This window comes from Erwinia sp. 198 (assembly GCF_003937915.1).
In the GTDB taxonomy this organism is placed as follows: domain Bacteria; phylum Pseudomonadota; class Gammaproteobacteria; order Enterobacterales; family Enterobacteriaceae; genus Erwinia; species Erwinia aeris.
In genome coordinates this window covers 57672-113429 of sequence record NZ_RHUM01000001.1, presented here as the reverse complement: position 1 = coordinate 113429, position 55758 = coordinate 57672, and the positions used below count along the sequence as shown (strand labels likewise).

The window sequence follows — 55758 nt, the reverse complement described above, 5'->3', positions numbered from 1 at the left end:
TCGCGCTGGGGCGACGAGGGGCAATATCGCGTGCAGTCGGCGAAGATGCTGGCGCTGGTACTGCATGGGATGCAGGGTACGCCTTATATTTTCCAGGGCGAAGAACTGGGCATGACTAACCCGCATTTCACCCGCATCCTGGACTATCGTGATATCGAGAGTCATAACATGTACGCCGAACTGCGCTCGCAGGGGCGCGACAGCGACAACCTGCTGGAGATCCTCGCCAGCAAATCGCGCGACAACGGCAGAACGCCGATCCCGTGGCACGCGGGAGAAAACGGCGGCTTCACCAGCGGCACGCCGTGGATCGGCATGTGCGACAATATGGAGACGATAAACGCGGAAGCGGCGCTGGCTGATGAAAACTCGGTGTTTTACGCCTATCAGAAGCTGATCCAGTTAAGGAAAGCCTACCCGATCCTGACCTGGGGCGATTACCTCGATCTGCTGCCGGATCACGCTTATCTGTGGTGCTACTGCCGCCGCCTCGGCAAAGAGGTGCTGGTGGTGGCCGCTAACTTCAGCGGCGAAACGCAGGTCTGGCACCCGCCGGCCTACAGCGGCCACTGGGACGTGCTGATCAGTAACTATCCTGATACGCACGTTACTCCCGGCGAGGTGATGCTGCGCCCGTGGGAAGCGGTGTGGTGGTATCAGAAGCGCTGGGACGGCGGCGCCAACAAAGCGTAAACCGCTTCGGGGGCAAGCAGGCTGCGGCGGCACAGCCGTCATGCCGCGTTCAACAAAGGCACGGCTGGCTTTATCGGACACGGCGCTGGCGAACGCCGGCCGCGTCAGGCACTCGTGGCATAACGCCACCAGACGTGGCGCCTAGAGCGGCGCAAACAGCGCGGTCAGGTCTTCGCTGGTGAAACTTGTCGTTTCGCTCAGCTCGTTTTCCAGGATCCCTTCGGCCAGCTCCGCTTTGCGCTGCTGCAGCGCAACGATCTTTTCTTCAATACTGCCTGCGGCGATCAGCTTATAGACAAACACCGGCTTGTCCTGGCCCAGACGATAGGCGCGATCCGTAGCCTGATTCTCCGCCGCCGGATTCCACCAGGGATCGTAATGGATCACCGTATCGGCCGCCGTCAGGTTCAGGCCCACGCCGCCCGCCTTCAGGCTGATTAAAAACACCGGGACTTCGCCGTTCTGGAAACGGCGTACCGGCTCGCTGCGATCGCGCGTGCTGCCGGTCAGGATCACGTAGGGAATACGTGCCTTCTGTAACTCTTCCGCAATCAGCGACAGCATGGTGGTGAACTGAGAGAAGATCAGAATACGGCGATCTTCCGCCAGCAGATCGCTGAGCATTTCCCGCAGCAGCGCCAGCTTGGCCGACTGCTTGACTCTGGTCGTTTTGTCGCTGTCGATCAGCCGTGGATCGCAGCAGATCTGCCGCAGCTTCAGCAGCGCATCCAGCACCAGCAGATGGCTGCGTCCCGCGCCCTGCTGCTCTACCGCCAGCCGCACGCGATCCTGCATGGCGCCGCGTACTTTTTCGTAAAGCTCGCGCTGCGCGCCTTCCAGCTCTACCGAACGCACAATGGTGTTCTTCGGCGGCAGCTCTTTCGCCACTTCCTGCTTGCGACGACGCAGCATAAAAGGCCGCACGCGCCTGGCCAGCAGTTCGCGCCTGACCCGATCGCCGTCGCGCTCAATGGGAATACGCCACTCCTGGGTAAAGGCTTTTTCGCTGCCCAGAAAGCCGGGCAGCAGGAAATCAAACTGCGACCAAAGCTCACCCAGGTGGTTTTCAAGCGGCGTGCCGGTCAGGCAAAGCCGATAGCGCGACTTTAACGTGCGGATCACCGAGGCGGCCCGCGACGCGCTGTTTTTCACGTACTGCGCCTCGTCCAGGATCAGCAGATGATAGCTATGGCCCAACAGCTGCGGCTGATCGCGCCACAGCAGCGAATAGGTGGTGAGCACCACATCGTAATGCTCAATGCGATCGTAGAAAGACTTTCGCTGCGGCCCGGTCAGCGCCAGCATTTTTAACGTCGGCGCAAAGCGGCTGGCTTCCTGCATCCAGTTGTACACCAGCGTGGTCGGCACCACGATAAGCGCCGGGCGATCCAGCCTGCCCGCCTCCTTCTCCAGCAGCAGATGCGCCAGCGTCTGAATGGTTTTGCCCAGTCCCATATCGTCGGCCAGCACGCCGGACAGATTATTGGCGCGCAGGAACTGCATCCAGCTGACGCCCTGGAGCTGATAGTCGCGCAGCCGGGCCTGAAGACCGGCGGGCGGCGCAACGGGCTGGATCCCTTTACCCGCCTTCAGGCTCTCCGCCAGCTGCAGGACGCCGTTGTCGCCGTTAAACTGCCAGCGGCCCGTTTCGCTTAGCGCCGTCAGCCTGCCGGCCTCGTAAGGCGCGATACGCAGCGGCGCGGCTTCATGCTGCGCCAGCAGATCGGCCAGGCTGCCCACCAGCGTTTTCAGGCGACCGGCTGCAATATGCAGTCGTTCGTTACGTTCACTGCGCAGCTCTACCGTTTCGTCATCGGCTATTACAGAGAGGTCGCTCGACAGCCAGCGGCGATCCTGACGGAACAGCCCCGCCAGCAGCGGCCGCATATTGACCTTATGCGCACCGGTGTTGGCCTCTATTTCCAGCGCATACCAGCCATCCTGCTGCTGCACGGCCTGGCCGTCGATGGCAGTAATTTCCGTAACGTTCCAGGTAAAATCATCGTCCACGCTGGTCTGCCAGCCGCGCTTGCGCAGGTCGGGAAGCACATGATGGATAACATTGCGCCATTGTTCTGGCATATCCGGGGCGAAAATAGCAGGCGGCAGCGGCGCTGAATGCGGCGTATAGATATGGCCGGATGGAATGGTCTTCAGCCCGGCGGCGTTAAGCTCGCTTAGCCAGCGCTGCTCCTGCTCCATCCGGCGGCTGACGCGGAAAAGCCTGCCGTGACGATCGGGAAAGTCTTCGCCGCTGCTGCCAGCTGGCACAGGAATACCGGCGTAGTCAAAATGCACCGCGGCAAAATCGAGCCGTTTTTGTCGATGTCCGTAACGGCCGAAACCGCTGATAAATTTTGCGCGCGATTCCAGCCGTAGCATGGGCTGCGGCTCGGCAGTGACCAGCGCGGGCGCGGCCCTGTTGACGGGCTGACGTTGCAGCCAGGCCAGCATAACCGCGGCGGCATGGCGGCAGTTGTTTTTAACCGGACAGGTGCATTCGCCGCTGGCGTGCAGTTTGCCCTGTGGCCGGCTGAAATGCACCATGACCTGAAAGGGTTCGATTTTTCTGCCGGGCACCTCGCCGGTCAACAGATTGTTCTGCCATTGCAGATGCTGCGCTTTATCCACCAGCTCTTTTGCTCTGGCCACGGTGCGCGCGCCCAACCAGCGGCTCACCTGTTTTTCGTTGTACGTTACAGAAGACATCAGTCTGTATCCCGGAATGGCCTGAGCAGATAACCGCTTTGCATAACAGGCAATAATATGAAGTCCGGGTGGGTGATTGCAACTCCGGAAAGACGCTGAACGTGCGAAAATCGCCTGATCGCGCTGCCTTCATCCTGCACAGAACGATTTTTGCGCGTTCGGCAAAATGGCCAGCCGCTTAAGTATCTGACATTGCGTCACCCTTTTGCGATCTTTGTTCCAAATCAAAAACCAGGCGGTTAAATCGCGGGAAAGCACAACATATAGGTACTATTATGCCACGCTATACCTATATGTAGATATTAAAACAGGGACACGCTATGGCTTCATTAGTGATTAAACGGGACGGCTGCCGTGCGCCTTTTGAGAAAGCACGCATTCTGGAGGCGATAAAAGGCGCGGCCAGCGCGGCGGCTATTCATGATGATGATTACTGCGCCCGGGTTACCGAACAGATCTGTCGGCAGCTGACGCAGGAAGAAGTGGATATCCATGTTATTCAGAACGCCGTCGAAAACGCGCTGATGGCCGGACATTACCCTGCGCTGGCCCGAACCTATATAGAATATCGTCACGACCGCGATGTTGCCCGCGAGCTGCGCGGCAAGCTGAATAAGGCGATCCGCGGGCTGGTCGAGCAAAGCAACCCGGCGCTGCTGAACGAAAACGCCAATAAAGACAGTAAGGTGATCCCGACGCAGCGCGATCTGCTGGCCGGGATCGTAGCCAAACACTATGCCACCCGGCATATCCTGCCGCGCGATGTGGTATTGGCTCACGAACGCGGAGAAATTCACTATCACGACCTGGACTACTCGCCTTTCTTCCCGATGTTCAACTGCATGCTGATCGATCTTAAAGGCATGTTGACCCAGGGCTTTAAGATGGGCAACGCCGAGATAGAGCCCCCTAAATCGATCTCGACTGCTACCGCCGTTACCGCGCAGATTATCGCTCAGGTCGCCAGCCATATTTATGGCGGTACCACCATTAACCGGATTGACGAGGTGCTGGCGCCTTTTGTCGAGGCAAGCCGGGAAAAACATCGGCAGGCGGCGCGTAAATGGCAAATTGCCGATGTGGAAGCCTACGCGCTGGGCTGCACGGAGAAGGAGTGCTTCGACGCCTTCCAGTCGCTGGAGTATGAGGTGAATACGCTGCATACCGCCAACGGCCAGACGCCTTTCGTGACCTTTGGCTTCGGTCTTGGCACCAGCTGGGCGGCACGGCTGGTGCAGCAGTCCATTCTGCGCAACCGCATTGCCGGGCTGGGGAAAAACCATAAAACGGCGGTGTTCCCCAAGCTGGTCTTCGCCATCAAAGAGGGGCTGAACCGCTCGCCGGGCGACGCCAATTACGATATCAAACAACTGGCGCTGGAGTGCGCCAGCAAGCGCATGTATCCCGATATCCTTAATTATGAACAGGTAGTAAAAGTGACCGGCTCGTTTAAAACGCCGATGGGCTGTCGCAGCTTCCTGGGCGTGTGGGAAGAGAACGGCAGGCAGGTACATGAAGGGCGTAATAATATCGGCGTGATTAGCCTGAACCTGCCGCGCATCGCGCTGGAGGCGGCCGGCAGCGACGCTCGCTTTTGGGATCTGCTGGACAGCCGTCTGCGGCTGGCGAAAAAAGCGCTGATGACCCGTATCGCCAGGCTGGAAAACGTCAAGGCGCGCGTGGCGCCAATCCTCTATATGGAAGGTGCCTGCGGCGTGCGGCTGAAGGCAGACGATAACGTAGCGGATATATTCAGGCACGGGCGGGCTTCGATCTCGCTGGGCTATATCGGCATTCATGAAACCATTAACGCCCTGAGCGGCGGCAAAACCCATCTTTACGATGATGCGGAGCTGCGGCGTAAGGCGCTGGCTATCGTCAGCCGCCTGCGCGAAGCGGTGGAAACCTGGAAAGAAGAAACCGGCTACGGCTTCAGCCTGTACAGTACGCCAAGCGAGAACCTGTGCGACCGTTTCTGCCGTCTGGATCGCGCGCAGTTCGGCATTATCAAAGGCGTGACCGACAAAGGCTACTACACCAACAGTTTTCATCTCGACGTCGAGAAGAAGGTGAACCCTTACGACAAAATCGATTTTGAAGCGGCCTATCCGCCGCTCGCCAACGGCGGTTTTATCTGTTACGGCGAATATCCCAATATCCAGCATAACCTGAAGGCGCTGGAGGATGTCTGGGACTACAGCTACAGCCGCGTACCCTATTACGGCACCAATACGCCGATCGACGAATGCTACGAGTGCGGCTTTACCGGCGAGTTTGACTGCACCAGCAAAGGCTTCACCTGCCCCAAATGCGGCAACCACGATCCCGAACGCGTTTCCGTCACGCGGCGCGTCTGCGGCTATCTGGGCAGCCCGGACGCGCGTCCGTTCAACGCCGGCAAGCAGGAGGAAGTGAAGCGCCGCGTTAAGCATCTGGCCACGGGCCAGCTGGGATGAATATTCATCAATATTATCCGGTCGATATCGTTAACGGGCCGGGTACGCGCTGCACGCTGTTCGTGGCTGGCTGCGAGCACCAGTGCGTCGGCTGCTATAACAAAAGCACCTGGCGGCTCAATTCCGGCTATCCCTTTACCGTGCAAATGGAAGAGCAGCTGATTGCCGATCTGAACGATACGCGCATTCCACGCCAGGGCCTGTCGCTGTCGGGCGGCGATCCGCTGCATCCGGCTAACGTGGCTGATATTTACCGGCTGGTACAACGGGTACGTCGCGACTGCCCGGGAAAAGATATCTGGCTGTGGACGGGCTATTGCCTGGCGGAGCTGACCGCCGCACAGCGCCGTGTGGCAGAGCGGCTCGACGTGCTGGTGGACGGAAAATTCATTGAGGCGCTGCGCGATCCGGCGCTGCGCTGGCGAGGCAGCAGCAATCAGGTTATCCACTATCTGCGCTGAGGTCGGCGCGGCCTGCTTATCGCCATCGTCAACAGCCTTTTCCGTCATGGATAAACCTTTCAGCGGCGCAGGCCGCTGTAAATAGCGAATTGCCCGCGCCATGTGAAGCCCTTACTTACCGTGTGTGCGGCTCGCTGACGCAGCGATCAAATCAATATGTCGTTTCGGGCGTGCTTACCGCGCGCGGGATCGCTGACGACTCGATGATAGTGACCTCCTGCCGTGCTGGCGCAAAAGCTTCGCGCAGCATCACGGCGGCGACGTCTCTGGCAGCAACGGCGCGCCAGTTGCCCGGCAGCAGACGAAAAAGCGGCGCCATCAGCGACTCGCCCGCGCGGCTGTTTTCTCTTTCGCCCAGCAGCAGCGACGGCCGGATTAAGGTCAGGCGCGGCCAGCCCTGCTTTTGCAGCGCGTTCTCCATCTCGCCCTTCACCCGATTGTAGAAGAAAGGCGAATGCATAGTTGCGCCATGCGCGCTGACCACCAACAGATGTTTGGCGCCGAGCCGCTGACCGGCAATGGCCGTATCCACCACCAGCGCATAATCGACATGGATAAAGGCCGCTTTGCTGCCCGCCTCGCGCCGCGTGGTGCCCAGACAGCAAAAAACCATATCCAGCGGCGTTTGCAGCGGGCCCAGCACGTCGGTGAGATCGGCCTCCACCAGGTTAGTTACCTTGTTCATCTCCGGCAGCTTACGTCTTGTTGGTGCTACGATCTCGCTGACGCGCGGATCGTCAATCAGCAGGCGCAGAAGATGCTGCCCCACCAGGCCGGTCGCGCCGGTAATCAATACTCTCATCCGTTTCTCCTTTTTACTGAGTGTAGCCCTCGCCTCTCAAAGCGGTTAGCGGCAGCCAACTCCCCCTGTAATCAGTAACATGCAGCGCATTACTTTGACGCGGCTTGATTTTTCAGTGTTTTCAACCAGGCTTAACTGACTTCACAATAATAACCGGAGGAAAAGATGAGCAAAAAGATTGCTGTCCTGATCACTGATGAATTCGAAGACTCCGAATTTACTTCGCCAGCCGAAGCCTATACCAAAGCTGGCCACCAGGTTGTGACTATTGATAAAAAAGCGGGCGTAACCGTCACCGGCAAGCAGGGTAAAGCCCAGGTGAAGATCGATAAAGATATCGACCATGTAAACGTGGACGATTTCGACGCCCTGCTGCTGCCGGGCGGCCATTCGCCGGATAGCCTGCGCGGCGACGATCGCTTTGTAAACTTTACCAAAGCCTTTGTGGATGCCGGTAAGCCGATCTTCGCTATCTGCCATGGCCCACAGCTGCTGATTAGCGCCAACGCCACGCGAGGCCGCAAAATGACCTCGGTGAAGGCTATTGCTATCGATCTGAAAAATGCCGGCGCCGACTTCTACGACAAAGAAGTGGTGGTGGACAACGACAAGCTGGTCACCAGCCGTACGCCGGACGACCTGCCTGCGTTCAATCGTGAATCGCTGCGCATTCTCGAAACCGTCTGAGGGGAGCGGCCGGGTTCGCCTGGCCGTTCTTTTATTCCCGCAGCCAGCTCAGCTTTTTGCCAAATCCCAACGCGTTATCCACCATTTTCAGCTCGCTGACGGCGATTTCCCAAAGGGGCGCTGAAGCCGCTGCCGCGACCGGAAACCGTTTGATATAGGCCTTACGCGCCTTCTCTTCTGCCGCCCCCGATAACAGGCTGACCTGCCCCGTATACTGCACGCCTTTGATTAACATCACCGACTTCGGCTGACCGTTAATCGTGCCTGCAACCTGCGGATCGTGGACAAACTGGCTGCCGTGACGCGTTTTCTCCTCCGTCATCAGCCAGAACGCAACGTTCTCTGCGTCAAAGACATAAAAACAGTTGGCGCACCAGATGGGGCTACCGCCGCATACCGACAGCACATGCTGCTTTTGTAGATAGCGGGTGATGGCCTGTAACGGCTCTGGTTCGGACATGGTGACTCCCTGAAAACTACGCAAAAAACCTTTCGTGCCGTGCGCGAGCTGATAAACTTTCGGCCACGACTGGCTACGGGCAATAACGGATGGCAACACAGGCAACAGCGCCCTGGCACCTTTATATCGTGCAGACGGCAGGCGGCGCGCTCTATACCGGCATTACCAATGATGTGCCGCGACGCTTTAAGCAGCATCAGGCGGGCACGGGCGCGAAGGCGCTGCGTGGCAAAGGGCCGTTGACGCTGCTGTTTCACCGCGAAGCGGGCGACCGCGCCAGCGCATCCCGGCTGGAATACCGGATAAAGCAGCTGAAGCGGCAGGAAAAAATCAGGCTGGTGACGCACCAGCCTGTTTCACTTGAAGCCTGGCTGGCCGATCTTACTCGCGGTTAAACGGCGCCGCGAAATCGATCTGGCCTTCCACGCCGCTAAAAGCGTCATCTGCCAGCTTGTAGACCAGGAAAGCGGCTTCCCCGCCCTGCCAGCGGCAGCGCAGCTGATGGCGGGCGGCCGGTTCAAAACCGTAGCGCCCGTAATAGTCTGGATCGCCCACCACCACTACAGCGGCGTAGCCGAACTCGTTAAGCGTATCCAGCCCCTCGTAAATCAGCTGCTTGTCTAACTGCTGGTCGCGTACGCTTTCATCCACCACCAGCGGCGCCAGGCCTACCCACTGCTTGTCTTCGGCATTCAGGGTGACCGGGCTGAAGGCCGCATAACCCAGCACCTGTCCTTCATCATCGGTCGCCACAATGCCCAGCGTCAGTAAGCCATCTTCACGCAGCTGCTGTACCAGCTCCGCCTCTGCGGAGGTGGGAAAGCTGCGGCGCAACAAACTGTCTATGCTGGCCGCATCGACACCGATTTCCGTACGAATTAACATGTTACACCTGCGCGATCTGCTGTTGCAGCCGCGTCCTCAGTCAGTCCTGCCTCAATAAAATCAGCCAGCTGCATTAATCCGATTCGCAGCGGCTTCGGCATAGTCTCAAGCTCGATAGCATCCATCAGATTTTTGACTTCCAGCCCCAGCTCGGTATCGCCTTCGATCGCCAGCCGACGCTGAAAAAACAGCGTATCCGGATCGCGCCGACGCGCCGCCACCAGCAGCAGGTCGTTTACATCGCCGCGAAACCACACATCCGCCTCGGCCCGATCGGCTACCCGCAACGCGCCCTGCTCAACGGTGGTTGCCCAACGCAGCCCCAAATCGCGGATTTCAACACCTAACCAGTGCCCCTGCAAAAAGTTTAACTCACCTTCCGCCAGTGCATAGTGAAATTGCCAGCTCAGCAGCTGCTGCAAAAAATGTTTTTTAGCGGCAAAGGGGGCAAATTGTAGCGGCAGACGCAGCCACTGCGGGCCTTTGCGAACCAGCTGCGCGCGTAACGGGTTAAACACCATTATCACTCCTTCAGATAAAATTTCAGCTATTTTGCCATATTGCAGGATCTCGTAAGGCAGTTGGATCAACAAAGTGCGCGAACCTTGCGGGCTTCGTCATAAAAGTTATGGCGATCGTTACGCTTTTCACTGCCCTGCATCAAAAAATGGCACGGCGGAGAAGGGTAAACTTCTTTGCTCTCTTGCTTACGGGATCTTATATGGAACTGCTTTGTCCTGCCGGCAATCTACCGGCCCTGAAGGCGGCCATCGCCAGCGGCGCAGATGCTGTCTACGTTGGGCTGAAAGATGATACCAATGCCCGTCATTTCGCCGGCCTTAACTTCACGGCAAAACGGCTGGAAGAGGCCGCTCGCTACGTTCATCAGCATAGACGCAAACTGCATGTTGCGATTAATACTTTCGCCCATCCATCCGGCTATGCACGCTGGGAAAACGCAATAGACAGCGCGGCCGACGCGGGCGTGGACGCGCTGATCCTGGCCGATATCGCCATGCTGGAATACGCGGCAAGCCGCTATCCTCATATTGAGCGACACGTTTCCGTGCAGGCTTCGGCCACCAACAGCGAAGCGATAAAATTCTATCAGCGCCATTTTGACGTTGCGCGCGTGGTGCTGCCGCGCGTGCTTTCCGTGCATCAGGTTCGCCAGCTTGCCCGCTCGTCGCCCGTCCCGCTGGAGGTCTTTGCCTTCGGCAGCCTGTGCATTATGGCCGAAGGTCGCTGCTACCTCTCTTCCTGGCTGACCGGCGAGTCGCCTAATACCGTAGGCGCCTGCTCGCCCGCCCGTTTTGTTCGCTGGCAGCAAACGCCAGACGGACTGGAATCCCGCCTGAACAACGTGCTGATTGACCGCTATGGCGCTCAGGAAAACGCCGGTTACCCTACCTTGTGTAAAGGCCGTTATAAGGTGGAGGAGACGGCTTACCACACGCTGGAGGAACCGACCAGCCTGAACACGCTTGAGCTGCTGCCCACGCTGCTGGGCATGAATATCGCCTCGGTGAAAATCGAAGGCCGTCAGCGCAGCCCGGCCTATGTGCAACAAGTGACGCAAATCTGGCGACAGGCTATCGATCGCTGCAAGGCAGATCCGCAGAATTTTGCCGTGCAGCAGCACTGGATGTCCGCGCTCAGCGCCCTGAGCGAAGGGGCACAAACCACGCTGGGTGCTTACCATCGTCAATGGCAGTAGGAAAAATCATGAAGTATGCGTTAGGGCCGGTGCTTTGGTACTGGCCGAAAGAAGATCTGTACGCTTTCTACCAGGCCGCCGCCGCCAGCCAGGCCGACATTATCTATCTGGGCGAGGCGGTGTGCAGTAAACGCCGCGCCGTTAAATTCGCCGAGTGGATGGCGCTGGCGAAAGAACTGGTCGGCGCGGGCAAGCAGGTTACGCTAAGCACCCTGGCGCTGGTTGAGTCGCCTTCCGAGCTAACCGAGCTGAAGCGCTATGTTGATAACGGCGAATTTCTGATTGAAGCCAACGATATGGGCACGGTGCATATGGCTGCGGAAGCGGGCCTGCCTTTTGTCGCCGGCCACGCGCTGAACTGTTATAACGCCATGACGCTGCGCCTGCTGCACAAACTGGGTATGGTGCGCTGGTGTATGCCGGTCGAGCTTTCACGCGACTGGCTCGGCGCGCTGTTAGCCCAGTGCGAAGAGCTGGGGATCCGCGGGCAATTCGACGTAGAGGTGCTGGGGTACGGCTATCTGCCGCTGGCGCTCTCCGCCCGCTGCTTTACCGCCCGCGCCGAAGATCGCAGCAAAGACAATTGCCAGACTTGCTGTATTAACTACCCTCACGGCCGAGCGGTGCGCTCTCAGGAAGATCGGCAGGTGTTTGTGCTGAACGGCATCCAGACCATGAGCGGCTACTGCTATAATCTGGGGAACGATCTGGTTTCCATGCAGGGATTGGTGGACATTGTCCGTTTCTCACCGCAGGGAACCGACACGCTGGAAGTAATTAATGCCTTTTACGCTAATGAAAAGGGCCATGCGCCGTTAACGCTGATCGATCAGCAGCACTGTAACGGCTACTGGCGGCAAATGGCCGGCCTGACGCTGGTGGAGTAACGCGCCGTTGGTCAGGCGACATTTCGTTTAGCGCAGTGAAGGCACACTTATCTTTCTTCACGTCCAGGGCTCGCGTAAAGTGCTGCAAATTGCCAATCCGCTTACCCGAAGATCGCTTAGGCTGTGTATTTGCGCAGGCGCGTAGCCTGGAAATAAAGTGAGCGATTATGTCTGATAAAAAAACTGCCTCCCTGTCCGTGCTCGATCTGGCCCCGATCCCTCAGGGCGCGACCGCGCGTGACGCTTTTCATACCTCGCTGGCGATGGCGCAGCAGGCGGAGCAACTTGGCTTCAACCGCTACTGGCTGGCTGAACACCACAATATGACCGGCATCGCCAGCGCGGCGACGTCGGTGCTGATCGGCTATCTTGCCGCCAATACCAGCACGCTACGGCTCGGTTCCGGCGGCGTGATGCTGCCAAACCATTCGCCGCTGGTGATTGCCGAGCAGTTCGGCACGCTGGAGTCCCTCTATCCGGGACGCATTGATTTAGGTCTGGGACGCGCGCCCGGCTCCGATCAGCGCACTATGATGGCGCTGCGTCGCCATATGGGCGGTCACGTGGATAACTTCCCGGCCGACGTGGCCGAGATAGTCGGCTGGTTCGACGCCGAACAGGGCGAAGCGCCCGCCGTTCAGCCTGTGCCGGGCCTGGGCCTGAAAATCCCCGTCTGGCTGCTTGGCTCCAGCCTTTACAGCGCCCAGCTCGCGGCGAAGCTGGGCCTGCCGTTCGCTTTCGCCTCGCATTTTGCGCCCGATATGCTGTTCCAGGCGCTGCACCTCTATCGCGAAAACTTTAAGCCTTCGGCTCGTCTGGCGCAGCCGCACGCGATGGTTTGCGTTAACGTGGTTGCCGCCGACAGCGAGCGCGACGCCCGTTTCCTGTTTACCTCCATGCAGCAGCAGTTCGTCAATCTGCGTCGCGGTCAGCCAGGCCCGCTGCCTGCGCCGGTGGAAAATATGGATAACCTGTGGTCGCCGTCCGAGCAGTATGGCGTGCAGCAGGCGTTAAGCATGTCGATTGTCGGCGATCTGGATAAAGTGCGTCACGGTCTGTCTGCGCTAATGCGGGAAACCCAGGCGGATGAAATCATGGTGAACGGCCAGATTTTTGACAGAGAAGCGAGGCTGCGCTCGTTTGCGCTGGCCATGGAAGCCTATCGCTCGCTGTAACCGAAATGGCGGGGGAAGCCACTCCCTCGCCCGCTGCTAAACCTATTCCCGCCTGACGCATTCGTCCCCCTGCCCCCGTTCGTTTTATTGAGGGTAAAAAAAATGCCGGTCACTTTTCAGTGACCGGCATCAGACTGGCTAGCAGTGATTAGGCATCACGACGACGAGTCGGCGCTGCGCCATCTTCACGACGTGGCGCACGACCGTCACGGCTGAAGCCGCCCGAACGACGCTCGCCGCTACGCTCGTTGCTGAAACGACGACCGCCTTCGCTACGTCCACCTTCGCTACGCGCGCCGCCGAAGCCGCCGCGACCTGGTGCACCACTACCGCGACGTTCACCGCCACGATCGTTGCTGCGAGGCTGCGCATCACCAATCAGCTGCATATTCATCGGCTTGTTCAGAATACGCGTGCGGGTGAAATGAGACAGAATGTCGCCCGGCATGCCTTTTGGTAGTTCGATAGTGGAGTGCGTACCAAACAGCTTGATGTTGCCGATGTAGCGGCTGCTGATATCGCCTTCGTTAGCGATAGCGCCAACGATATGGCGAACTTCAACACCGTCATCACGACCCACTTCGATACGGTAAACTTCCATATCGCCAACGTCACGACGTTCACGACGTGGACGATCGCCGTCACGGGCTTCGCGAGGACCACGGTCCGGACGGTCGCCGCGACGATCGTCACGCTCTTTGAACTCACGACGCGGACGTGGAGCCGGATCTGCCGGAACGATCAGCGGACGTTCGCCCTGTGCCATTTTCAGCAGCGCGGCAGCCAGCGTTTCAATATCCAGCTCTTCTTCCGCAGGCTGCATTTTGCTCAGCAGCGCACGGTACTGTTCCAGATCGCTGCTTTCCAGCTGCTGCTGAACTTTAGCGGCGAACTTGGCCAGGCGACGCTGACCCAGCAGCTCTGCGTTTGGCAGCTCTACTTCAGGAATAGTCAGCTTCATGGTGCGTTCGATGTTGCGCAGCAGACGACGCTCGCGGTTCTCAACGAACAGCAGCGCACGGCCGGCACGACCTGCACGACCGGTACGGCCGATACGGTGAACGTAAGATTCAGCATCCATTGGGATGTCGTAGTTCACCACCAGGCTGATACGCTCAACGTCCAGACCACGTGCCGCTACGTCGGTAGCGATCAGGATATCCAGACGACCGTCTTTCAGACGCTCCAGGGTCTGCTCACGCAGCGCCTGATTCATGTCGCCGTTCAGGGCCGCACTGTTATAACCGCTGCGCTCCAGCGCTTCGGCCACTTCCAGCGTGGCGTTTTTGGTGCGCACGAAGATAATCGCTGCATCAAAATCTTCCGACTCCAGGAAGCGTACCAGCGCGTCAGTCTTACGACCGTAAGCGGTCCAGTAGCTCTGGCTGATGTCAGGACGCGTGGTCAGACTTGACTGAATACGCACTTCCTGTGGATCTTTCATGAAGCGTTTGGTGATACGACGAATCGCTTCCGGCATGGTGGCAGAGAACAGCGCGGTCTGATGATCGGCCGGGATCTGCGCCATAATCGTTTCAACGTCTTCGATGAAGCCCATACGCAGCATTTCATCGGCTTCGTCCAGCACCAGGCCGCGCAGGTTAGAAAGGTCTAACGTGCCGCGTTTCAGGTGATCCAGCAGACGACCAGGGGTACCCACAACAACCTGTGGACCCTGGCGTAGCGCACGCAGCTGTACGTCGTAACGCTGGCCGCCGTAAAGGGCCACTACGTTAAGACCGCGCATGTGTTTAGAGAATTCAGTTACGGCTTCCGCAACCTGAACCGCCAACTCACGAGTTGGTGCCAGCACCAGGATTTGTGGGGCTTTCAGGCTGCTGTCAATGTTGTGTAGCAGTGGCAGCGAGAACGCTGCGGTTTTGCCGCTACCGGTCTGTGCCATACCCAATACGTCACGGCCCGCCAGCAGATGTGGGATACACTCTGCCTGGATCGGAGATGGCTTAACATAGCCCATGCCGTTAAGTGATTCGAGGATGGATTCGTTCAGACCCAGGTCAGCAAAAGTGGTTTCAATTTCAGTCATGTAGTACACGTGCCTCTTAGATTGCGGCGGCCAGTCTACATAACTCGTCGTGAAAACATTCAGTCATTTTCATCAAAAAGTGTGAACCGGCTCAAATTAGTGGTTTCGACGAACAAGAAAGCCCTCACCCGTGAAGATGATGACATTTCAAAAATCAGGCAAAAAAAGTTCGTCAGCTATTGCTGGTCAGATTCTGATAAATCGTCTTGTGTCTGGCCGAGTAGCGCCAGCTCCAACAATGCATATCGGTGCTCAACAAAGTTATGGACGTTGTTGGCAACCGTCAGCTTGAACAACGCTTCTGCGTTGTCCTTCTCCCCCAGACTTAGGTAGTGCTTACCTAAATAGAAGTTGGTTTCACTGAGATGTTCAGCGAGCGAGGTGTTATCCGTTGCGTCCGCCTTGAGCCTCTCCATCAGCGTTTTTTCGCTGATACGGCCCAGGTAGAACTCGACAATATTCCATCCCCATTGGTCTCTGTCCGCCTTATCGTAACGCTGTCTCAGCGCCACTTCTGCCTTATCAGCGCTCATCTCACGTTCATCGAGATAGAGCCACAGGCTGCGGAAAGGATCGTTAGGATCGTCTTGATAAAACGCCAGCAGATCATCTTGCGCTAGTTTAAATCTTCCACCGTAGTAGAGTGCGATTCCGCGATTTAAACGCGCGTAATTGTAAGTTGGATCAAGCTCAAGTACAGAATCAAACGCTTCGTAGGCAGCATCAAAATTGCCTGCCTGCGTCAGATATATGCCTAAGTAATTGAATACTTCCGGCATATCCGGTCTGACAGACAGCGCTTGTGAAAAATCATTTCGCGCCAGTGCTCTCAAACCTAAACTATCATACAACACTCCGCGCTCATATAACAGCTGTGCGCGTTCATCATCGGTTAATGCCCGACTGGCAAGTATTTGTTCCATGCGCGCCAGGATCACTTCCTGCTGCAACGTAGGCTGTAGCGGAACAGCCAAAACCTCGTTGTTACGCCAATCCGGGTTGCTGCATCCTGCCAGCGTTAAAGCTGTCGCAACGAAACACCAGCGCAAAAAAGGCTTCATTCACCACTCCCAAATACAAACAATGGGATGAACATCCTTTCATCCGCCTGCCGTGCACAAGGTGTCGTCCTGTCCTCGCGATGGAACAGCTCTTCGCGTCGCCGCGAAGAGCTTAGTGTGCTGCTTATTCTGCTGAAGCTTCTGGCGCAGGCGCCGCAGCCGCTTCCGGCTCGGCCGCTTCCTTGATGCTCAGGCGAACGCGGCCCTGACGATCAACTTCCAGAACTTTCACCGGGACTTCCTGGCCCATCTGCAGATAGTCAGTGACTTTCTCAACGCGCTTGTCGGCGATTTGAGAAATATGCACCAGACCTTCTTTACCGCCGCCGATAGCTACGAAGGCGCCGAAGTCGACGATGCGGGTTACTTTACCGTTGTAAATGCGGCCCACTTCGATTTCTGCGGTGATCTCTTCGATACGGCGGATAGCAAACTTCGCTTTATCACCGTCGGTTGCCGCGATTTTCACGGTACCGTCATCTTCGATTTCGATGGTGGTGCCGGTCTCTTCAGTCAGCGCACGGATCACAGAACCACCTTTACCGATCACGTCTTTAATCTTGTCCGGGCTGATCTTGATGGTATGGATGCGCGGAGCAAACTGCGAGATATCGCCGCGTGGCGTACTGATAGCCTGTTCCATCACGCCCAGAATATGCAGACGCGCGCCTTTAGCCTGGTTCAGTGCCACCTGCATGATTTCACGGGTGATACCTTCGATTTTGATGTCCATCTGCAGCGCGGTGATGCCTTCACGGCTACCGGCTACTTTGAAGTCCATGTCGCCCAGGTGATCTTCATCGCCCAGGATATCTGACAGCACGACAAAGTTATCGTTGTCTTTAACCAGACCCATCGCGATACCGGCTACGGCCGCTTTGATCGGCACGCCCGCGTCCATCAGCGCCAGTGAAGCGCCGCATACGGAAGCCATAGACGATGAGCCGTTGGATTCGGTAATTTCTGACACTACACGTACGGTGTACGGGAACGCGTCGCCTTTCGGCATTACGGCCAGCACGCCGCGCTTCGCCAGACGACCGTGACCGATTTCACGACGCTTAGGCGAACCAACCATACCGGTCTCACCCACGGAGTACGGAGGGAAGTTGTAGTGGAACAGGAAGTTGTCGGTACGTTCGCCCATCAACTCGTCCAGGTTCTGTGCGTCACGCGCGGTGCCCAGCGTCGCCGTTACCAGCGCCTGAGTTTCGCCACGGGTAAACAGCGCGGAGCCGTGAGTACGTGGCAGCACGCCGGTGCGCACGTCCAGACCACGGATCATGTCTTTTTCACGACCGTCGATACGCGGCTCGCCACGCAGAATGCGGCTACGCACCACGTTCTTTTCCAGACCGTGCAGGATATCGCTGATTTCGCCTTCGTCCAGGCTGGCGTCTTCCGCCAGCAGCGCCGCTGTGGTTTCAGATTTGATCACGTCAACCTGAGCGTAACGCTCCTGTTTTTCGGTGATGCGGTAAGCGTCGCTCAGACGGGATTCGGCCAGCGCGGCGATGCGGCTGTTCAGCGCTTCGTTAACCGCTTCCGGCTGCCATTCCCAGCGAGGTTTGCCCGCTTCGGCAACCAGCGCCTTAATGTTTTCGATAACAACCTGCTGCTGCTCGTGGCCAAATACCACGGCGCCCAGCATCTGATCTTCGCTCAGCAGTTCCGCTTCGGATTCCACCATCAGCACGGCGCCTTCGGTACCGGCAACAACCAGATCCAGTTTGCTTTCTTTCAGCTCGTCGCTGGTCGGGTTCAGCACGTACTGGTCGTTGATGTAACCCACGCGTGCAGAGCCGATTGGGCCGTTGAAAGGAATACCGGACAGGCTCAGCGCGGCGGAAGCGCCGATCATCGCTACGATATCAGGGTTAACCTGCGGGTTAACGGAAACCACGGTGGCGATCACCTGGACTTCGTTAACAAAACCTTCCGGGAACAGCGGACGAAGCGGGCGGTCAATCAGACGCGCAATCAGCGTTTCGCCTTCGCTTGGACGGCCTTCACGACGGAAGAAGCTGCCCGGGATACGACCAGCAGCGTAGGTACGCTCCTGGTAGTTGATGGTCAGTGGGAAAAAGTCCTGACCCGGCTTGGCTTTTTTCTGGCCAACTACGGTTACAAATACAGCGGTGTCGTCCATGCTGACCATAACGGCAGCGGTGGCCTGACGAGCCATCATACCGGTTTCAAGCGTGACGGTATGCTGACCATACTGGAATTTTTTTACGATCGGATTCAGCAAAATTATGTCCTTAACGTTCCTGGCAAGAGCTTTCTCCCGCCGTGACTCTTAAATCTTCATTGCATCCTCGCGACTAATGACAACCCTAATCCCTTATGGGACAAAGCCTCTCATTAGCCGCGCGAATCTCTGCAACTGAAGATCACACTCAGCAACAATACAATAGTTTGGCCTGGATTGCTGCCGCCCGACTGAAAAAAGGGGCCATAAAGGCCCCTTTTTAGCGAAACTCGCACAAATCTGCCTTTTTTCCCTTTTCCTTTGTCGGACGACGAAAGCAAGGAGAGCAGACTGTAAGACTTAGCGACGCAGACCCAGACGCTCGATCAGGCTGGTGTAACGTGCAACGTCTTTACGCTTCAGGTAATCCAGCAGCTTACGACGCTGTGAAACCATGCGCAGCAGACCGCGACGGCTGTGGTGGTCTTTTTTGTGCTCAGAGAAGTGACCCTGCAGATGGTTAATCTGAGCGGTCAGCAGAGCAACCTGAACTTCGGTAGAACCACTGTCGTTAGCATCACGGCCGTAATCAGCAACGATCTGCGCTTTGTTTTCTGCACTTAGAGACATTTTACTACTCCAAATTTTAAGATAAATGTACAGGCGCCGATCTCTAATTCAGCTACCCAATGTAAAGCCGCGCCATTCTACTCTGAGCCTGAGGCTTTCGCAAATGATGCATCGGAATATTCTACTACCAGTCGACGCGGCGCAACGCGGCCATCCTCCGCCACTTCCGCCATGCCGATAAACTGGCGCGCCTCGCCTTCCGTAACGCGCACCAGCCCCGAGTCCGGCACGTTTGCGGCCTGCACCGGCATGCCCTGCCTGAAGTAAGCCGCCGCACTGACAGGCAGGTTCACCTCAGGATAAGCCGCCGCCGGGCTGTCCATCGGCATCAGCAACGGGTCGAGCAGCTCAGCTGCCGGACGCTCGTTACGCGCGGCCTCTTCGCTAAGCGCCTGCAGCTGCTCCAGCGTGACCATCGCGTCGATCGGATAGGTTGCGACCTGCAAACGACGCAGGAAAATCACGTGTGCGCCGCAGCCCAGCATTTCGCCTAAATCGTCCGTAATGGTGCGGATATAGGTGCCTTTCGAGCAGTGGATTTCCAGCTCCAGCTCGTCGCCTTCAAGGCGAATGAATTTTAGTTCGTAAACGGTAATGCTGCGTGCTTCACGCGGGACTTCAATGCCTTCACGCGCATATTCATAGAGCTTCCGCCCCTGATACTTGAGCGCCGAATACATTGACGGCACCTGCTGCGTTTCGCCACGAAAACGATCCAGCGCGGCTTCAAGCTGCGCCTGCGTGAAGTTCACCGGTCGCTCACTGATGATCTGACCGTCCGCATCCGACGTATCGGTACGCTGGCCCAGACGCGCGATCACGCGATAGCGCTTGTCGGAATCGAGCAGATAGCGGGAAAACTTTGTCGCTTCGCCCAGGCATATTGGCAGCATACCGGTCGCCAGCGGATCGAGCGCGCCCGTATGGCCCGCGCGGTTAGCGTTAAACAGCCGCTTTACTTTTTGCAGCGCGTCGTTGGACGACAGGCCTCCGGGCTTGTCCAGCAGCAGGACACCGTGAATATCGCGTCCGCGACGACGAGGACGACTCATTACTCCTCCTTGTCGTCTTCCGCAGGGCCACGACGCTCGGCGTCGTTGCGAACCACGTTAGTGACAAGGTTAGACATGCGCATCCCTTCAACCAGCGAGTTGTCGTAGAAGAAGGTCAGTTCAGGCACGATACGCAGGCGCATCGCTTTGCCCAGCAGGGAGCGGATATAGCCGGAAGCGTCGCCCAGCGCGCGCAGGCCGCCTTTGATAGCGTCTTCGTCTTTATCGTTTAAAAAGGTAACGAACACTTTTGCATAGGCCAGGTCGCGGGATACTTCCACGCCGGAGACCGTGACCATCATGCCCAGACGCGGATCTTTGATCTCACGCTGTAAAATAATCGCGATCTCTTTCTGCAGTTCCTGGGAGACGCGCTGCGGGCGACCGAATTCTTTCGCCATAATTATTCTCTCCAAATAAATACGGGAGGCGCAAAGGCCTCCCGAACAGGTTGGTCAGGCAACCATTAAGCGATGGTACGCTGGATTTCGATGATCTCGAAGACTTCGATCATATCGCCAACGCGCACATCGTTGTAGTTCTTCACGCCGATACCACATTCCATACCGTTACGGACTTCGTTAACGTCATCCTTGAAGCGGCGCAGGGATTCCAGCTCGCCTTCATAGATAACTACGTTGTCGCGCAGCACGCGGATTGGGTTGTGACGCTTGATGTTGCCTTCCGTCACCATACAGCCGGCAACCGCGCCAAACTTAGGTGATTTGAACACGTCACGCACTTCGGCCAGGCCGGTGATCTGGTGCTTGTATTCCGGCGCCAGCATACCGCTCATCGCCTGCTTCACTTCGTCAATCAGGTTATAGATGACGGAGTAGTAACGCAGATCCAGGCTTTCTGCATCGATCACGCGGCGCGCGGACGCGTCGGCACGAACGTTAAAGCCTACCAGAATGGCGTTGGAAGCCGCAGCCAGCGTGGCGTCGGTCTCGGTGATGCCGCCTACGCCGGAGCCGACGATTTTCACTTTCACTTCGTCAGTAGAAAGCTTCATCAGCGAGTCGGCGATAGCTTCGACAGAACCCTGTACGTCCGCTTTCAGCACGATGTTCAGCTCGGAAACTTCGCCTTCGGTCATGTTAGCAAACATGTTCTCCAGCTTGGATTTCTGCTGACGCGCCAGCTTAACTTCACGGAATTTGCCCTGACGATAGAGCGCCACTTCACGCGCTTTCTTCTCGTCACGCACCACGGTCGCCTCATCACCGGCAGCAGGCACGCCTGACAGGCCCAGGATTTCGACCGGGATCGAAGGACCCGCAGTCAGCACTTCGCGGCCCAGCTCGTCACGCATCGCACGCACACGGCCATACTCGAAGCCGCACAGCACGATATCGCCTTTGTTCAGTGTACCTTCACGTACCAGCACGGTAGCAACAGGGCCACGGCCTTTATCCAGGAAGGATTCGATCACGACGCCGCTGGCCATACCCTGACGAACAGCGGTCAGCTCCAGAACTTCAGCCTGCAGCAGGATAGCGTTCAGCAGGTCGTCGATACCGGTTCCGGCTTTCGCGGAAACGTTAACGAACATGTTCTCGCCGCCCCACTCTTCCGGAATAATACCGTACTGAGTCAGTTCGTTTTTAACGCGATCCGGATCGGCTTCTGGCTTATCGCACTTGTTCACCGCAACCACAACCGGCACTTTCGCCGCTTTGGCGTGCTGGATAGCTTCGATGGTCTGTGGCATCACGCCGTCATCGGCTGCAACCACCAGGATAACGATATCCGTTGCCTGAGCACCACGAGCACGCATTGCGGTAAACGCGGCGTGTCCGGGGGTGTCCAGGAAGGTCACCATACCGTTGTCGGTTTCGACGTGGTAAGCACCGATGTGCTGGGTAATGCCGCCCGCTTCGCCAGAGGCGACTTTAGTGGAGCGAATGTAGTCCAGCAGTGAGGTTTTACCGTGGTCAACGTGGCCCATGATGGTTACGACCGGCGCACGGGATTCCATAGCCGCATCGGTATCACGATCGCTCATTACCGCTTCTTCCAGCTCGTTCTCGCGGCGCAGCGTCACTTTGTGACCCATCTCTTCCGCGACCATCTGGGCAGTTTCCTGATCGATAACCTGGTTGATGGTGGCCATAGCGCCCATTTTCATCATCGCTTTGATGACCTGGGAACCTTTCACCGCCATTTTGTTAGCCAGTTCCGCTACGGTGATGGTTTCACCGATAACCACGTCACGGTTAACAGCCTGAGCCGGCTTGTTGAAGCCCTGCTGCAGCGTGCTCTTACGCTTGCCGCCTTTACCGCCGCGGAATTGCGCACGCGCTTCTTCACGGTCGGTTTTCGCTTCGGAATGCTTGTTGCCTTTCTTACGCTGTGGGGCTTTAGCCGGACGAGCAGCGCGGGTGCGGCGATCGCCTTCAACCTGCGCATCGTTCTCGTCTTCTGCCGCACGGGCGTGGGTAGAGGTGGTCACGTGATAGTCAGAAGTGTCTTCCACTTCTTTCTCCGCTTCCGCCCATTCTGAACCTTTTTCTTCCGCCATTTTACGGGCCTCTTCCGCTACGCGCTTCGCTTCTTCTTCGATCTTGCGACGCGCTTCTTCTTCAGCTTTACGCTTCAGTTCAGCGGCTTCCGCTTCACGACGGGCTTTATCAGACTGTTGATTGCGGGTCATATCGTCGGTTTGTTGGTTGCTCACTTTGTCTTTTTCCGCTGCTTCACGCCTGGCTTTCTCTGCCGCCTCACGTTTAGCCTGCTCCTCGGCTTCACGCTGCGCTTTTTCTTGAGCTTCGCGCTGGGCTTTTTCTTCAGCCTCGCGACGAGCCATTTCTTCCGCTTCGCGCTGTGCCTGCTCTTCTGCTTCTGCCTGAGCGGCTTCTGCAGGATCGCCTTTTACATAGGTGCGTTTTTTGCGGACTTCGATTTGCACCGATTTACTTTTACCGCCGGTGCCCGGAATATTCAAGGTGCTGCGCGTTTTGCGCTGTAAGGTCAGTTTACCAGAACCGCCATTGTTGTCGCGATTCAGGTGCGTCAGGAGCGTCTCTTTTTCCTGCTGGGTCACAGAGTCGGTTTCAGACTTGCGGATCCCTGCATCAGCAAATTGCTGTACCAGGCGTTCTACCGGTGTCTGAATCTCTGCCGCCAGCGATTTTACAGTTACATCTGTCATGCTGTTCCTTCCTGCTACAGTTTATTACGCGTCGTCGCCGAACCAGCAGATATTTCGTGCAGCCATAATCAGCTCGCCGGCCCTTTCGTCATTCAGGCCATCAATATCTGTCAGATCGTCAACACCCTGCTCGGCAAGATCTTCCAGCGTGCAAACGCCAATCGCTGCCAGCTTAAATGCCAGCTCACGGTCAAGACCTTCCAGGTTCAGCAGATCTTCTGCCGGCTGTTTGTCGCCCAGACTCTCGGCTTTTTCCAGAGCAAGGGTGGTTAACGCATTTTTCGCACGATCGCGCAGCGCTTCTACTGTCTCTTCATCCAGACCGTCGATTTCCAACAGCTCGTTGATAGGCACGTATGCCAGTTCTTCCAGAGAAGAGAAGCCTTCTTCAACCAGTACGGTTGCGAAATCTTCATCAATATCGAGATGTTTGGTAAAGACGTCGATGGCAGCGTGGGCTTCAGCCTGGTGCTTGGCCTGCAGATCGTCGACCGTCATCACGTTCAGCTCCCAGCCACTCAGCTGCGAAGCCAGACGCACGTTTTGGCCGTTACGGCCAATCGCCTGAGCCAGATTTCCGGCTTCTACGGCGATATCCATGGTGTGATTATCTTCATCCACCACGATAGAGGCGACGTCCGCCGGGGCCATCGCGTTGATCACGAACTGCGCAGGATTATCATCCCACAGCACGATATCAATACGTTCGCCACCCAGCTCGCTGGACACCGCCTGAACTCGCGCACCGCGCATACCCACGCAGGCGCCGACCGGGTCGATACGCTTGTCGTTGGTTTTTACGGCGATCTTGGCACGGGAGCCAGGATCGCGCGCGGCAGCTTTAATCTCAATCACTTCTTCAGCAATTTCCGGTACTTCAATGCGGAACAGTTCAATCAGCATTTCCGGTTTAGAGCGGGTAACGAACAGCTGCGCGCCACGCGCTTCCGGCCGTACTGCATAGAGTACGCCGCGGATGCGGTCGCCCGGACGGAAGTTTTCACGCGGCAGCATATCTTCACGAATGATTACCGCTTCCGCATTGGTATTAGAACCATCGGTTGGGCGCACTTCGAGAGAGATATTGTCGCGGTTCACTTTCTTCACGACGCCGGTGATGATCTCACCTTCCTGCTCGCGGAACTGGTCAACGACCATCGCGCGTTCTGCTTCGCGCACTTTCTGCACGATAACCTGTTTTGCCGTCTGCGTGGTGATACGGTCAAAGGTGACAGATTCGATCTGATCTTCAACATAATCGCCCAGATTCAGCGATTCGTCTTCGAATCGCGCGGCATCCAGGGTGATTTCACGCGTTGGCATAGTGACTTCGTCAACAATAACCCAGCGGCGAAACGTGTCAAAATCGCCGCTTTTGCGATCGATGCTGACGCGGACGTCGATTTCCTGCTCGTACTTTTTCTTGGTAGCCGTGGACAGCGCGCTCTCCAGCGCTTCGAAAATCTTCTCGCGCGGGAGGGATTTCTCGTTCGATACTGCCTCGACTACAGCTAAGATTTCTTTGTTCATCCTGGTATGCCTCAATCCGGACTTTTAAAAGTGGGGAACCAGGTTCGCCTTCTGGATGTTACTCAGCGCGAACACTTCGTCGTTACCCTCAACGGCAACGGTTACCATTTCACCATCTACGGATTTAATGATCCCCTGCCACTTGCGGCGGTTCTGTACGGCCATACGCAGCACCAGGCTTACTTCTTCGCCGGTGAATCGCGCGTAGTGCTCTGCGGTAAAGAGTGGGCGCTCAAGGCCTGGCGAGGAGACTTCAAGGTTATAAGCCACGGTGATGGGATCTTCAACATCAAACACCGCGCTGACCTGGTGGCTGACATCAGCACAATCATCAACATTGATGCCATCTTCACTATCAATATAGATGCGCAGCGTAGATGTGCGACCGCGAACGAACTCAATGCCAACCAGCTCGTAGCCCAGTGCTTCTACCGGTGCTGTAATCAGCTCTGTTAATTTTTGCTCTAATGTGGACAATCCCACCCCCAAGACATAAAAAAAGGGCTTAATAGCCCAGTATGCTGTTTCCTGATAACAAAAAACCCCGATAAATCGGGGCTTTATGCGACTGGACCCTGTACGCCATAAATGGCGGTTCGGCACAATCCATAGAATTTTTTTCAAAATTCGCTGTTAGCGCCGTGCAATGCATACAGTATATTTGAAAAAGAACTCTAAGGGAAAGTGGTTGCGGGGGCCGGATTTGAACCGACGACCTTCGGGTTATGAGCCCGACGAGCTACCAGGCTGCTCCACCCCGCGTCCGAAAACGTGGCAAATACTACGCCGATCTTGCATAAAATGCAAGCAAAACTGAGATTTGGTACCGAGGACGGGACTTGAACCCGTAAGCCCATGCGGGCACTACCACCTCAAGGTAGCGTGTCTACCAATTCCACCACCACGGCACTAAAAGGTTGCGACTTTTTCTTTTCTGTCGCGTCGAAATTTACGGCTTACTGTGGGATATCGCTACCCGGCGCGGCCGGTTTCGCTGGCTGGCTCTGCTGCTGTGCAGGCTGAGACAGATTTTCCCACTCGCTTCCTTTCTGCGTTTTGTTGCTGTTCAGGTTGCCCAGGATCAGACTGATTACAAAGAACAGCGTCGCCAGCACTGCGGTCATACGGGTCATAAAGTTGCCAGAACCGTTAGAGCCAAACAGCGTTGCTGAAGAACCTGCACCGAACGATGCACCCATATCAGCGCCTTTACCTTGCTGCAGCATGATCAGAGCCACAAGGCCGATTGCCACAATAAGGAAAACTACCAAAAGAGCTTCGTACATAATCAACCTGTTTCCTTGCGCGTTATTGCGCATTTAAGCTTCAAAACCAGTGAGCAGATAGCGTTGTCGCTACCCATCAGAAGCGGGTGTGAATACTAACCAAAGCGGCCTGATTGCGCAAGGGCAATTTAGCGCGGCTACGTCAATTGCAGAAAAAAGCGACAAAAGCGGCGGTAAAGCTGAAAAAAGCGCCAACTATCACACGGCTACGGCGCTTTCAGCCGGGCGGCCTGTCGTGCCCGGCCCGGTTATTTATCGCCTCAGACAGCCTTGACCGCATCGGCAATGCGGTGTGCCAGCGACGTGACCTGCGCTTCGTCTTCGCCTTCCACCATCACGCGGATCAGCGGCTCGGTGCCCGATTTACGCAGCAGGACGCGGCCCCGCCCTTTCAGTTCTTTTTCCGCTTCCGCCGTCACCGCTTTCACCTGCGCCTCTTCCAGCGGATCGGCTGCGCCGCTAAAGCGCACGTTCACCAGGATCTGCGGCAGCAGCTTCATGCCGCTGCACAGGTCGTGCAGGCTCATATGGTTGCGTACCATGGCAGTGAGTACCTGCAAACCTGCCACAATGCCGTCGCCGGTAGTGGTTTTGTCCAGCAGGATAACGTGACCGGAGTTTTCCGCGCCCAGCCGCCAGCCTTTCTCCTGCAGCTTCTCCAGCACGTAGCGGTCGCCCACTTTCGCCCTGGCGAAAGGAATGCCCAGCTGTTTCAGCGCCAGCTCAAGCCCCATATTGCTCATCAGCGTGCCTACCACGCCGCCGCGCAGCTGACCCTGGCGCAGGCCTTCGCGAGCCACGATATAGAGGATCTGATCGCCGTCGACCTTTTCGCCCAGGTGATCGACCATCATGATACGGTCGCCATCGCCGTCATAGGCCAGACCGATATCGGCTTTTTCGGCCAGTACGCGGGCCTGCAGCTGGCGAAGATCGGTTGCGCCGCATTCCTTGTTGATGTTCATTCCGTCCGGCTTGACGCCAAGGGTAATAACTTCCGCCCCCAGCTCGCGCAGCACGTTTGGCGCAATGTGATAGGTGGCGCCGTTGGCGCAGTCCACCACGATTTTCAGGCCGTTCAGGCTCAGCTCGCTGGGGAAGGTGCCTTTACAGAATTCGATATAGCGGCCTGCGGCATCCACAATACGGCTGGCGCGTCCCAGCTCGGCAGAGTCAACGCAGGTAATGGGCTTTTCCATTTCCGCTTCAATCGCTTCTTCGACCTCATCCGGCAGCTTGGTGCCGTCAATCGAAAAGAATTTGATACCGTTGTCGTCGAAAGGATTATGCGACGCGGAAATCACAATACCCGCTTCCGCGCGGAAAGTGCGGGTCAAATAGGCGATAGCGGGCGTCGGCATTGGGCCGGTAAAAGCGGCTGACAAACCTGCCGCCGCCAGGCCTGCTTCCAGCGCGGATTCCAGCATGTAGCCGGAAATACGCGTGTCTTTACCAATAATAATCTTTTTTGAGCCGTTGCGCGCCAGCACTTTGCCTGCCGCCCAGCCCAGCTTCAGAACGAAATCTGGGGTAATCGGCGTTTCGCCGACCTTGCCACGAATGCCATCTGTACCAAAATATTTACGGTTACTCATGCTACTTTTCCTTCGCTGACAGTGTCGCCTCGACGACGCGCATCGCCTCAACGGTTTCTTTAACATCGTGGACGCGCAAAATATGTGCGCCCTGCATAGCGGCAATAACCGCGCAGGCCAGGCTGCCCGTCAGACGCTGCGTCGGCCCGACGCTTAACAGTTGCCCAATCATGCTTTTGCGTGACATACCGACCAGCAGCGGCAGCCCAAAGCGGTGAAAATCGGCCAGGTGCGCTAACAGTTGGTAATTGTGGGAGAGATTCTTACCGAAACCGAATCCCGGGTCGAGCAGCAGCTGCGTTTTTTTGATGCCTGCCGCCTCACAGCGAGCGATCTGCTCCACGAAAAAGGCGTCCACTTCCTGCAACAAATGATGATACTGCGGAGACTGCTGCATCGTTTTAGGATCGCCCTGCATATGCATCAGGCAGACCGGCAGACCCGTCTCTGCCGCCGCTTCCAGCGCGCCGGGTTTCTGCAGGGAGCGAATATCGTTAATAATATGCGCGCCAGCCCTGGCGGCTTCCCGGATAACCTCCGGGCTGGAGGTATCAACAGAGATCCATACTTCAAAACGTTGCGAGATAGCTTCCACAACGGGAATAACGCGCGCCAGCTCCTGTTCAACGCTGACCTCATCCGCTCCCGGACGCGTAGATTCGCCGCCGATATCGATAATGGTCGCGCCAGCGTTAATCATGCCGTTAGCGTGCGTCAGGGCCTGCACTAAGTCGTTATGCTTGCCACCGTCCGAAAAAGAGTCCGGCGTCACGTTCAGAATGCCCATAACGTGAGGATGAGTCATATCGAGCACGGAATCTCGGGCGTAAAGCTTCATGGCGGCGGTTCTCCTTCGTTTTGGTGAGGTAATCATAAAAAAAAACCCCGGTCATCGCCGGGGTTTGGTGTTGCTCGGTCACGCTTACATGGTGTTACCAGGGTTTGGCGTACGCGGTTCGTCGACCGGACGTGGCGCCTTAGGCGTACCGTTATCAGAGCTGTTGCTGCCCGGATCTTCCCAACCGGCTGGCGGACGCACTTCGCGGCGAGCCATCAGGTCGTCGATCTGAGGCGCATCAATGGTTTCATACTTCATCAGCGCGTCTTTCATCGCGTGAAGAATGTCCATATTCTCGTTCAGGATACGGCGGGCACGCTGGTAGTTGCCTTCGATCAGCGCTTTCACTTCCTGATCGATAATACGTGCCGTTTCATCGGACATATGCTTCGCTTTCGCGACGGAACGTCCCAGGAACACTTCGCCCTCTTCTTCCGCATAAAGCAGCGGGCCCAGCTTCTCAGAGAAGCCCCATTGCGTAACCATGTTACGTGCAATGGAGGTCGCTACTTTAATGTCGTTAGACGCGCCGGTAGACACATGTTCCACGCCGTAGATGATCTCTTCCGCCAGGCGGCCGCCGTAAAGCGTGGAGATCTGGCTTTCCAGCTTCTGACGGCTGGCGCTGATAGCATCGCCTTCCGGCAGGAAGAAGGTCACGCCCAGCGCACGGCCACGTGGAATAATAGTGACTTTGTGTACCGGATCGTGTTCTGGCACCAGACGGCCGATAATGGCATGGCCCGCTTCGTGATAGGCGGTAGATTCTTTCTGCGCTTCCGTCATCACCATGGAGCGACGTTCCGCACCCATCATGATTTTGTCTTTCGCTTTCTCGAACTCAACCATTGAAACCACGCGCTTATTGCCACGGGCGGCAAACAGGGCGGCTTCGTTCACCAGGTTCGCCAGATCGGCACCGGAGAAGCCCGGCGTACCACGTGCGATAACCAGCGCATCAATGTCGGTAGCCAGCGGCACGCGACGCATGTGCACTTTCAGGATCTGCTCACGGCCACGCACGTCTGGCAGACCGACCACAACCTGACGGTCGAAACGACCCGGGCGCAGCAGCGCAGGGTCAAGCACGTCCGGACGGTTAGTTGCCGCGATGACGATAATGCCTTCGTTGCCTTCAAAGCCGTCCATCTCGACCAGCATCTGGTTCAGCGTTTGCTCACGTTCGTCGTGACCACCGCCCAGACCGGCGCCGCGCTGACGACCTACCGCATCGATCTCATCGATAAAGATGATGCACGGAGCCGCCTTCTTGGCTTGTTCAAACATATCGCGTACGCGGGATGCGCCCACGCCGACAAACATTTCAACAAAGTCAGAACCGGAGATAGTAAAGAAAGGCACTTTCGCTTCACCCGCGATGGCTTTCGCCAGCAGGGTCTTACCGGTACCCGGAGGGCCGACCATCAGCACGCCTTTTGGAATTTTACCGCCCAGCTTCTGGAAACGGCTCGGCTCGCGCAGGTATTCCACCAGCTCGCCGACTTCCTCTTTCGCTTCGTCACAGCCCGCAACGTCCGAAAACGTCGTCTTGATCTGATCTTCCGTCAGCATACGGGCTTTGCTTTTGCCGAAGGACATCGCGCCCTTGCCGCCGCCGCCCTGCATCTGACGCATAAAGAAAATCCACACGCCGATCAATAGCAGCATCGGGAACCATGAAATGAAGATGGAAGCCAGCAGGCTTGGCTCTTCAGGCGGTTCGCCTACCACTTTGACATTTTTGGTCAACAGGTTATCGAGCAACTTAGGATCGTTGACGGGGATGTAGGTGGTGTATTTATTGCTGTCTTTTTTGACAACGTTGATTTCACGCCCGTTAATACGTGCCTCGCGGACCTGATCCTGGTTCACTTCCGACAGGAAGGTTGAGTAATCAACCCTACGGCCATTTGACTCGCTGGGCCCAAAGCTCTGGAAGACCGACATCAGCACGACTGCGATGACTAGCCAGAGAATCAGGTTTTTCGCCATGTCACTCAAGGGATTAACCTCTTATTACAACTGTGTTAACAGACAGCGTAGGGTACTATAGTTTGCGCCCTGTCGCTACAATGTACACTTCACGTGAACGAGAACGTGAAGCGTCCGGCTTACGAATTTTCACTTTCGTAAACAGGGAGCGAATTTCCCGGAGGTAATCTTCAAAGCCATCTCCCTGAAACACCTTCACTAAAAAACTGCCGCCGGGTGCCAGAACGTCCCGACACATCTCCAGCGCAAGCTCAACCAGATACATTGACCTTGGAATATCTACCGCCGGCGTTCCCGTCATATTGGGCGCCATATCGGACATTACCACCTGCACTTTGGTATCGCCAACGCGATCCATGAGCGCTTTCAGCACCAGTTCATCACGAAAATCGCCCTGAAGGAAATCGACGCCGACGATAGGATCCATCGGCAGGATATCACAGGCAATCACGCGACCTTTTGATCCAATTTGCGTCACCACATACTGAGACCATCCGCCTGGCGCCGCGCCGAGATCGACAACCGTCATTCCCGGCTTAAACAGCTTGTCACCCTGCTGTATTTCATCAAGTTTAAACCAGGCACGCGAACGCAGCCCTTTTTTCTGCGCCTGCAGCACATATTTATCGCTAAAGTGTTCCTGTAGCCAGCGGCTGGAACTGGCCGAACGCTTTTTACCAGTCATACAATTTCCAACTATGATTCAACGTATGCGATAAATAAACCGCACAAATCAGCATGCCGATTTGGTGATATACCCGAGATGGCGGTAGAATGACCCGTTTTCAATCCCAATGTAAGTAAAAAATACGATGAATCTGAGTACCAAACAAAAACAGCACCTGAAAGGACTGGCCCATCCGCTGAAGCCTGTCGTGATGTTAGGCAACAACGGTCTGACCGAAGGGGTGCTGGCCGAAATCGAACAGGCACTGGAGCACCATGAGCTCATCAAGGTAAAAATCGCGACGGAAGACCGTGAGACAAAAACCCTGGTGGTAGAGGCTATCGTGCGCGAAACCAAAGCCGCAAACGTGCAGGTTATCGGCAAGACGCTGGTGCTGTACCGTCCGACGAAGGAACGTAAAATCGCTCTTCCTCGCTAAAAGCTAGCCGCAGAAGAAAGTGACACGCTCGTGATGTCAGGAAAAGGCCGCAAAGCGGCCTTTTTCTTTTCTTTACACTATGTCTGAAAAATAGCTTAAGAGTAAATCAGATATACTCTATTTTCAGAATTTCATACTCAACGTCGCCGCCCGGCGTTTTGATGATGGCCACATCATCTACTTCTTTGCCGATCAAACCGCGCGCCATCGGCGAGTTAACAGAAATCAGATTTTGTTTAAAGTCCGCTTCGTCATCGCCTACGATACGGTAGGTCGACTCCTCATCCGTGTCCACGTTCAATACGGTAACGGTAGCACCAAAGATCACGCGACCATTCGCGTTCATTTTAGTGACGTCGATCACCTGAGCGTTGGACAGCTTGGCTTCGATCTCCTGAATACGACCTTCACAGAAGCCCTGCTCTTCGCGTGCGGCGTGGTACTCTGCATTTTCTTTCAGGTCGCCATGCTCGCGTGCTTCCGCGATAGAGGCAATAATTCTGGGGCGTTTAACCGTTTTCAGCTCTTCAAGCTCTTCGCGCAGTCTCTCGGCGCCCCTTAGCGTCATCGGAATCTGATTCATCTCAATACCTCGTCAACTGATCCTGTGCAAAATTTTCGTCATCCTGACAGGTAAGTGCAGAAAAAGCGTTCTGCGGCGCTTGCCACTGATTTACAAACGAAAGAAACCTGACCCGGAGGAAACCCTGGGCCTGGCGGTTTTGCATTTTGATACGTATTTTACCCCAGAGTTCCCTATGGGTCATCGTTTACTTTCCACCATGATGCACCGTAGTATGGCAACATCACCTGCCAGTAAACGCGAGATTATGCGATTTTCACGAATTGTTACCGGCTTAGCTTGCGCATTTATGCTGAATGCCAACGCGGCCACGGTCGAAGACTATATGCAGTATCTGCCCGATGGCGCAAATCTGGCGCTGATTGTGCAAAAAGTCGGCGCGGATACGCCCTCTATTGATTATCACAGCAAGCAGATGGCGCTGCCCGCCAGTACGATGAAAGTCATTACCGCGCTGGCCGCCCTGCTCCAGCTTGGCCCGGAATACCGTTTTCATACGCAGCTGGAAAGTAAAGGCTCCATCAGCAACGGTACGCTAAAAGGCGACCTTGTGGCGCGATTTGGTGGCGATCCGACGTTAACGCGTCAGGATCTGCGCAATATGGTTGCCGTCTTAAAAAAGCAGGGCGTCGACCATATTCAGGGCAATCTGGTAATCGACACTTCGGTGTTCGCCAGCCATGATAAAGCGCCGGGCTGGCCGTGGAACGACATGACGCAGTGCTTCAGCGCGCCGCCCGCGGCCGCTATCGTGGATCGTAACTGTTTCTCTGTGTCGCTCTACAGCGCACAGACGCCGGGCGAAAAAGCTTTTATTCGCGTGGCGTCGTTCTATCCGGTCAATATGTTCAGCCAGGTACGCACGCTGGCGCGCGGTTCAGCGGAGGCGCAGTATTGTGAGCTGGACGTGGTGCCTGGCGAGCTGAATCGCTTTACGCTGACCGGCTGCATGAGCCAGCGCGCTGAGCCTCTGCCGCTGGCCTTTGCTATTCAGGATGGTGCCAGCTACGCCGGGGCGATCCTGAAAGGAGAACTGCAGCAGGCCGGCATCGACTATTCCGGGCATCTGGTGCGTCAGACGCTGGCGACGCCGCCAGCCACCGTACTGGCTGAGACGCAGTCCGCACCGCTGCACGATCTGCTGAGGATTATGCTCAAGAAATCGGACAACATGATCGCCGATACGGTGTTCCGCACCATTGGTCATGAGCGTTTCGGCGTTCCCGGCACATGGCGCGCCGGTTCCGATGCTATCCGTCAGATCCTGAGGCAGAAGGCCAATATAGATATGGGCAACAGTATTCAGGTGGATGGTTCCGGTTTGTCGCGTCACGATCTGATTTCGCCCGCCACCATGATGCAGGTGCTGCAATATATTGCGGAAAACGACCAGCAGCTGAACTATATTTCCATGCTGCCGCTGGCAGGTTATGACGGCTCGCTGCGCTATCGCGGTGGCCTGCATGAAGCCGGCGTGGATGGTAAAGTTTCGGCGAAAACGGGATCGTTACAGGGTGTGTATAACCTGGCAGGCTTTATTACCACCGCCAGCGGCAAGCGGGTGGCCTTTGTGCAATATCTTTCGGGCTATGCGGTGCCGCCGCAGAATTTCAAGCAGCGCCGCATTCCGCTGGTTCGCTTTGAAAGTCGCCTTTATAAAGATATTTATCAGAATTATTAAGATTAAGGGCGGGGTCATCCCCGCCCTTTTTATCAGAAATGCGTATTCAGGCTCATATAGTAAGTCCTGCCTGACTCGTTAAAGGTATTGGCGCCTGCGCCATACATATAGGCACCGGTCGTCGAATTCCCCGTGGTTTGCGCATTGCCTTCGCGGAAATGACGCTTATCGAACAGGTTATCGATACCGACGGTCACGCTGGCGTACTTATTCACATCATAGGTGCCGCTAAGTCCCAAAATGGAATACGGGCTGACCGTCGATTTTTCTGTTCCGCTTACCGCTTCTCCCTTGTAGTTATACTTCTTCGGCGTCTGCCGGCCATACCAGGTAAAGGTGGTTTGCAGCGACAGATCCTGCGTCGCCTGCCAGGAGAGCGTCGAGTTCAGCGTATATTCCGGGATAACGGACAGGCGATCGCCGGTGGTTTTGTTTTTGCTTTGCAGCATATAGGTCAGGTTATTGTTCCAGCTGATGGCTTCCGTCACCGGCAGGTTCACCGTTCCTTCCAGCCCTTCCACCACGGCTTTCGGCACGTTTTCCCATTTGTAGATGTCGGTGCTGCCGGTAGAGCCTGTCGGCACGTAACCCGATTCAATCTTGTCGCGGTAGTCGTTGCGGAACCAGGTCAAACCGGCCTGATAGCCTTCATGCTTATACTCCACGCCCACTTCTTTATTGATGCTGGTTTCGGCTTTAAGGTCGTCGTTACCCATCAGGTAGCAGGCGCCGGCGCTGTCGGCACATCCCTGACCGCGGCTGTAAAGCACGTAGTTCGGGTTGGTTTGATAGAGACTCGGCGCTTTATAGGCTCTGGCGATCCCCAGCTTCAGCGTAAAGTCGTCCGCCAGGATCTGCGAAAGATTCAGCGACGGGCTCCAGTTATTGCCAACGATGCTGTGATGATCGAAGCGCAGCCCCGGCACCAGCGTGGTGCTATCGGTCAGTTCCATATTATCTTCCGCAAACAGCGAGAAGATTTCTGCCGAGGAGTAAGGGCTGCGGTTGGTGCTGCTGATGCCGTCGATAGCGCCGCCGGAAAGTGCCTGGGTATTAGAGGCGCCATCCTTCATACGCTGCTGGTTCCATTCGGTGCCAAACGTTGCGGTCTGGTTGACCAGAAACGCAAAGGGTACGCTGACTTCGCTGTGCAGCAGCACGTCGTTGAGCTCGATAGTGGAAAAGCCGCTGTCAGAGAAGATCCCTTCGGTACCGCCTGCCAGCCCTTCATTCATCCGCGAGTTGCGCGTGTTCTCATACTGGGCATAGCTGCGCGTGCTGACGCCGTTATCCCAGACGCCGGTCCAGGTAACCGCATAATCCTGACGGTAGAGGCGATTGGTTTCGTCGCCGTATTTGCTCTGCACCAGCGCGCTGGTATTGGTGTTTTGGGTATCGCCTGCATAGAGATTACCCTGACGGCTGTAGCCCGCGCTGAACTCCAGTTTCTGATTGGTCGCAAACTCCCAGCGCAGCTTGCCGTGAATATCTTTGTTGACTACGCCTTCGCGTCCAGCCGGGACGGTATCGGCATAGGTGCCAGTGCGCAGCGACTGATGACCTTCGTTGATAAACTGCGCGTCCGCCTGAGTCTTGCTCAGGTTGCCCCACAGTGAGAAGCTGACATCATCGCCCATCGGGCCGCTCAAAGAGAAGTTAGAGCGTTTGGTAGAGCCTTCGGATTTATGCTCCGGCATATTCAGGTAGGTGTTCCAGCTGCCGTGCCACTCGTTGCCGGTCTGTTTGGTAATAATATTTACCACGCCGCCCGCCGCACCGTTGCCATAACGTGCCGCCGCCGGGCCGCGGATCACTTCGATATGGTCAACCATTTCCGGCGGCACCCAGTTGGTATCACCACGCGTGTCGCGTTCGCCGCGCCAGCCCAGACGTACCGAGTTGCGGCTGGCGACCGGCATTCCGTCGATCAGGATCAGCGTATTTTCTGGCCCCATGCCGCGAATGTCGATCTGACGATTATTGCCGCGCTGGCCGCTGGTGGAGTTGCCGGTAAGGTTAACGCCCGGCATGGTACGGATGATTTCAGAAAGATCGCGTGAAGGCGGCCGTTTTTTGATTTCGTCGGCGGTGATGGTGGATACGCCCGGCGCCTGCAGATTTTGCTGCTGCGCCGTGACCATTAGCGTACCGCCTTCGGTATCGACAGCGTCGTCAGAAGCTGCCTTTGTCTGAGGGGTATCGTCCGCCGTTGCGCCTGCCACTGCGCCCAGCCCAAGCAAAATTGCCAGCGAGAGTCTTGATAATTTGTTCAATGTTCTCATTCCCTGTAGATCCGCCTCCGCCAGTCTCTACAGAGGCAAGTAGATAAATAAACAGGCGTTGCTGCCCGCCCGCGCCTGGTTCGCGTTACGCACGGGCGTCTCTGACCAGGCGGCCATACATTATTTCAAATGCAAACAATTATCAATTCGATTATTCGTCGTATTCTTATTAAAGTGATGGTTTTGTGAGCAGGCATGAAAACGCAACGGAGAGCGGATGCCTTCGCGGACGCGAAGGCATAAAAACCTATTGGTCAGAAAACAGCTGTTCCAGGCGGGTCAGCACATTGTTGGCGCTGTAGTAGTCCAGCCGGAAGCTGTCCTCTCCCAGCGCATAGACCCGCTTGTTTTTTACCGCCGGGGAGTTGGCGACCAGCGGCTCGGCCAGCAGCGCCGCCTGTTCTTTATCACCTGCGGCAAACATCAGAACGGACTGCCCCGTCAGGCCGGTGACCAGATTTTCTCCTGCTACTGGAATAATATCCCGACGCTTAAGGCGCTGGCTGGCCTGGCGTACCACGGCCGTCGGTGCTGCCAGAGTAAAGCCCAGCGATCCCAGCAATTTTCCCTGCGCGGATTCCGGCGTCCAGAGATTGACCAGATGGATATGAGGATTATAAACCAGCGCGGAAACGGGCTGCGGCGGCAGTTGCAGCTTCGCTTTGACCTCTTTCTCCCGCTGCGCGTAGCGTTGAATTGATGCCTCCGCCTCGGTCTCTTTACCCGTGGCCTGCGCCAGCACGCGCTCTACTTCCTGCCAGCTTTTATCGTCGTAGTTAACGACCAGCGTCGGTGCCAGCGCGGCCAGACGATCGTAGAACGGCAGCGCAGAGTCATTTCCCGTCGCGCTGACGATAATCAGATCCGGGTTTTCTGCGGCAATCGCTTCAAGGTTAGGTTCGCCACTGTAAAGGCGCTTAACGCCCTTTGCCGCCGCCACGTTTCCCCACTGACGGAAAAACCCCCGGTCGTCGGCGATACGGTGGCCTGGCATGGTGGCACCGCTGGCGATAACCGGCGCGTCTATCGCCAGCAGCGAGCCGGTCAGCGTCACGCTGGTAGAGACAATCCGCTCAGGCTGCTGCTTTAGCACCACCTCGCCCTTAACGCTGCTGATATGCCGTGGCCAGCCTTCTCCGGCACGAACTGTACCGATCGACAGCAGCGAGAGAGCAAAAATGATCAGGGGAAAAATTCGGATGGGAGTTCGCATGGATCAACTCATTCAGGCGGGGCAAAGCACGGAGCTTCACCAGGGTTCGGATAGAGCAGATGATAATGATTATCTTTATTAGCGGGAAGAAATAATTACTGCTGCACGGTTCATACAACAGAAAGGGCGCCAGCCGGCGCCCTTTGCGGATTAACGCTGGTAAATGATTTCGACGCCTTCGTCGTCTTCATCATCCCAGTCATCATCCCAGTCATCGTCTTCTTCCACCGCCGTTTCAGCTTCTTCCAGCTGCTGGCGATGATAGTCGTCCCACATGAACTCCACTTTTTCCGGCTGCTTCTCTTCCACTTCCGCCTCTTTTGGATGGGCGTTCAGGAAGGACATCACGTCCCAGCAAAGCGGCGTCACGCCAACGCGATTGGCGGCGGAAATCAGATAGTATTTATCCGTCCAGCCCAGCGCGTCGGCAATGGCTTTGGCACGGGACTCCGCTTCTGCCTGATCCAGCAGGTCGACCTTGTTGAAAACCAGCCAGCGAGGTTTGCTGAAAAGCTTCTCGCTGTATTTTTCCAGCTCGCCCAGAATGATGCGGGCGTTTTCTACCGGATCGGTTTCATCAATCGGCGCAAGGTCGATGGTGTGCAGCAGCACGCGGCAGCGCTCAAGGTGCTTAAGGAAACGAATACCCAGACCTGCGCCGTCAGAAGCGCCTTCAATCAGGCCCGGAATGTCGGCGACCACAAAGCTCTGCTCGCTGTCCATACGCACCACGCCCAGGCTAGGCACCAGGGTAGTAAACGGATAGTCGGCTACCTTAGGCTTGGCGGCGGAAACGGCGCGGATAAAGGTGGATTTACCCGCGTTCGGCAGTCCCAGCATCCCGACGTCGGCCAGCAACATCAGCTCCAGCTGCAGATCGCGCTTTTCGCCCGGCGTTCCCATCGTTTTCTGACGAGGCGTACGGTTAACGGAAGATTTAAAGCGGGTGTTCCCCAGGCCGTGCCAGCCGCCTTTAGCGACCATTTGCAGCTGACCGTGCTTCATCATATCGCCCAGCGTTTCGCCAGTGCCCTGATCGATGATACGGGTGCCGACCGGCACTTTAATAATGATGTCTTTACCGCGTTTACCGGTGCAGTCGCGGCTCTGGCCGTTCTGCCCGCGCTCGGCGCGGAAAGACTTTTCAAAGCGATAATCAATAAGGGTGTTCAGGTTCTCGTCGGCCTGCATATAGACGTCGCCGCCGTCGCCGCCGTCGCCGCCGTCCGGGCCGCCTCTGGGAATATATTTCTCACGACGGAAACTGACGCAGCCATTGCCGCCATCACCCGCAGCAACGAGGATCGTCGCTTCATCAACAAACTTCATGTTACTTCTCCGTAAATCATTTGCCCGCTGCTGGCAGGATGATCCGTCGTGGCTCGCAGGCCTTATGACGGCTGTCCGGGGGCGCAGCCCTCGCGTCATTTCCAGACAGGGGATCCGCCTTAAGACATCATGCAGCTGAATACAAAGTGTACAGCAAAGGGTTTTACTGGCAACCTGATTGGCGCGCCAGATGCAGAATGTAAAAAGCCCCGCAATCATAGCGGGGCTTTTTGATTCGCTGCTGAAAGCGGTATCAGGTACCGCCTTCAGGCACGAAAACCTTACTCAGCAACGATGCTGATGTATTTACGGTTGTTCGGGCCTTTCACTTCAAACAGGACCTTGCCGTTTGCCGTAGCAAACAGGGTGTGGTCACGGCCGCAGCCTACGTTAGTGCCCGCGTGGAATTTGGTGCCACGCTGACGAACGATGATGCTACCTGCCAGGACGCTTTCGCCACCGAAACGCTTAACGCCCAGGCGTTTTGCGTTGGAATCGCGGCCATTTCGAGTGGAACCGCCAGCCTTTTTATGTGCCATTTGTCAGATCTCCTCTTAGGCGCTGATGCCAGTGATCTTCACATCAGTGAACCACTGACGGTGACCCTGCTGCTTACGGTAGTGTTTACGACGACGAAACTTAACAATCTTAATTTTGTCGCCACGACCGTGAGCAATAATTTCTGCTTTGATCACGCCGCCTGAAACTAAAGGTGCGCCGATCGTTACTTCTTCGCCGTTGGCAATCATCAGAACCTGGTCGAATTCAATCGTTTCGCCGGTTGCGATGTCCAGCTTTTCCAGGCGAACGGTCTGACCTTCGCTCACTCGGTGTTGTTTACCACCACTTTGGAAAACCGCGTACATATAAACTCCGCTCTCGCGCTTGCCGTCTTGAGTTCAGGCTGCGCTATAAATATTCACAATAGGGCGCGAATTCTACGCAACTTCGCACGCGATGACAAGTGCCAGGTAGCGGGTATTGCAGAAAAAAAACGCAAAGCACAGCCAAATGTTTCACAGTCGCCATTTTCAAGTACAATCTGTTATACATTACATGCCGCAGGCACGGGTAAAGACGCTTATCATAGCTGCAAAGTGGGCAATAGCTGAAAAGACTGATGAACTTAGAACAGATAAACGAACTCACCGCGCAGGACATGGCGGACGTCAATGCAACCATACTCGAGCAGTTGAATTCTGAGGTTTCCCTCATCAATCAGCTGGGTTATTACATCATCAGCGGTGGAGGCAAACGCATCCGCCCAACGATCGCCGTTTTGGCCGCGCGCGCGCTGAATTATTCTGGTAAACAACACGTTACCGTAGCAGCCCTGATAGAATTCATTCACACCGCGACTCTTCTGCACGATGACGTGGTGGACGAATCGGATATGCGCCGTGGCAAAGCCACCGCCAACGCCGCTTTCGGCAATGCGGCCAGCGTGCTGGTCGGCGATTTTATTTATACGCGCGCTTTCCAGATGATGACCAGCATTGGTTCGCTGCGCGTGCTGGAGCTGATGTCGGAAGCGGTTAACGTGATCGCAGAAGGCGAAGTGCTGCAGTTGATGAACTGTAACGATCCCGATATTACCGAAGAGAGCTATATGCGGGTGATCTACAGTAAAACTGCTCGCCTGTTTGAAGCCGCTGCGCAATCTTCCGCTATCCTCGCCGAGGCCACGCCAGAGCAGGAAAAGGCGTTGCAGGATTATGGCCGCTATATCGGCACCGCTTTCCAGCTTATCGACGATCTTCTTGATTACAGCGCCGATGGTAAAACGCTGGGTAAAAACGTTGGCGACGATCTTAGCGAAGGCAAACCAACCTTACCGCTGCTGCACGCTATGCGGAACGGCACGCCGGAGCAGACAGCGATGATCCGCAGCGCGATTGAGCAAGGTAACGGCCGTCATCTGCTGGAACCCGTACTGGAAACCATGCAACAGTGCGGCTCGCTGGCCTGGACGCGAGAATCGGCGGAACGTGAGGCAGACAAGGCCATTGCCTGTCTGAATGCCCTGCCGGAATCGCCGTGGCGCAGCGCGCTGGAAGCGCTGGCGCATATGTCGGTCCAACGCGAATTTTAATCTCTGAGCGCGGTCAGCCGCGCTTTTCCCTTCGGTACAACGCCTCGCAGATCCCTTTTTGTAATGTAATGCATCACGCTGTTACGTAACTTTTGCGTATTACGCCTCAAAAACACAACGCTGTTTAAATTTTATTGGAAATAACTTAGCGGTTATTGTTATAAATCTGACTGCGGTATTTAAAGGCTAATGCCTTAAATATGCTCATCATGTTCGTAATCCCTGCCGTAGAGACGGCAAAATTGCGTCCTGATGTTTCCAGAAATAGCGATGCGTCCATGGAGGAAAAAGCAGATGCTGGAGAAAAAAGCGGACTGGCATAACGCGGATATTATTGCCGGTCTGAAAAAGAAAGGCACCACGCTGGCCAGGGTATCACGAGAGGCCGGATTAAGCTCGTCCACGCTTGCTAACGCGCTGTTCAGGCCGTGGCCTAAAGGCGAATGGATTATCGCCAATGCCCTGAACATCCATCCGGCTGAGATCTGGCCCAGCCGCTATTACGATCCTGTCACCCATGCCCTGCTCGACCGTAAAAAGCTTATTCGCTCATAAAAAAAGGCGGTAGATCGCTACCGCCCCTTTGCCAGTCAGCTTTAAACAGCGCTATTCATCGCCGCTCACGCGCTCGATATTAGCGCCTAACGCTTTCAGCTTGTCTTCGATGTGCTCATAACCGCGGTCGATATGGTAAATACGATCCACAATCGTGGTGCCTTCCGCGATGCAGCCAGCCAGCACCAGGCTTGCGGAAGCGCGAAGATCCGTGGCCATAACCTGAGCGCCGGACAGTTTCTCCACGCCGTGGCAGATCGCCGTATTGCTTTCGATTTCCGCGTGCGCGCCCATCCGGATCAGCTCCGGCACGTGCATAAAGCGGTTCTCGAAGATAGTTTCGGTGATCACGCCCGTGCCTTCCGCTACCAGATTCAGCAGGCTGAACTGCGCCTGCATATCGGTTGGGAAGCCAGGGTGCGGCGCGGTACGGAAGTTGACTGCTTTCGGCCGCTTGCCGTGCATATCCAGGCTGATCCAGTCATCGCCTACTTCAATATCGGCTCCCGCTTCGCGCAGCTTGGCCAGCACCGCATCCAGCGTAGCCGGCTGCGTATCGCGGCAGATAACCTTGCCACCCGAAATCGCTGCGGCGATCAGGAAGGTGCCGGTTTCAATACGATCCGGCAATACGCGATAAACGCCGCCGCCCAGACGCTCAACGCCTTCGATAGTAATGCGATCGCTGCCGGCACCGGTGATTTTGGCACCCAGCGTATTCAGGAAGTTCGCCGTATCGACGATTTCCGGCTCGCGGGCGGCGTTTTCAATCACGGTGGTGCCGGTAGCCAGCGTGGCGGCGCTCATAATGGTGACGGTTGCGCCTACGCTGACCTTATCCATCACGATGTGCGCGCCTTTCAGGCGGCCGTCGACGGACGCTTTAACATAGCCTTCTTCCAGCTTGATCTCGGCACCCAGCTGCTCAAGGCCGGTAATGTGCAGATCGACAGGACGAGCGCCGATAGCACAGCCGCCAGGCAGAGAAACCTGCCCCTGACCGAAACGCGCCACCAGCGGGCCAAGCGCCCAAATCGAAGCGCGCATGGTCTTTACCAAATCGTAAGGCGCGCAAAAAATATTGACGTTGCTGGCATCCAGGTGCACCGAGCCGTTGCGCTCCGCTTTTACGCCCAGCTGGCTCAACAGCTTCATGGTAGTATCGATGTCCTTAAGCTTCGGGACATTCTGGATTTCTACGGGATCGGACGCCAGCAGAGCAGCGAAAAGAATCGGCAGCGCAGCGTTTTTAGCACCGGAAATGGTCACTTCCCCGCTTAAACGGGTCGGGCCCTGCACACGAAATTTATCCATTAAACCTGCTCTCAATTAATCAGCAATAGGGTACGGCCGCTTCACCGCCCGAAGCGATGAAGACGGCGACTTAAAAACCGTTCAGCTTACGGTCACGTGCCCATTCTTCCGGCGTATAGGTTTTGATGGACAGCGCGTGAATACGGTTATCGGCAAGATAGGCGGCCAGCGGCGCGTAAATCGCCTGCTGCTTTTTTACGCGGCTCAGTTCGCCAAACATCTCGCCCACGGCGATCACCTGAAAGTGGCTGCCGTCGCCGGTTACGATAGCTTCCTGCAGCGGCAGCGCGGCCATCAGCACGGATTGAATTTCACTAGTTTCCATGGGATTTTTTAAATTCGGTTGAGAATAAACAGGCCTACATAGTAGTGGAAAGCGGAGCTATCTTAAACAGGCAAAAAAGCCTCCGCGTGTGCAGAGGCTTTTTCATCAGAAACGGGCGCGGGCCGTCAGCGTTCGGCGGTAATAAACTGCTGCAGATTATACAGAGCGATCAGCGAACGCAGTTTGTCCGTAATACCGGTAAATCCCGGCGCTTTGCCCTGTCGCAGCGCGATTTGACGCAGGTGCACCAGCAGCGCCAGCCCGGCTGAATCAACTCTGTCCAGCGCGGAGACATCAATGGTATCAATCTGTTTCATGACCGTTTCACGCTGCTGCCACAGTGCGGCCAGCGTTTCCCGCGCCAGCTCGCCCGCCAGATGCAGGCGGTCGCCTTCGATGCGCCAGTTAAGCTGGTCCATTACTGCTGCTTGTCCAGCGTAATAGGCTGGCTGGCCGCGTTTTTCAGCACGCCGGTCAGGCCGTCGACGCCTTTCTGCCGCAGGATCCCCGCCCACTCGTTTTGCTTGGTGGAAATCATGCTCACGCCTTCCGCGATCATATCGTAGGCCTGCCAGTCGCCGGTACGGCTGTTTTTACGCCACTGGAAGTCCAGGCGAACCGGCGGACGGCCGTTTGGATCTATGATAGAGACGCGAATGGCGATGATGTTGGCATTGCTGTAAGACTGTTCGGGCGCGATCTGATAGGTCTGCCCGTGGTAGAGCGCCAGCGCCTGACCGTAAGCCTGAGCCAGATAATCGCTAAAGGCTTTGAAATAGGCTTCGCGCTGGGCAGGCGTCGCTTCTTTGTAGTAACGTCCCAGCACTAGCGCGCCGGCATATTTAATCTGCACATAGGGCAGCAGCTCTTCACGCACGATTTGGCGCAGGTAGTTGGGATCCTGCTTGATTTTAGGCTGCTCGTTTTTAAGGCGGGTAAAGGTTTTCTCCGCCGCCTCGTTCATCAGTTTGTACGGGTTAGTCTGGTCGGCGGCGGCGTTGGCCGCGACCGGGGCAACGATCAACATTGCCACCATCAGGAAACGTTTAAACATTACTGCTCCTCTTAAGGGTTAGTCGCTGCGGCCGGGGCAGGCTCACCACCGTTCTCCGGCGCCGCGTTTTTACTCTCGTTACCGTTGCCGCTCTTATACAGGAACTGGCCTATCAGATCTTCCAACACCATTGCTGACTTGGTGTCCTGAATGGTGCTGCCATCCTTAAGCATAGCCGTTCCCATCTCCGGATCGTCAAAACCGACGTTGAGCGCCAGATACTGTTCGCCCAGCAGACCAGAGGTTCTGACCGCCAGCGAGCTGGTATCCGGCAGCTGATTATATTTATCTTCGATATCCATTGAGACACGCGGCAAATAGGTTTTCTCATCCAGGCCGATATCCGTTACCCGACCAATCACCACGCCGCCGATTTTCACCGGCGAACCGCTTTTCAGCCCGCCGATATTGTCAAAGGTAGCGTAGAGTCGCCAGGTGGGCTCGCTGCCCAGGGATTTCAGATCCGCCACGCGCAGGCAGAGAAACAGCGCCGCGCAAAGCGCCAGCAGTAAAAAGACCCCTACCCAAATTTCGCTTTTTTTCGTTTGCATCGAATCAGTTCCCAAACATCAGTGCTGTCAGCACAAAATCCAAACCGAGCACAGCCAGAGAAGCATGTACTACAGTACGCGTCGTCGCCCGGCTAATGCCTTCAGAAGTCGGCACGGCGTCGTAGCCGTTAAACAGGGCAATCCAGGTGACGGTAAAGGCAAAAACGGCGCTTTTGATCACGCAGTTGACGATATCGGTACGGATATCCACGGCGTTCTGCATCGCCGACCAGAAAAAGCCGCCGTCGATGCCTTTCCAGCTGACGCCCACAATGGCGCCGCCCAGAATCCCTACCGCGACGAAGATCAGCGCCAGCAGCGGCATACTGATAAAACCGGCCCAGAAGCGAGGAGAAATAATCCTGCGCAGCGGATCGACCGCCATCATCTCCATGCTGGAGAGCTGCTCGGTCGCTTTCATCAGACCGATTTCCGCCGTAAGCGCCGAGCCTGCCCTGCCGGCAAACAGCAGCGCCGTGACGACCGGTCCCAGCTCGCGCAGCAGCGACAGCGCCACCAGCATTCCCAGGCTGCTGTCGGCCCCGTAGGTATTCAGCACCAGATAGCCCTGCAAACCCAGCACCATGCCGATAAACAGGCCGGAAACCACGATGATCAGCAGCGACAGCACGCCAATGCTGTAAAGCTGCTTGATCACCAGCGGCGCATGTTTGCGGAAGCGGGGAATGCCTATCAGCGCGTGAAAAAGCATCAGCCCGGCGCGGCCAAACGAGGCGCAAATATTGATCCCCTGACGTCCGATGGACGCCAGTGCACGTAGTAACATCAGATTAACTCCCTGAGCCGGTTAGATCCTGCAGATAGTCGCCTGCGGGAAAACGAAAAGGAACCGGGCCGTCGGCGATGCCGTCGATAAACTGGCGAACCCGGGCATCTTCATTTTCATGCAGCGCGCTGGCCGTTCCCTGAGCGATAACTTTCTGTCCGGCGATAATGTAGGCGTAGTCGGCAATGCTCAGTACTTCCGGCACGTCGTGCGAAACCACAATGCAGGTCATGCCCAGCGAGTGGTTCAGCTCGTCAATCAGCTTGACCAGCACGCCCATAGTGATCGGATCCTGCCCGACGAAAGGTTCGTCGAACATAATCAGATCCGGCTCCAGCGCAATAGCTCTGGCCAGTGCCGCGCGCCGCGCCATGCCGCCGGACAACTCGGAAGGCTTTAGCTGAGCCGCGCCGCGCAGGCCAACGGCTTCCAGCTTCATCATCACCGTGCTGTGCAGCAGCGCGGGCGGCAGCTGCGTATGTTCGCGCAGCGGCCAGGCGACGTTGTCAAACACCGTCAGATCGGTAAACAACGCACCGGACTGAAATAACATGCTCATTTTTTTACGCGCTTCGTAGAGGCGCGAGCGCGAAAGCGCGGGAATATTTTCCCCGTTAAACCAGATTTCGCCGGCGTCGGGGCGCAGCTGACCGCCGATCAGACGCAGCAGCGTGGTTTTACCAATGCCTGAAGGGCCCATAATGGCTGTGACTTTCCCTTTCGGCACCGTAAGCGAGATGTTATCGAAAACCGGGCGATCGCCGCGAGCGAAGCTGACGCCCCGAACGTCCACCAAATTCGTCTCCGTCTGGCTCATTGTGACCTCTATCCTCTTTTCCAGGCATTTCATCCTCTACCGATGGTAACTTATAACCAGCGGAACTGGACACTTTTACAGAAACTTATCCGTCTGACGTAGCGAAAGTTGGCATAAGTTTTACTTTTTGCTTTCAGACCGTCAAAATCAGCGCATTCTTCAGGCCGCCTGGCCCGTTTTGCTCGTCGTGCAAGGCAAGCCGACGATTATACCCGATCAAAGGACATTTCATGCTTGTAGCTACCGCACTATTGATTATCGGCCTGGTCCTGCTGGTATATGGTGCAGATCGTCTGGTGTTCAGCGCGGCTATCCTGTGCCGCGCAATTGGCGTTCCTCCGCTGATTATCGGCATGACCGTGGTCAGCATAGGCACCTCGCTGCCTGAACTGATCGTCTCTTTCTCCGCTTCCCTGCGCGGCCAGATGGATTTAGCGGTCGGTACGGCAGTCGGCTCCAATATCACCAATATTCTGCTGATCCTCGGCGGCGCGGCGCTGCTGCATCCCCTAAGGCTGTATTCCAGGCTGCTGGCGCGCGAGCTGCCGCTGATGCTGCTGATTACATTAATCAGCGGCCTGCTGTTGTTTGATAATCTGTTAAGCCGCAATGACGGTCTGATCCTGATTGCCTTTGCGGCAGGCTACCTGTTATTTATTATCAACATTGCCCGCAAAGCGGAGCGTGGTGATACGGATTCGCTGACGCGCGAACAGCTTGCCGAGCTGCCGCGTGACGATACCGGCAACACGGTGGCGTTTCTCTGGCTGGGCGTGGCGCTGATTATTTTACCGATGTCGACCCGTATGGTTATCGACAACGCAACGGTTATCGCCAATTTTTTTGGCGTCAGCCAGCTGGTGATCGGTCTGACGGTAATCGCTGTCGGCACCAGCCTGCCGGAGCTGGCTACGGTGATTGCCGGCGCGCTGAAAGGCGAAGATGATATCGCCATCGGCAATCTGATCGGCTCTAATATCTACAATATCGCCATTGTGCTTGGCATCCCGGCGCTGCTGCATCCGGGCGCGGTGGATATGCATGCTTTTGCCCGCGATTACTGGATCATGCTGGGCGTCAGCGCGCTGTTTACGCTGATCTGCCTGCGCCGTAGCCGCTGTATCGGCAGAGCGGCGGGCGCGCTGCTGCTGATCGGCTTCGTTGCCTGGGTCGCGTTACTCTACTGGCTTCCTTCGGCCACCTTTTGGTAAAAGGATTAGAACCTATGTCACCTGTTACTCTACGACCCGACTTTGATTTTCAGCAGGCGGGGAAAGATGTTCTGACGATTGAACGTCAGGGACTGGAACAGCTCGATCGATACATTAACGAGGACTTTACCGAAGCCTGTAAGCAAATCTACGACTGCCACGGCAAAGTGGTGGTGATGGGCATGGGGAAATCGGGCCATATTGGCAAAAAGATGGCGGCCACCTTCGCCAGCACCGGCACCCCGGCGTTTTTCGTACATCCGGCAGAGGCCAGCCACGGCGATCTTGGCATGGTCAGCTCGGGCGATATTGTTATCGCCATTTCCAACTCCGGCGAATCCTCCGAGATCCTGGCGCTGATCCCGGTGCTGAAGCGGCTGCGCGTATCGCTTATCTGTATGACCAGCCGTCCCGACAGCGCGATGGGCCGCGCGGCAGATATCCATCTCTGTGTTAAAGTACCGCAGGAAGCCTGTCCGCTGGGCCTGGCGCCGACCAGCAGCACCACGGCAACGCTGGTGATGGGCGACGCGCTGGCGGTAGCGCTGCTGAAGGCTCGCGGCTTTACGGCTGAGGATTTCGCCCTCTCCCATCCGGGTGGCGCACTGGGCCGCAAGCTGCTGCTGACCGTTGACGATATTATGCATAGCGGTGATGAAATTCCTCACGTCAGCCGTGACGCCTCGCTGCGTGACGCCCTGCTGGAAATCACCCGTAAAAATTTAGGTATGACGGTAATCTGTGACGATTTGATGAAGATCGAAGGGATTTTCACCGATGGCGATCTGCGACGCGTCTTTGATATGGGCATTGATATTCAACATGCCAGTATCGCCAGCGTTATGACCTCGGGCGGCGTACGAGTGCGGCCCCATACGCTGGCGGTCGATGCCCTGAATCTGATGCAGAGTCGCAATATTACCGTTTTGATGGTAGCCAACGGCGATCGGCTGCTTGGCGTAGTGCATATGCACGACATGCTGCGTGCCGGCGTGGTTTAACAAGGAATAAAAAATGGCTGGCGCAAGCTGGATAAGTACCTGTTATGGCGACGTGAGCGAAACCGTGATGGCACGCGCGCGTGAAGTTAAGCTGTTGATTTGTGACGTGGATGGCGTGATGTCCGACGGCATTATCTATCAGGGTAATAACGGTGAAGAGCTGAAAGCTTTTAACGTGCGGGACGGCTACGGCATTCGCTGCCTGCTGACCTCGGACGTGGAAGTCGCTATTATCACCGGTCGCAAGGCGAAGCTGCTGGAAGATCGCTGCGCCACGCTGGGCATTACGCATCTTTACCAGGGCCAGTCGGATAAGCTTTTGGCCTTCCGCGAACTTCTGGATAAACTGTCGCTTATGCCGGAGCAGGTCGCCTACGTTGGCGACGACCTGATTGACTGGCCGGTAATGGCGGAAGTCGGCCTGAGCGTGACCGTAGCCGATGCGCATCCCGTGCTGCTTCCTCGCGCCGACTACGTTACCCGCATCGCGGGCGGACGCGGCGCCGTACGTGAAATTTGCGATCTGATCCTAATCGCGCAGGATAAGTTTGATAAGGCCAAAGGGCAGTCTGTATGAGTAAAACAAGGCGTTGGATTACGCTCCTGCTGGCGCTGGTAGCGATCGTGCTGATTGGCTGGAACCTGGCCGATACGGATAAGCCCGCGCCCGCGACCAGCAACGCGCTGGAGCCGACCTATACGAGCCAGTCGTCCAATACGGTGGTGTATAACCCGGAGGGCGGACTGAGCTACAAGCTGGTGTCCGAGAAAGTGACCTACTTTTCCGCCGACGCGGTAAGCTGGTTCGATAATCCGGTCATGACCACCTATGACGAAAACAAAGTGCCCACCTGGTCGGTACGGGCAGACAAGGCCAAACTAACTAATGACCGTATGCTCTATCTTTACGGCCACGTCGAGGTCAACAGTCTGGCCCAGGACGCCCAGCTACAACGAATTAAAACCGATAACGCCGTAGTGAACCTTGTCACGCAGGACGTTACCTCAGAAGATCGGGTAACCTTATACGGCAACAGCTTCAGCTCTACCGGCATGAAGATGCGTGGCAATTTACGGAAGAAAACCGCCGAGTTGATTGAAAAGGTCAAAACCTCCTATGAAATTCAGAATGCGAACCAACCTTAAGTTTTTGACGCTCGGCCTGCTGCTGACTGCCAGCCTGCCCGCTCTTGCCCTGACGGGCGATTCGGATAAGCCGGTCAACGTGGACTCCGAAAATCAGGCGCTGGATATGCAGGGCAACGTGGCGACCTTTACCGGCAACGTTATCGTGACCCAGGGCTCGATCAAAATCACCGCGGATAAGGTTGTGGTCACGCGTCCGAACGGCGACAGCAACAAAACCATCGTGGACGCCTGGGGCAATCCGGCGACGTTTTATCAGATGCAGGACAACGGCAAGCCCGTTAAAGGCCATGCGCAGAAAATGCACTACGAGCTGGCGAAGGATTTCGTCGAGCTGACGGGCAGCGCATATCTGGAGCAGCTGGACAGCAACGTCAAAGGCGATCGCATCACCTATCTGGTGAAAGAGCAGAAAATGCAGGCCTATGGCAATACCGGCAAGCGCGTAACCACCGTGCTGGTGCCTTCGCAGCTGCAGGATAAGAACGCCTCGTCCCCCAAGAAGAGTAACTAAGCCATGGCGACTTTAATTGCGCAAAATCTGGCGAAGGCCTACAAAGGCCGACGCGTGGTGGAAGATGTCAGCCTGGAGGTAAAATCCGGTGAGATCGTGGGTCTGCTGGGCCCGAACGGTGCCGGTAAGACCACCACGTTTTATATGGTAGTGGGCATTGTGCCGCGCGACGCGGGCCGCATCGTTATCGATGATGAAGATATCAGTATTCTGCCGCTGCACGCGCGCGCGCGTCGGGGCATCGGCTATCTGCCGCAGGAAGCCTCTATTTTTCGCCGCCTGAGCGTGTACGACAACCTGATGGCGGTGCTGCAAATCCGTGATGATTTAACGGCGGAACAGCGAACCGATCGCGCTAACGAGCTGATGGAAGAGTTCCATATCGCGCACCTGCGCGACAGCATGGGTCAGGCGCTTTCCGGCGGTGAACGTCGTCGCGTAGAGATCGCGCGCGCGCTGGCGGCGAATCCTAAATTCATCCTGCTGGATGAGCCTTTCGCTGGCGTCGACCCGATTTCAGTGATTGATATTAAAAAAATTATCGAACACCTGCGCGACAGCGGCCTGGGCGTGCTGATCACCGATCACAACGTGCGTGAAACCCTGGCCGTCTGCGAACGAGCCTATATCGTCAGCCAGGGTCACCTGATCGCTCACGGCTCGCCTGAGCAAATCCTCCAGGATGAACAAGTTAAGCGCGTCTATTTGGGCGAAGAGTTCAGACTCTGATAAGGTGTTCAGACCGGTCAAGATTTTTAAGGAATAAGTATCCTGAATATGAAGCAAGGTTTGCAGCTCAGGCTTAGCCAACAGCTTGCCATGACGCCACAACTGCAGCAGGCGATACGTCTGCTGCAACTCTCTACGCTTGAACTCCAGCAGGAAATTCAGCTGGCGCTGGAAAGCAACCCGCTGCTTGAACAAACCGATCTTCACGAAGAAGTCGACAGCCGCGAATATCAGGAAAAAGAGGCGCTGGATACCCGCGAGGCGCTGGAACAAAAAGATATGCCGGAAGAGCTGCCGCTCGACGCCACCTGGGACGAAATCTACACCGCCGGTACGCCGTCGGGCACCGGCACCGACTACCACGACGACGAGCTGCCTGTTTATCAGGGCGAAACTACCCAGTCGTTGCAGGACTACCTGATATGGCAGGTAGAACTGACGCCTTTTACCGATACCGATCGCGCCATCGCTACCGCTATTGTCGACGCCGTGGATCCGACCGGCTATCTGACCGTTTCTCTCCAGGAGATCCAGGAGAGTATCGGCAACGAAGAGCTTTCTGCGGAAGAAGTCGAAGCGGTACTGAAGCGCGTTCAGCGGTTCGATCCGATCGGCGTCTGCGCACGCGATCTGCGCGACTGCCTGCTGGTACAGCTGTCGCAGTTCGTGGATGACACGCCCTGGCTGAAAGAGGCCAGGCTTATTGTCAGCGACCATCTGGACCTGCTGGCTAACCACGACTTCCGCAGCCTGATGCGCGTCACGCGGCTGAAAGAGGACGTGCTGAAAAACGCCATGCAGCTGATCCAGTCGCTTGACCCGCGCCCCGGCCAGTCGATTAATACCAGCGAACCGGAATATGTCATCCCGGACGTGCTGGTGCGTAAAATCGGCGCCCGCTGGGTGGTGGAACTGAACGCCGACAGCGTGCCGCGCCTGAAGATCAACCAGCACTATGCCTCTCTGGGCGGCAGCTCTCGCAGCGACAGCGACAGCCAGTTTATCCGCAGCAATTTGCAGGAAGCCCGCTGGCTGATAAAAAGCCTGGAGAGCCGCAACGATACGCTGCTGAAGGTCACGCGCTGCATCGTCGACCAGCAGCAGGCCTTCTTCGAGCAGGGTGAAGAGTTTATGCGTCCTATGGTGCTGGCGGATATCGCCTCCGCCGTAGAGATGCACGAATCGACGATTTCACGCGTTACCACGCAAAAATACCTGCACAGCCCACGCGGTATTTTTGAACTGAAATATTTCTTCTCCAGTCACGTGAACACCGAAAGCGGCGGCGAAGCCTCTTCCACGGCCATTCGCGCGCTGGTAAAGAAATTGATCTCGGCGGAGAATCCCGCCAAGCCTCTTAGCGACAGCAAGCTGACCACCCTGCTCTCCGATCAGGGGATTATCGTGGCCCGCCGCACCGTCGCGAAGTACCGAGAGTCTTTATCCATCCCGCCCTCAAACCAGCGCAAGCAGCTGGTCTGAACGAACAGATAAGGAAGAGCTTATGCAACTCAATATTACCGGGCAGAATGTTGAAATTACCGAGCCTTTACGTGAATTCGTGGTGGCTAAATTCGCCAAGCTGGAGCAATACACTGACCGTATCGGCCAGGTTTATATTGTGCTGAAGGTGGAAAAGGTGACGCAGGTCGCCGATGCGACGCTGCACGTCAGCGGTGGTGAGTTGCACGCCACCTCGGAAGAAAAAGATATGTATGCGGCGATTGACGGCCTGATCGACAAGCTGACGCGCCAGCTGAATAAACATAAAGACAAGCTGAAGCAGCATTAATTACCCCTGAAGCATTGATTATTTTTTCGCCACCCTTATCTGATAAGAATGTGGTGTAAACTAACCGGCTCGTCTTCTGATTGCAGAAGGCGGGCCGTTAATCAACGGGCATAATGCATTCGACTGATGGCCTGCCGAACGATCGGGCAGCGCCGTTTTGCCAGGCGGAAGTGAATACCTAAGTGAACCTATGATGAACAATGACCTGACACTGGAACTGAGCTCGGTCCTGAGCCTTTCCTGTACCCGCAACGGCGTGCATTGCCAGAGCAAAAAGCGGGCGCTGGAGATTATCAGCGAGCTGGCGGCCAAACAGCTTAATCTGCCGCATCAGACGATCTTTGAAGCGATCCTGACGCGTGAACGTATGGGCAGTACCGGCATAGGTAATGGCATCGCGATCCCACACGGCAAGCTGGTGGAGGATACGCTGCGCGCGGTAGGCGTATTTATCCGTCTCGATCAGCCGGTAGCCTTCGACGCTATCGATAATCAACCGGTCGATCTGCTTTTCGCCCTGCTGGTGCCTGCCGATCAGTGTAAAACGCATCTGCACACGCTCTCGCTGGTCGCAAAACGCCTGGCCGATAAAACGGTCTGCCGCCGACTGCGCGCCGCGCAAAGCGATGAAGAGCTTTTTGCTATCATGGCAGAGGAACCACAAGCCGCCTCTTAAGCCTTTAGTGGGCCGGTCTGCCGGCCCGAGCGTATGCACAGGGAAGCTCCCCGTCCCTTTGGAAAGGCTTCAAATCAGGAGAATAAGTCATGGTGCTGATGATCGTCAGCGGGCGTTCTGGTTCCGGTAAGTCCGTCGCGTTGAGGGCGCTGGAGGATATGGGCTTCTACTGCGTGGATAATCTGCCCGTGGTGCTGCTACCGGAGCTGGCCAGGTCACTGGCGGATCGTAACATCTCGGCGGCCGTCAGTATTGACGTGCGTAATATGCCAGAGTCCCCGGAAATCTTTGAGAAGGCGCTGACCGGCCTCCCCGACAGCTTTTCGCCGCAGCTGCTGTTTCTGGATGCCGATCGCAATACGCTGATCCGGCGCTACAGCGATACCCGACGCCTGCATCCGCTTTCCAGTAAAAATCTTTCGCTGGAAAGCGCCATTGATGAAGAGAGCGATCTGCTGGAGCCGCTTCGCTCGCGTGCGGATCTGATCGTCGATACCTCGGAGATGTCGGTGCACGAACTGGCCGAAATGCTGCGCACTCGCCTGTTAGGCAAGCGTGAACGTGAACTGACGATGGTGTTTGAATCCTTTGGCTTCAAGCACGGCATTCCGATCGATGCCGATTACGTGTTCGACGTCCGCTTCCTGCCGAACCCGCACTGGGATCCAAAATTGCGGCCGATGACGGGACTGGATCGTCCGGTGGCCGCTTTCCTGGATCGTCATACCGAAGTGCACAATTTTATCTATCAGACGCGCAGCTATCTTGAACTGTGGCTGCCGATGCTGGAAACCAACAACCGCAGCTATCTTACCGTGGCGATTGGCTGTACAGGCGGCAAGCATCGCTCGGTTTACATTGCCGAACAGCTCGCTGACTATTTCCGCTCGCGCGGCAAGAACGTGCAGTCCCGTCATCGTACTCTGGAAAAGCGCAAATCATGACCGTTAAACAAGTGGTTGAGATCAAAAACAAGCTGGGTATGCATGCCAGACCGGCGATGAAGCTGTTTGAACTGGTGCAAAGCTTCGACGCCGAGGTGCTGCTACGCAACGAGAGCGGTACGGAAGCGGAAGCCAGCAGCGTTATTGCATTGCTGATGCTGGATTCGGCGAAAGGCGGGCAGATTGAGATAGAAGCCAGCGGGCCGGAAGAAGAAAAAGCGCTGGCGGCAGTGATTGAACTCTTTAATGCCGGCTTCGACGAGGATTAATCAGCCGCTCAGACGCGCTCAGCCCCCCTGAGCGCGGTTCTTTACCCTCAGCGTACCTTTACTTCTCTTCCTGGCCTATTACGCGACTGAGCGCTGTCCCTGCTCGTGATGCTCTGCATACGTTGACGTGCGCCTGAGCGCGGTTCTTTCTCGTCAGGCCGCCCTTTCTGTCAGCGTAGCTTATGCGCGTTCAGAAAGCCTTCCCCGCCCAGCTGGCGCATCTGGCGTAAGATCCACTGCTGCCGCTGGCGCACATAGGCCGACGGCGCGTCGGCGCGAAAACGGATCGGGTTCGGCAACACGGCCGCCAGCAATGCTGCTTCCGCCATTGTCAGGCGGCTGGCGGGCTTATGAAAATAGCGTTGCGATGCTTCTTCCACGCCAAATATGCCCTCGCCGAACTCTGCTACGTTCAGATAGACCGTCAAAATGCGCCGTTTTGTCCACACGGTTTCGATCGCAACCGTCAGGCCCGCTTCCAGTCCCTTACGTATCCAGCTGCGCCCATCCCATAAAAACACGTTCTTTGCGGTTTGCTGCGAGAGCGTAGAAGCGCCGCGCATTCGGGCCTCTTCGCCATCCAGCACCGACTGGATCGCCTGTACGTCAAATCCCCAGTGGTTAGGAAATTTTTGATCCTCAGAGGCGATAACCGCCAGCGGCATCCAGGGAGAGATATTTTTCATCTCTACCCAGTCTGAATGCGCGGCGTAGCGGAAATCGCCGCTCAGCCATGCGCCGATCTGCCTTTCTGCCATCACGGCAGAGAAAGGTACGGGCAAAAAAGAAAAAAGCAGGATCCCGGCGAGCACGATCCCGGCCAGGCCGATCGTCAATCGTAATGCCCAGGTTTTTAGCCGCTGTCCGCTGATTTTTTTGCGCTGCTTCATTAAAATTTATCCATTATGATCTTATGAATTCACGTAACAGGAACCCGTTCGTGCAATGTAAAAAATGGGTGCGGGGCGCAACGCATTTGACTTAATGTAAACGTTTGCATGCGCTTACAACTTGAAGCACTTTGTAAATGTGTCAGGTGCTTCAATCACTTCCGCGCACCAGGAATCGGTTCCATGCCGTAAACGAACCTGTAGTGATGAAGAAATAATCAGCCCGATTCGCCCACATAACGTCAACCAATTCATTCATACCACTTATAAATTGCGTGAGTTAGCTTTTGCTAATGTTATCTTAAAGGCCCCTCAGAATGGCCGTGGGCCCGGGTTATGCTTTTCGGTTAGTGAGCGAAAATTGCCCCTTTATTTAAAAGGATTACGATAAAAATATGATTATTAATCGTTAATTCCTTCCAATATCACTTTCCATTTTGCTGTACCGTACGGTTTCACCAGAGAGACACCAATCTCACAAAAAGGACATGTTTTACATGGAGTTAAATATTTGCCAGCCGGGGTGAAATTCTTTTAGCATTACTGCTAGCGATCAATGGAACCGGTTACCTGTCTACGTCAATCAAAA

The 55758-nt window shown here is 56.1% G+C and carries 58 protein-coding genes and 2 tRNA genes (1 of these 60 cut by a window edge); 24 read left to right on the top strand and 36 right to left on the bottom strand.

All coding sequences use genetic code 11. The features are described from left to right. Positions 1 to 693, top strand: partial view of an alpha,alpha-phosphotrehalase gene (gene treC, locus EGK14_RS00550; protein ID WP_125287134.1) — the 3' portion only. Its footprint begins 990 nt before the window's first position; only the last 693 of its 1683 coding nucleotides appear in the window; the start codon falls outside the window, past its left edge; the stop codon is at positions 691 to 693. Positions 694 to 834: 141 nt separating this feature from the next. Here the strand turns inward: treC and EGK14_RS00545 are convergent, their stop codons facing one another. After that, positions 835 to 3402, bottom strand: coding sequence for a DEAD/DEAH box helicase (locus EGK14_RS00545; RefSeq protein WP_125287133.1), 2568 nt, complete (start codon positions 3400 to 3402; stop codon positions 835 to 837). A 320-nt stretch (positions 3403 to 3722) separates the two neighbouring features. On the opposite strand from EGK14_RS00545, the gene nrdD reads away from it, so the two are divergent. Next, positions 3723 to 5858, top strand: coding sequence for an anaerobic ribonucleoside-triphosphate reductase (gene nrdD / locus EGK14_RS00540; RefSeq protein ID WP_125287132.1), 2136 nt, complete (start codon positions 3723 to 3725; stop codon positions 5856 to 5858). Continuing rightward, positions 5855 to 6319: an anaerobic ribonucleoside-triphosphate reductase-activating protein gene (gene nrdG / locus EGK14_RS00535; RefSeq protein ID WP_125287131.1), complete on the top strand. Its 465-nt coding sequence runs from the start codon at positions 5855 to 5857 to the stop codon at positions 6317 to 6319. The genes nrdD and nrdG overlap by 4 nt, the downstream gene beginning before the upstream one ends. Before the next feature lie 151 nt (positions 6320 to 6470). On the opposite strand, the gene EGK14_RS00530 is transcribed toward nrdG, so the two are convergent. Next, positions 6471 to 7121, bottom strand: a complete 651-nt coding sequence (locus tag EGK14_RS00530) for an NAD(P)H-binding protein (RefSeq protein WP_125287130.1) — start codon at positions 7119 to 7121, stop codon at positions 6471 to 6473. Positions 7122 to 7286: 165 nt separating this feature from the next. On the opposite strand from EGK14_RS00530, the gene EGK14_RS00525 reads away from it, so the two are divergent. Further along, a complete protein-coding gene (locus EGK14_RS00525) occupies positions 7287 to 7808 on the top strand; it encodes a type 1 glutamine amidotransferase domain-containing protein (RefSeq protein ID WP_125287129.1) in 522 nt (173 codons plus the stop codon). A 31-nt stretch (positions 7809 to 7839) separates the two neighbouring features. On the opposite strand, the gene EGK14_RS00520 is transcribed toward EGK14_RS00525, so the two are convergent. Next, the gene (locus EGK14_RS00520; protein WP_125287128.1) at positions 7840 to 8268 is read right to left on the bottom strand and encodes a YhbP family protein; all 429 of its coding nucleotides are present in this window, start codon (positions 8266 to 8268) and stop codon (positions 7840 to 7842) included. Between the two features lie 89 nt (positions 8269 to 8357). Between EGK14_RS00520 and EGK14_RS00515 the strand changes: the two genes are divergently transcribed. Next, the gene (locus tag EGK14_RS00515) at positions 8358 to 8663 is read left to right on the top strand and encodes a GIY-YIG nuclease family protein (RefSeq protein ID WP_125287127.1); all 306 of its coding nucleotides are present in this window, start codon (positions 8358 to 8360) and stop codon (positions 8661 to 8663) included. Here the strand turns inward: EGK14_RS00515 and EGK14_RS00510 are convergent. Then, entirely contained in the window at positions 8650 to 9153 is a 504-nt protein-coding gene (locus tag EGK14_RS00510) for a GNAT family N-acetyltransferase (protein ID WP_125287126.1), read from the bottom strand. The genes EGK14_RS00515 and EGK14_RS00510 overlap by 14 nt on opposite strands. After that, the gene (locus EGK14_RS00505; RefSeq protein WP_125287125.1) at positions 9147 to 9674 is read right to left on the bottom strand and encodes an SCP2 domain-containing protein; all 528 of its coding nucleotides are present in this window, start codon (positions 9672 to 9674) and stop codon (positions 9147 to 9149) included. Before EGK14_RS00505 ends, EGK14_RS00510 begins: the two co-directional genes overlap by 7 nt. Before the next feature lie 200 nt (positions 9675 to 9874). Between EGK14_RS00505 and EGK14_RS00500 the strand changes: the two genes are divergently transcribed. From EGK14_RS00500 to EGK14_RS00490, 3 genes are all read left to right on the top strand, one after another. Beyond that, entirely contained in the window at positions 9875 to 10870 is a 996-nt protein-coding gene (locus EGK14_RS00500) for a peptidase U32 family protein (protein ID WP_125287124.1), read from the top strand. A gap of 8 nt (positions 10871 to 10878) precedes the next feature. Further along, the gene (locus EGK14_RS00495) at positions 10879 to 11757 is read left to right on the top strand and encodes a U32 family peptidase (RefSeq protein WP_125287123.1); all 879 of its coding nucleotides are present in this window, start codon (positions 10879 to 10881) and stop codon (positions 11755 to 11757) included. A 167-nt stretch (positions 11758 to 11924) separates the two neighbouring features. Further along, positions 11925 to 12932, top strand: coding sequence for a luciferase-like monooxygenase (locus tag EGK14_RS00490; protein WP_125287122.1), 1008 nt, complete (start codon positions 11925 to 11927; stop codon positions 12930 to 12932). Between the two features lie 148 nt (positions 12933 to 13080). On the opposite strand, the gene EGK14_RS00485 is transcribed toward EGK14_RS00490, so the two are convergent. The 13 genes from EGK14_RS00485 to secG form a co-directional block, all read right to left on the bottom strand. Next, entirely contained in the window at positions 13081 to 14979 is a 1899-nt protein-coding gene (locus EGK14_RS00485) for a DEAD/DEAH family ATP-dependent RNA helicase (RefSeq protein WP_125287121.1), read from the bottom strand. A gap of 16 nt (positions 14980 to 14995) precedes the next feature. Further along, on the bottom strand, positions 14996 to 15052 hold the full coding sequence (gene yrbN, locus EGK14_RS21790) for a protein YrbN (RefSeq protein ID WP_106382000.1): 57 nt from the start codon (positions 15050 to 15052) through the stop codon (positions 14996 to 14998). Positions 15053 to 15155: 103 nt separating this feature from the next. Next, positions 15156 to 16040: a lipoprotein NlpI gene (gene nlpI, locus EGK14_RS00475; protein ID WP_125287120.1), complete on the bottom strand. Its 885-nt coding sequence runs from the start codon at positions 16038 to 16040 to the stop codon at positions 15156 to 15158. A 124-nt stretch (positions 16041 to 16164) separates the two neighbouring features. Further along, the gene (gene pnp, locus EGK14_RS00470) at positions 16165 to 18291 is read right to left on the bottom strand and encodes a polyribonucleotide nucleotidyltransferase (RefSeq protein ID WP_125287119.1); all 2127 of its coding nucleotides are present in this window, start codon (positions 18289 to 18291) and stop codon (positions 16165 to 16167) included. 300 nt (positions 18292 to 18591) lie between these two features. Next, the gene (rpsO, locus tag EGK14_RS00465; protein WP_125287118.1) at positions 18592 to 18861 is read right to left on the bottom strand and encodes a 30S ribosomal protein S15; all 270 of its coding nucleotides are present in this window, start codon (positions 18859 to 18861) and stop codon (positions 18592 to 18594) included. Between the two features lie 77 nt (positions 18862 to 18938). Continuing rightward, on the bottom strand, positions 18939 to 19913 hold the full coding sequence (gene truB, locus EGK14_RS00460) for a tRNA pseudouridine(55) synthase TruB (protein WP_125287117.1): 975 nt from the start codon (positions 19911 to 19913) through the stop codon (positions 18939 to 18941). Then, positions 19913 to 20314 carry a 30S ribosome-binding factor RbfA gene (rbfA, locus tag EGK14_RS00455; protein ID WP_125287116.1) on the bottom strand — a complete coding sequence of 134 codons (402 nt, stop codon included), beginning with the start codon at positions 20312 to 20314 and terminating at the stop codon, positions 19913 to 19915. The genes truB and rbfA overlap by 1 nt, the downstream gene beginning before the upstream one ends. A 65-nt stretch (positions 20315 to 20379) precedes the next feature. Next, positions 20380 to 23067, bottom strand: a complete 2688-nt coding sequence (gene infB / locus EGK14_RS00450; protein ID WP_125287115.1) for a translation initiation factor IF-2 — start codon at positions 23065 to 23067, stop codon at positions 20380 to 20382. Positions 23068 to 23091: 24 nt separating this feature from the next. Further along, a complete protein-coding gene (nusA, locus tag EGK14_RS00445; RefSeq protein ID WP_125287114.1) occupies positions 23092 to 24597 on the bottom strand; it encodes a transcription termination factor NusA in 1506 nt (501 codons plus the stop codon). A gap of 24 nt (positions 24598 to 24621) precedes the next feature. Next, positions 24622 to 25074, bottom strand: coding sequence for a ribosome maturation factor RimP (rimP, locus tag EGK14_RS00440; protein ID WP_148101243.1), 453 nt, complete (start codon positions 25072 to 25074; stop codon positions 24622 to 24624). A gap of 208 nt (positions 25075 to 25282) precedes the next feature. Then, a tRNA-Met gene (locus EGK14_RS00435) sits at positions 25283 to 25359 on the bottom strand. Between the two features lie 59 nt (positions 25360 to 25418). Next, a tRNA-Leu gene (locus EGK14_RS00430) sits at positions 25419 to 25505 on the bottom strand. Between the two features lie 48 nt (positions 25506 to 25553). Next, entirely contained in the window at positions 25554 to 25883 is a 330-nt protein-coding gene (gene secG / locus EGK14_RS00425) for a preprotein translocase subunit SecG (RefSeq protein ID WP_125287113.1), read from the bottom strand. Positions 25884 to 25971: 88 nt separating this feature from the next. On the opposite strand from secG, the gene EGK14_RS00420 reads away from it, so the two are divergent. After that, positions 25972 to 26157 (top strand): hypothetical protein, encoded by a 186-nt coding sequence (locus EGK14_RS00420; protein ID WP_125287112.1) that lies wholly within the window; start codon positions 25972 to 25974, stop codon positions 26155 to 26157. Here EGK14_RS00420 and glmM read toward each other — a convergent pair. From glmM to rlmE, 4 genes are all read right to left on the bottom strand, one after another. Further along, positions 26144 to 27478 carry a phosphoglucosamine mutase gene (glmM, locus tag EGK14_RS00415; RefSeq protein ID WP_125287111.1) on the bottom strand — a complete coding sequence of 445 codons (1335 nt, stop codon included), beginning with the start codon at positions 27476 to 27478 and terminating at the stop codon, positions 26144 to 26146. The genes EGK14_RS00420 and glmM overlap by 14 nt on opposite strands. 1 nt (position 27479) lies before the next feature. Next, on the bottom strand, positions 27480 to 28316 hold the full coding sequence (folP, locus tag EGK14_RS00410) for a dihydropteroate synthase (RefSeq protein ID WP_125287110.1): 837 nt from the start codon (positions 28314 to 28316) through the stop codon (positions 27480 to 27482). An 84-nt stretch (positions 28317 to 28400) separates the two neighbouring features. Then, positions 28401 to 30308: an ATP-dependent zinc metalloprotease FtsH gene (gene ftsH / locus EGK14_RS00405; protein WP_125287109.1), complete on the bottom strand. Its 1908-nt coding sequence runs from the start codon at positions 30306 to 30308 to the stop codon at positions 28401 to 28403. Positions 30309 to 30363: 55 nt separating this feature from the next. Beyond that, positions 30364 to 30993 carry a 23S rRNA (uridine(2552)-2'-O)-methyltransferase RlmE gene (gene rlmE, locus EGK14_RS00400; RefSeq protein ID WP_125287108.1) on the bottom strand — a complete coding sequence of 210 codons (630 nt, stop codon included), beginning with the start codon at positions 30991 to 30993 and terminating at the stop codon, positions 30364 to 30366. A 127-nt stretch (positions 30994 to 31120) separates the two neighbouring features. Here rlmE and yhbY point away from each other — a divergent pair, with 127 nt between their 5' ends. Beyond that, a complete protein-coding gene (yhbY, locus tag EGK14_RS00395; RefSeq protein ID WP_125287107.1) occupies positions 31121 to 31414 on the top strand; it encodes a ribosome assembly RNA-binding protein YhbY in 294 nt (97 codons plus the stop codon). A 106-nt stretch (positions 31415 to 31520) separates the two neighbouring features. On the opposite strand, the gene greA is transcribed toward yhbY, so the two are convergent. Then, complete coding sequence (greA, locus tag EGK14_RS00390; RefSeq protein ID WP_125287106.1) at positions 31521 to 31997, bottom strand: transcription elongation factor GreA; 477 nt, start codon at positions 31995 to 31997, stop codon at positions 31521 to 31523. A gap of 247 nt (positions 31998 to 32244) precedes the next feature. Here greA and dacB point away from each other — a divergent pair, with 247 nt between their 5' ends. Next, a complete protein-coding gene (gene dacB / locus EGK14_RS00385; protein ID WP_125287485.1) occupies positions 32245 to 33678 on the top strand; it encodes a serine-type D-Ala-D-Ala carboxypeptidase in 1434 nt (477 codons plus the stop codon). Between the two features lie 32 nt (positions 33679 to 33710). Here the strand turns inward: dacB and EGK14_RS00380 are convergent, their stop codons facing one another. The 5 genes from EGK14_RS00380 to rplU form a co-directional block, all read right to left on the bottom strand. Next, positions 33711 to 35951, bottom strand: a complete 2241-nt coding sequence (locus tag EGK14_RS00380; protein ID WP_304984959.1) for a TonB-dependent siderophore receptor — start codon at positions 35949 to 35951, stop codon at positions 33711 to 33713. Positions 35952 to 36207: 256 nt separating this feature from the next. After that, positions 36208 to 37173, bottom strand: a complete 966-nt coding sequence (gene fepB / locus EGK14_RS00375) for a Fe2+-enterobactin ABC transporter substrate-binding protein (protein WP_125287104.1) — start codon at positions 37171 to 37173, stop codon at positions 36208 to 36210. Positions 37174 to 37323: 150 nt separating this feature from the next. Further along, entirely contained in the window at positions 37324 to 38502 is a 1179-nt protein-coding gene (cgtA, locus tag EGK14_RS00370) for an Obg family GTPase CgtA (RefSeq protein WP_125287103.1), read from the bottom strand. A 281-nt stretch (positions 38503 to 38783) separates the two neighbouring features. Further along, the gene (gene rpmA / locus EGK14_RS00365) at positions 38784 to 39041 is read right to left on the bottom strand and encodes a 50S ribosomal protein L27 (RefSeq protein ID WP_012666719.1); all 258 of its coding nucleotides are present in this window, start codon (positions 39039 to 39041) and stop codon (positions 38784 to 38786) included. A 15-nt stretch (positions 39042 to 39056) separates the two neighbouring features. Next, positions 39057 to 39368, bottom strand: a complete 312-nt coding sequence (gene rplU / locus EGK14_RS00360) for a 50S ribosomal protein L21 (protein ID WP_125287102.1) — start codon at positions 39366 to 39368, stop codon at positions 39057 to 39059. Positions 39369 to 39622: 254 nt separating this feature from the next. Here rplU and ispB point away from each other — a divergent pair, with 254 nt between their 5' ends. Both ispB and EGK14_RS00350 read left to right on the top strand, forming a co-directional pair. Then, complete coding sequence (gene ispB, locus EGK14_RS00355) at positions 39623 to 40594, top strand: octaprenyl diphosphate synthase (protein ID WP_125287101.1); 972 nt, start codon at positions 39623 to 39625, stop codon at positions 40592 to 40594. A gap of 294 nt (positions 40595 to 40888) precedes the next feature. Then, a complete protein-coding gene (locus tag EGK14_RS00350; protein ID WP_125287100.1) occupies positions 40889 to 41149 on the top strand; it encodes a helix-turn-helix domain-containing protein in 261 nt (86 codons plus the stop codon). Between the two features lie 51 nt (positions 41150 to 41200). Here the strand turns inward: EGK14_RS00350 and murA are convergent, their stop codons facing one another. The 7 genes from murA to mlaF form a co-directional block, all read right to left on the bottom strand. Then, entirely contained in the window at positions 41201 to 42463 is a 1263-nt protein-coding gene (gene murA, locus EGK14_RS00345) for a UDP-N-acetylglucosamine 1-carboxyvinyltransferase (RefSeq protein ID WP_125287099.1), read from the bottom strand. Between the two features lie 70 nt (positions 42464 to 42533). Further along, a complete protein-coding gene (gene ibaG, locus EGK14_RS00340; protein ID WP_125287098.1) occupies positions 42534 to 42788 on the bottom strand; it encodes a BolA family iron metabolism protein IbaG in 255 nt (84 codons plus the stop codon). A gap of 125 nt (positions 42789 to 42913) precedes the next feature. Continuing rightward, positions 42914 to 43207, bottom strand: a complete 294-nt coding sequence (mlaB, locus tag EGK14_RS00335; RefSeq protein WP_125287097.1) for a lipid asymmetry maintenance protein MlaB — start codon at positions 43205 to 43207, stop codon at positions 42914 to 42916. Continuing rightward, positions 43207 to 43842, bottom strand: coding sequence for a phospholipid-binding protein MlaC (gene mlaC, locus EGK14_RS00330; RefSeq protein ID WP_125287096.1), 636 nt, complete (start codon positions 43840 to 43842; stop codon positions 43207 to 43209). The genes mlaB and mlaC overlap by 1 nt, the downstream gene beginning before the upstream one ends. A gap of 11 nt (positions 43843 to 43853) precedes the next feature. Continuing rightward, on the bottom strand, positions 43854 to 44393 hold the full coding sequence (gene mlaD / locus EGK14_RS00325; RefSeq protein ID WP_125287095.1) for an outer membrane lipid asymmetry maintenance protein MlaD: 540 nt from the start codon (positions 44391 to 44393) through the stop codon (positions 43854 to 43856). Between the two features lie 4 nt (positions 44394 to 44397). Continuing rightward, entirely contained in the window at positions 44398 to 45180 is a 783-nt protein-coding gene (gene mlaE, locus EGK14_RS00320) for a lipid asymmetry maintenance ABC transporter permease subunit MlaE (RefSeq protein WP_125287094.1), read from the bottom strand. A 4-nt stretch (positions 45181 to 45184) separates the two neighbouring features. Further along, positions 45185 to 45997: a phospholipid ABC transporter ATP-binding protein MlaF gene (mlaF, locus tag EGK14_RS00315; RefSeq protein WP_125287093.1), complete on the bottom strand. Its 813-nt coding sequence runs from the start codon at positions 45995 to 45997 to the stop codon at positions 45185 to 45187. A gap of 230 nt (positions 45998 to 46227) precedes the next feature. On the opposite strand from mlaF, the gene EGK14_RS00310 reads away from it, so the two are divergent. The 11 genes from EGK14_RS00310 (at position 46228) to npr (ending at position 54279) form a co-directional block, all read left to right on the top strand. Beyond that, positions 46228 to 47208, top strand: a complete 981-nt coding sequence (locus tag EGK14_RS00310) for a calcium/sodium antiporter (RefSeq protein WP_125287092.1) — start codon at positions 46228 to 46230, stop codon at positions 47206 to 47208. 14 nt (positions 47209 to 47222) lie between these two features. Beyond that, positions 47223 to 48209, top strand: coding sequence for an arabinose-5-phosphate isomerase KdsD (kdsD, locus tag EGK14_RS00305; RefSeq protein ID WP_125287091.1), 987 nt, complete (start codon positions 47223 to 47225; stop codon positions 48207 to 48209). 13 nt (positions 48210 to 48222) lie between these two features. Then, positions 48223 to 48786 (top strand): 3-deoxy-manno-octulosonate-8-phosphatase KdsC, encoded by a 564-nt coding sequence (kdsC, locus tag EGK14_RS00300; protein WP_125287090.1) that lies wholly within the window; start codon positions 48223 to 48225, stop codon positions 48784 to 48786. Then, the gene (lptC, locus tag EGK14_RS00295) at positions 48783 to 49355 is read left to right on the top strand and encodes an LPS export ABC transporter periplasmic protein LptC (protein WP_125287089.1); all 573 of its coding nucleotides are present in this window, start codon (positions 48783 to 48785) and stop codon (positions 49353 to 49355) included. The genes kdsC and lptC overlap by 4 nt, the downstream gene beginning before the upstream one ends. Beyond that, on the top strand, positions 49327 to 49869 hold the full coding sequence (gene lptA, locus EGK14_RS00290) for a lipopolysaccharide ABC transporter substrate-binding protein LptA (RefSeq protein ID WP_125287088.1): 543 nt from the start codon (positions 49327 to 49329) through the stop codon (positions 49867 to 49869). Before lptC ends, lptA begins: the two co-directional genes overlap by 29 nt. 3 nt (positions 49870 to 49872) lie before the next feature. Then, a complete protein-coding gene (lptB, locus tag EGK14_RS00285) occupies positions 49873 to 50598 on the top strand; it encodes an LPS export ABC transporter ATP-binding protein (protein WP_125287087.1) in 726 nt (241 codons plus the stop codon). 48 nt (positions 50599 to 50646) lie between these two features. After that, positions 50647 to 52080 (top strand): RNA polymerase factor sigma-54, encoded by a 1434-nt coding sequence (gene rpoN, locus EGK14_RS00280; protein ID WP_125287086.1) that lies wholly within the window; start codon positions 50647 to 50649, stop codon positions 52078 to 52080. 22 nt (positions 52081 to 52102) lie between these two features. Next, complete coding sequence (gene hpf / locus EGK14_RS00275) at positions 52103 to 52390, top strand: ribosome hibernation promoting factor (RefSeq protein ID WP_125287085.1); 288 nt, start codon at positions 52103 to 52105, stop codon at positions 52388 to 52390. Between the two features lie 193 nt (positions 52391 to 52583). Beyond that, entirely contained in the window at positions 52584 to 53066 is a 483-nt protein-coding gene (gene ptsN, locus EGK14_RS00270; RefSeq protein WP_199746329.1) for a PTS IIA-like nitrogen regulatory protein PtsN, read from the top strand. 89 nt (positions 53067 to 53155) lie between these two features. Beyond that, positions 53156 to 54010 (top strand): RNase adapter RapZ, encoded by an 855-nt coding sequence (gene rapZ, locus EGK14_RS00265; protein ID WP_125287083.1) that lies wholly within the window; start codon positions 53156 to 53158, stop codon positions 54008 to 54010. After that, positions 54007 to 54279 (top strand): PTS phosphocarrier protein NPr, encoded by a 273-nt coding sequence (gene npr / locus EGK14_RS00260; protein WP_125287082.1) that lies wholly within the window; start codon positions 54007 to 54009, stop codon positions 54277 to 54279. Before rapZ ends, npr begins: the two co-directional genes overlap by 4 nt. Positions 54280 to 54449: 170 nt before the next feature. Here npr and mtgA read toward each other — a convergent pair whose 3' ends face one another. Beyond that, a complete protein-coding gene (gene mtgA / locus EGK14_RS00255) occupies positions 54450 to 55169 on the bottom strand; it encodes a monofunctional biosynthetic peptidoglycan transglycosylase (RefSeq protein WP_125287081.1) in 720 nt (239 codons plus the stop codon). Positions 55170 to 55758: the final 589 nt, after the last annotated feature.

What these genes read in the sequence shown, in the direction of transcription:
- EGK14_RS00520 (WP_125287128.1), bottom strand. Translation starts at nt 8,268, where the DNA reads ATGTCCGAACCAGAGCCGTTACAGGCCATCACCCGCTATCTACAAAAG.
- fepB (WP_125287104.1), bottom strand. Translation starts at nt 37,173, where the DNA reads ATGCGAACTCCCATCCGAATTTTTCCCCTGATCATTTTTGCTCTCTCG.
- truB (WP_125287117.1), bottom strand. Translation starts at nt 19,913, where the DNA reads ATGAGTCGTCCTCGTCGTCGCGGACGCGATATTCACGGTGTCCTGCTG.
- kdsD (WP_125287091.1), top strand. Translation starts at nt 47,223, where the DNA reads ATGTCACCTGTTACTCTACGACCCGACTTTGATTTTCAGCAGGCGGGG.
- rapZ (WP_125287083.1), top strand. Translation starts at nt 53,156, where the DNA reads ATGGTGCTGATGATCGTCAGCGGGCGTTCTGGTTCCGGTAAGTCCGTC.
- ispB (WP_125287101.1), top strand. Translation starts at nt 39,623, where the DNA reads ATGAACTTAGAACAGATAAACGAACTCACCGCGCAGGACATGGCGGAC.
- ibaG (WP_125287098.1), bottom strand. Translation starts at nt 42,788, where the DNA reads ATGGAAACTAGTGAAATTCAATCCGTGCTGATGGCCGCGCTGCCGCTG.
- EGK14_RS00530 (WP_125287130.1), bottom strand. Translation starts at nt 7,121, where the DNA reads ATGAGAGTATTGATTACCGGCGCGACCGGCCTGGTGGGGCAGCATCTT.
- infB (WP_125287115.1), bottom strand. Translation starts at nt 23,067, where the DNA reads ATGACAGATGTAACTGTAAAATCGCTGGCGGCAGAGATTCAGACACCG.
- nrdG (WP_125287131.1), top strand. Translation starts at nt 5,855, where the DNA reads ATGAATATTCATCAATATTATCCGGTCGATATCGTTAACGGGCCGGGT.
- EGK14_RS00500 (WP_125287124.1), top strand. Translation starts at nt 9,875, where the DNA reads ATGGAACTGCTTTGTCCTGCCGGCAATCTACCGGCCCTGAAGGCGGCC.
- hpf (WP_125287085.1), top strand. Translation starts at nt 52,103, where the DNA reads ATGCAACTCAATATTACCGGGCAGAATGTTGAAATTACCGAGCCTTTA.
- secG (WP_125287113.1), bottom strand. Translation starts at nt 25,883, where the DNA reads ATGTACGAAGCTCTTTTGGTAGTTTTCCTTATTGTGGCAATCGGCCTT.
- glmM (WP_125287111.1), bottom strand. Translation starts at nt 27,478, where the DNA reads ATGAGTAACCGTAAATATTTTGGTACAGATGGCATTCGTGGCAAGGTC.
- mlaC (WP_125287096.1), bottom strand. Translation starts at nt 43,842, where the DNA reads ATGTTTAAACGTTTCCTGATGGTGGCAATGTTGATCGTTGCCCCGGTC.
- mtgA (WP_125287081.1), bottom strand. Translation starts at nt 55,169, where the DNA reads ATGAAGCAGCGCAAAAAAATCAGCGGACAGCGGCTAAAAACCTGGGCA.
- lptC (WP_125287089.1), top strand. Translation starts at nt 48,783, where the DNA reads ATGAGTAAAACAAGGCGTTGGATTACGCTCCTGCTGGCGCTGGTAGCG.
- EGK14_RS00310 (WP_125287092.1), top strand. Translation starts at nt 46,228, where the DNA reads ATGCTTGTAGCTACCGCACTATTGATTATCGGCCTGGTCCTGCTGGTA.
- EGK14_RS00515 (WP_125287127.1), top strand. Translation starts at nt 8,358, where the DNA reads ATGGCAACACAGGCAACAGCGCCCTGGCACCTTTATATCGTGCAGACG.
- greA (WP_125287106.1), bottom strand. Translation starts at nt 31,997, where the DNA reads ATGAATCAGATTCCGATGACGCTAAGGGGCGCCGAGAGACTGCGCGAA.
- nlpI (WP_125287120.1), bottom strand. Translation starts at nt 16,040, where the DNA reads ATGAAGCCTTTTTTGCGCTGGTGTTTCGTTGCGACAGCTTTAACGCTG.
- murA (WP_125287099.1), bottom strand. Translation starts at nt 42,463, where the DNA reads ATGGATAAATTTCGTGTGCAGGGCCCGACCCGTTTAAGCGGGGAAGTG.
- cgtA (WP_125287103.1), bottom strand. Translation starts at nt 38,502, where the DNA reads ATGAAGTTTGTTGATGAAGCGACGATCCTCGTTGCTGCGGGTGATGGC.
- nusA (WP_125287114.1), bottom strand. Translation starts at nt 24,597, where the DNA reads ATGAACAAAGAAATCTTAGCTGTAGTCGAGGCAGTATCGAACGAGAAA.
- dacB (WP_125287485.1), top strand. Translation starts at nt 32,245, where the DNA reads ATGCGATTTTCACGAATTGTTACCGGCTTAGCTTGCGCATTTATGCTG.
- EGK14_RS00350 (WP_125287100.1), top strand. Translation starts at nt 40,889, where the DNA reads ATGCTGGAGAAAAAAGCGGACTGGCATAACGCGGATATTATTGCCGGT.
- lptA (WP_125287088.1), top strand. Translation starts at nt 49,327, where the DNA reads ATGAAATTCAGAATGCGAACCAACCTTAAGTTTTTGACGCTCGGCCTG.
- rpsO (WP_125287118.1), bottom strand. Translation starts at nt 18,861, where the DNA reads ATGTCTCTAAGTGCAGAAAACAAAGCGCAGATCGTTGCTGATTACGGC.
- nrdD (WP_125287132.1), top strand. Translation starts at nt 3,723, where the DNA reads ATGGCTTCATTAGTGATTAAACGGGACGGCTGCCGTGCGCCTTTTGAG.
- rplU (WP_125287102.1), bottom strand. Translation starts at nt 39,368, where the DNA reads ATGTACGCGGTTTTCCAAAGTGGTGGTAAACAACACCGAGTGAGCGAA.
- EGK14_RS00485 (WP_125287121.1), bottom strand. Translation starts at nt 14,979, where the DNA reads ATGACTGAAATTGAAACCACTTTTGCTGACCTGGGTCTGAACGAATCC.
- EGK14_RS00495 (WP_125287123.1), top strand. Translation starts at nt 10,879, where the DNA reads ATGAAGTATGCGTTAGGGCCGGTGCTTTGGTACTGGCCGAAAGAAGAT.
- EGK14_RS00505 (WP_125287125.1), bottom strand. Translation starts at nt 9,674, where the DNA reads ATGGTGTTTAACCCGTTACGCGCGCAGCTGGTTCGCAAAGGCCCGCAG.
- EGK14_RS00510 (WP_125287126.1), bottom strand. Translation starts at nt 9,153, where the DNA reads ATGTTAATTCGTACGGAAATCGGTGTCGATGCGGCCAGCATAGACAGT.
- rpmA (WP_012666719.1), bottom strand. Translation starts at nt 39,041, where the DNA reads ATGGCACATAAAAAGGCTGGCGGTTCCACTCGAAATGGCCGCGATTCC.
- yhbY (WP_125287107.1), top strand. Translation starts at nt 31,121, where the DNA reads ATGAATCTGAGTACCAAACAAAAACAGCACCTGAAAGGACTGGCCCAT.
- mlaB (WP_125287097.1), bottom strand. Translation starts at nt 43,207, where the DNA reads ATGGACCAGCTTAACTGGCGCATCGAAGGCGACCGCCTGCATCTGGCG.
- kdsC (WP_125287090.1), top strand. Translation starts at nt 48,223, where the DNA reads ATGGCTGGCGCAAGCTGGATAAGTACCTGTTATGGCGACGTGAGCGAA.
- rpoN (WP_125287086.1), top strand. Translation starts at nt 50,647, where the DNA reads ATGAAGCAAGGTTTGCAGCTCAGGCTTAGCCAACAGCTTGCCATGACG.
- rbfA (WP_125287116.1), bottom strand. Translation starts at nt 20,314, where the DNA reads ATGGCGAAAGAATTCGGTCGCCCGCAGCGCGTCTCCCAGGAACTGCAG.
- ptsN (WP_199746329.1), top strand. Translation starts at nt 52,584, where the DNA reads ATGAACAATGACCTGACACTGGAACTGAGCTCGGTCCTGAGCCTTTCC.
- lptB (WP_125287087.1), top strand. Translation starts at nt 49,873, where the DNA reads ATGGCGACTTTAATTGCGCAAAATCTGGCGAAGGCCTACAAAGGCCGA.
- EGK14_RS00525 (WP_125287129.1), top strand. Translation starts at nt 7,287, where the DNA reads ATGAGCAAAAAGATTGCTGTCCTGATCACTGATGAATTCGAAGACTCC.
- mlaE (WP_125287094.1), bottom strand. Translation starts at nt 45,180, where the DNA reads ATGTTACTACGTGCACTGGCGTCCATCGGACGTCAGGGGATCAATATT.
- rlmE (WP_125287108.1), bottom strand. Translation starts at nt 30,993, where the DNA reads ATGACTGGTAAAAAGCGTTCGGCCAGTTCCAGCCGCTGGCTACAGGAA.
- EGK14_RS00490 (WP_125287122.1), top strand. Translation starts at nt 11,925, where the DNA reads ATGTCTGATAAAAAAACTGCCTCCCTGTCCGTGCTCGATCTGGCCCCG.
- npr (WP_125287082.1), top strand. Translation starts at nt 54,007, where the DNA reads ATGACCGTTAAACAAGTGGTTGAGATCAAAAACAAGCTGGGTATGCAT.
- EGK14_RS00545 (WP_125287133.1), bottom strand. Translation starts at nt 3,402, where the DNA reads ATGTCTTCTGTAACGTACAACGAAAAACAGGTGAGCCGCTGGTTGGGC.
- mlaF (WP_125287093.1), bottom strand. Translation starts at nt 45,997, where the DNA reads ATGAGCCAGACGGAGACGAATTTGGTGGACGTTCGGGGCGTCAGCTTC.
- folP (WP_125287110.1), bottom strand. Translation starts at nt 28,316, where the DNA reads ATGAAGCTTTACGCCCGAGATTCCGTGCTCGATATGACTCATCCTCAC.
- mlaD (WP_125287095.1), bottom strand. Translation starts at nt 44,393, where the DNA reads ATGCAAACGAAAAAAAGCGAAATTTGGGTAGGGGTCTTTTTACTGCTG.
- ftsH (WP_125287109.1), bottom strand. Translation starts at nt 30,308, where the DNA reads ATGGCGAAAAACCTGATTCTCTGGCTAGTCATCGCAGTCGTGCTGATG.